Origin of the sequence: Frateuria sp., from assembly GCF_035944355.1 — a bacterium.
Lineage (GTDB): Bacteria > Pseudomonadota > Gammaproteobacteria > Xanthomonadales > Rhodanobacteraceae > Frateuria_A.
The window spans coordinates 1-52,513 of sequence record NZ_DASZBH010000004.1 but is presented as its reverse complement, the minus strand read 5'-3'; the positions used below and the strand labels follow the sequence as shown (position 1 = coordinate 52,513).

64 protein-coding genes and 2 pseudogenes (1 of these 66 cut by a window edge) are annotated in these 52,513 nt (G+C 67.0%); 25 read left to right on the top strand and 41 right to left on the bottom strand.

The genetic code is table 11. The features are described 5' to 3' along the window. Window positions 1–1,326, bottom strand: partial view of an MASE1 domain-containing protein gene (locus VGU03_RS01450; RefSeq protein ID WP_327477998.1) — the 5' portion only. The gene continues 264 nt to the left of window position 1, outside the view; only the first 1,326 of its 1,590 coding nucleotides appear in the window; its start codon is at window positions 1,324–1,326; its stop codon lies beyond the left edge, outside the window. A 301-nt stretch (window positions 1,327–1,627) separates the two neighbouring features. Here VGU03_RS01450 and VGU03_RS01445 point away from each other — a divergent pair, with 301 nt between their 5' ends. Next, window positions 1,628–2,107: a DUF456 domain-containing protein gene (locus VGU03_RS01445; protein WP_327477996.1), complete on the top strand. Its 480-nt coding sequence runs from the start codon at window positions 1,628–1,630 to the stop codon at window positions 2,105–2,107. An 82-nt stretch (window positions 2,108–2,189) separates the two neighbouring features. Beyond that, window positions 2,190–3,959 (top strand): DUF885 domain-containing protein, encoded by a 1,770-nt coding sequence (locus tag VGU03_RS01440; RefSeq protein WP_327477994.1) that lies wholly within the window; start codon window positions 2,190–2,192, stop codon window positions 3,957–3,959. 49 nt (window positions 3,960–4,008) lie between these two features. Here the strand turns inward: VGU03_RS01440 and trhA are convergent, their stop codons facing one another. Further along, entirely contained in the window at window positions 4,009–4,674 is a 666-nt protein-coding gene (gene trhA, locus VGU03_RS01435; RefSeq protein WP_327477993.1) for a PAQR family membrane homeostasis protein TrhA, read from the bottom strand. Between the two features lie 95 nt (window positions 4,675–4,769). Next, window positions 4,770–5,204 (bottom strand): hypothetical protein, encoded by a 435-nt coding sequence (locus VGU03_RS01430; RefSeq protein WP_327474258.1) that lies wholly within the window; start codon window positions 5,202–5,204, stop codon window positions 4,770–4,772. 197 nt (window positions 5,205–5,401) lie between these two features. Between VGU03_RS01430 and VGU03_RS01425 the strand changes: the two genes are divergently transcribed. The 3 genes from VGU03_RS01425 to VGU03_RS01415 all read left to right on the top strand — a co-directional run bounded on the left by VGU03_RS01425 (window position 5,402) and on the right by VGU03_RS01415 (window position 8,144). Further along, window positions 5,402–6,076: an energy transducer TonB gene (locus VGU03_RS01425; protein WP_327477992.1), complete on the top strand. Its 675-nt coding sequence runs from the start codon at window positions 5,402–5,404 to the stop codon at window positions 6,074–6,076. 79 nt (window positions 6,077–6,155) lie between these two features. Then, window positions 6,156–6,728 (top strand): cysteine dioxygenase, encoded by a 573-nt coding sequence (locus VGU03_RS01420; RefSeq protein ID WP_327477990.1) that lies wholly within the window; start codon window positions 6,156–6,158, stop codon window positions 6,726–6,728. Window positions 6,729–6,746: 18 nt separating this feature from the next. After that, the gene (locus VGU03_RS01415) at window positions 6,747–8,144 is read left to right on the top strand and encodes an FAD/NAD(P)-binding protein (RefSeq protein ID WP_327477988.1); all 1,398 of its coding nucleotides are present in this window, start codon (window positions 6,747–6,749) and stop codon (window positions 8,142–8,144) included. Window positions 8,145–8,153: 9 nt separating this feature from the next. Here the strand turns inward: VGU03_RS01415 and VGU03_RS01410 are convergent, their stop codons facing one another. Beyond that, window positions 8,154–8,522: a hypothetical protein gene (locus VGU03_RS01410; protein ID WP_327477985.1), complete on the bottom strand. Its 369-nt coding sequence runs from the start codon at window positions 8,520–8,522 to the stop codon at window positions 8,154–8,156. Window positions 8,523–8,610: 88 nt separating this feature from the next. On the opposite strand from VGU03_RS01410, the gene VGU03_RS01405 reads away from it, so the two are divergent. Beyond that, a complete protein-coding gene (locus VGU03_RS01405; RefSeq protein WP_327477983.1) occupies window positions 8,611–9,237 on the top strand; it encodes a nicotinamidase in 627 nt (208 codons plus the stop codon). Between the two features lie 18 nt (window positions 9,238–9,255). On the opposite strand, the gene VGU03_RS01400 is transcribed toward VGU03_RS01405, so the two are convergent. Beyond that, on the bottom strand, window positions 9,256–9,444 hold the full coding sequence (locus tag VGU03_RS01400; protein WP_327477981.1) for a CPXCG motif-containing cysteine-rich protein: 189 nt from the start codon (window positions 9,442–9,444) through the stop codon (window positions 9,256–9,258). Window positions 9,445–9,528: 84 nt separating this feature from the next. Here VGU03_RS01400 and VGU03_RS01395 point away from each other — a divergent pair, with 84 nt between their 5' ends. Then, complete coding sequence (locus VGU03_RS01395; protein ID WP_327477979.1) at window positions 9,529–9,792, top strand: hypothetical protein; 264 nt, start codon at window positions 9,529–9,531, stop codon at window positions 9,790–9,792. On the opposite strand, the gene VGU03_RS01390 is transcribed toward VGU03_RS01395, so the two are convergent. From VGU03_RS01390 to VGU03_RS01355, 8 genes are all read right to left on the bottom strand, one after another. Next, window positions 9,765–10,244 (bottom strand): PIN domain-containing protein, encoded by a 480-nt coding sequence (locus VGU03_RS01390; protein ID WP_327477977.1) that lies wholly within the window; start codon window positions 10,242–10,244, stop codon window positions 9,765–9,767. The genes VGU03_RS01395 and VGU03_RS01390 overlap by 28 nt on opposite strands. A 4-nt stretch (window positions 10,245–10,248) precedes the next feature. Continuing rightward, window positions 10,249–10,977 carry an HAD family hydrolase gene (locus tag VGU03_RS01385; protein WP_327477975.1) on the bottom strand — a complete coding sequence of 243 codons (729 nt, stop codon included), beginning with the start codon at window positions 10,975–10,977 and terminating at the stop codon, window positions 10,249–10,251. Between the two features lie 94 nt (window positions 10,978–11,071). After that, the gene (locus VGU03_RS01380) at window positions 11,072–11,227 is read right to left on the bottom strand and encodes a DUF3309 family protein (protein WP_327477973.1); all 156 of its coding nucleotides are present in this window, start codon (window positions 11,225–11,227) and stop codon (window positions 11,072–11,074) included. A gap of 311 nt (window positions 11,228–11,538) precedes the next feature. Beyond that, complete coding sequence (locus tag VGU03_RS01375) at window positions 11,539–11,925, bottom strand: YciI family protein (protein WP_327477971.1); 387 nt, start codon at window positions 11,923–11,925, stop codon at window positions 11,539–11,541. A gap of 61 nt (window positions 11,926–11,986) precedes the next feature. Next, on the bottom strand, window positions 11,987–12,208 hold the full coding sequence (locus VGU03_RS01370) for a hypothetical protein (RefSeq protein ID WP_327477970.1): 222 nt from the start codon (window positions 12,206–12,208) through the stop codon (window positions 11,987–11,989). Window positions 12,209–12,437: 229 nt separating this feature from the next. Beyond that, window positions 12,438–12,629, bottom strand: coding sequence for a KGG domain-containing protein (locus VGU03_RS01365; protein WP_327477969.1), 192 nt, complete (start codon window positions 12,627–12,629; stop codon window positions 12,438–12,440). A 399-nt stretch (window positions 12,630–13,028) separates the two neighbouring features. Next, window positions 13,029–13,643, bottom strand: a complete 615-nt coding sequence (locus VGU03_RS01360; RefSeq protein WP_327477968.1) for an OmpA family protein — start codon at window positions 13,641–13,643, stop codon at window positions 13,029–13,031. A gap of 240 nt (window positions 13,644–13,883) precedes the next feature. Continuing rightward, window positions 13,884–14,435, bottom strand: coding sequence for a hypothetical protein (locus VGU03_RS01355; protein WP_327477966.1), 552 nt, complete (start codon window positions 14,433–14,435; stop codon window positions 13,884–13,886). Between the two features lie 193 nt (window positions 14,436–14,628). On the opposite strand from VGU03_RS01355, the gene VGU03_RS01350 reads away from it, so the two are divergent. After that, the gene (locus VGU03_RS01350) at window positions 14,629–14,838 is read left to right on the top strand and encodes a hypothetical protein (RefSeq protein ID WP_327477964.1); all 210 of its coding nucleotides are present in this window, start codon (window positions 14,629–14,631) and stop codon (window positions 14,836–14,838) included. Between the two features lie 26 nt (window positions 14,839–14,864). Here VGU03_RS01350 and VGU03_RS01345 read toward each other — a convergent pair whose 3' ends face one another. The 4 genes from VGU03_RS01345 to VGU03_RS01330 all read right to left on the bottom strand — a co-directional run bounded on the left by VGU03_RS01345 (window position 14,865) and on the right by VGU03_RS01330 (window position 16,082). Continuing rightward, a complete protein-coding gene (locus VGU03_RS01345; RefSeq protein WP_327477962.1) occupies window positions 14,865–15,086 on the bottom strand; it encodes a hypothetical protein in 222 nt (73 codons plus the stop codon). A gap of 186 nt (window positions 15,087–15,272) precedes the next feature. Beyond that, window positions 15,273–15,473: a hypothetical protein gene (locus VGU03_RS01340; RefSeq protein WP_327477961.1), complete on the bottom strand. Its 201-nt coding sequence runs from the start codon at window positions 15,471–15,473 to the stop codon at window positions 15,273–15,275. Between the two features lie 20 nt (window positions 15,474–15,493). Continuing rightward, window positions 15,494–15,703 (bottom strand): hypothetical protein, encoded by a 210-nt coding sequence (locus VGU03_RS01335; RefSeq protein ID WP_327474183.1) that lies wholly within the window; start codon window positions 15,701–15,703, stop codon window positions 15,494–15,496. 109 nt (window positions 15,704–15,812) lie between these two features. Next, entirely contained in the window at window positions 15,813–16,082 is a 270-nt protein-coding gene (locus VGU03_RS01330; protein ID WP_327477959.1) for a hypothetical protein, read from the bottom strand. Window positions 16,083–16,288: 206 nt separating this feature from the next. Here VGU03_RS01330 and VGU03_RS01325 point away from each other — a divergent pair, with 206 nt between their 5' ends. Then, window positions 16,289–16,477, top strand: a complete 189-nt coding sequence (locus tag VGU03_RS01325) for a hypothetical protein (RefSeq protein WP_327477957.1) — start codon at window positions 16,289–16,291, stop codon at window positions 16,475–16,477. Window positions 16,478–16,491: 14 nt separating this feature from the next. On the opposite strand, the gene VGU03_RS01320 is transcribed toward VGU03_RS01325, so the two are convergent. Then, entirely contained in the window at window positions 16,492–17,022 is a 531-nt protein-coding gene (locus VGU03_RS01320; protein ID WP_327477955.1) for a hypothetical protein, read from the bottom strand. Between the two features lie 147 nt (window positions 17,023–17,169). On the opposite strand from VGU03_RS01320, the gene bla reads away from it, so the two are divergent. Beyond that, window positions 17,170–18,060: a class A beta-lactamase gene (gene bla, locus VGU03_RS01315; protein ID WP_327477953.1), complete on the top strand. Its 891-nt coding sequence runs from the start codon at window positions 17,170–17,172 to the stop codon at window positions 18,058–18,060. Between the two features lie 138 nt (window positions 18,061–18,198). On the opposite strand, the gene VGU03_RS01310 is transcribed toward bla, so the two are convergent. Together VGU03_RS01310 and VGU03_RS01305 are read right to left on the bottom strand one after the other, a co-directional pair. Further along, window positions 18,199–18,705, bottom strand: a complete 507-nt coding sequence (locus VGU03_RS01310) for a PH domain-containing protein (protein ID WP_327477951.1) — start codon at window positions 18,703–18,705, stop codon at window positions 18,199–18,201. A 112-nt stretch (window positions 18,706–18,817) separates the two neighbouring features. Beyond that, window positions 18,818–20,095: a phospholipase D-like domain-containing protein gene (locus VGU03_RS01305; RefSeq protein WP_327477949.1), complete on the bottom strand. Its 1,278-nt coding sequence runs from the start codon at window positions 20,093–20,095 to the stop codon at window positions 18,818–18,820. A gap of 301 nt (window positions 20,096–20,396) precedes the next feature. On the opposite strand from VGU03_RS01305, the pseudogene VGU03_RS01300 reads away from it, so the two are divergent. Next, a pseudogene (locus tag VGU03_RS01300) lies at window positions 20,397–20,552 on the top strand (HupB); the annotation flags it as partial. Window positions 20,553–20,574: 22 nt separating this feature from the next. On the opposite strand, the gene VGU03_RS01295 reads toward VGU03_RS01300, so the two are convergent. Beyond that, the gene (locus tag VGU03_RS01295; protein WP_327477947.1) at window positions 20,575–21,078 is read right to left on the bottom strand and encodes a GNAT family N-acetyltransferase; all 504 of its coding nucleotides are present in this window, start codon (window positions 21,076–21,078) and stop codon (window positions 20,575–20,577) included. Between the two features lie 95 nt (window positions 21,079–21,173). Between VGU03_RS01295 and VGU03_RS01290 the strand changes: the two genes are divergently transcribed. Further along, a complete protein-coding gene (locus VGU03_RS01290) occupies window positions 21,174–22,007 on the top strand; it encodes an endonuclease/exonuclease/phosphatase family protein (protein WP_327477945.1) in 834 nt (277 codons plus the stop codon). Between the two features lie 22 nt (window positions 22,008–22,029). On the opposite strand, the gene VGU03_RS01285 is transcribed toward VGU03_RS01290, so the two are convergent. Next, on the bottom strand, window positions 22,030–22,950 hold the full coding sequence (locus VGU03_RS01285) for a M14 family metallocarboxypeptidase (RefSeq protein ID WP_327477943.1): 921 nt from the start codon (window positions 22,948–22,950) through the stop codon (window positions 22,030–22,032). A gap of 121 nt (window positions 22,951–23,071) precedes the next feature. Here VGU03_RS01285 and VGU03_RS01280 point away from each other — a divergent pair, with 121 nt between their 5' ends. From VGU03_RS01280 to VGU03_RS01270, 3 genes are all read left to right on the top strand, one after another. Beyond that, complete coding sequence (locus VGU03_RS01280) at window positions 23,072–23,899, top strand: SAM-dependent methyltransferase (protein ID WP_327477942.1); 828 nt, start codon at window positions 23,072–23,074, stop codon at window positions 23,897–23,899. A gap of 66 nt (window positions 23,900–23,965) precedes the next feature. After that, window positions 23,966–24,271 (top strand): hypothetical protein, encoded by a 306-nt coding sequence (locus VGU03_RS01275; protein ID WP_327477940.1) that lies wholly within the window; start codon window positions 23,966–23,968, stop codon window positions 24,269–24,271. A 9-nt stretch (window positions 24,272–24,280) separates the two neighbouring features. Further along, entirely contained in the window at window positions 24,281–26,137 is a 1,857-nt protein-coding gene (locus VGU03_RS01270; RefSeq protein ID WP_327477938.1) for a GGDEF domain-containing protein, read from the top strand. A gap of 67 nt (window positions 26,138–26,204) precedes the next feature. Here the strand turns inward: VGU03_RS01270 and VGU03_RS01265 are convergent, their stop codons facing one another. The 5 genes from VGU03_RS01265 to VGU03_RS01245 all read right to left on the bottom strand — a co-directional run bounded on the left by VGU03_RS01265 (window position 26,205) and on the right by VGU03_RS01245 (window position 32,466). After that, window positions 26,205–27,764 carry a glycoside hydrolase family 30 protein gene (locus VGU03_RS01265; protein WP_327477936.1) on the bottom strand — a complete coding sequence of 520 codons (1,560 nt, stop codon included), beginning with the start codon at window positions 27,762–27,764 and terminating at the stop codon, window positions 26,205–26,207. A gap of 369 nt (window positions 27,765–28,133) precedes the next feature. Further along, the gene (locus VGU03_RS01260) at window positions 28,134–28,895 is read right to left on the bottom strand and encodes an ABC transporter permease (protein ID WP_327477934.1); all 762 of its coding nucleotides are present in this window, start codon (window positions 28,893–28,895) and stop codon (window positions 28,134–28,136) included. Beyond that, a complete protein-coding gene (locus VGU03_RS01255; RefSeq protein WP_414655921.1) occupies window positions 28,895–29,851 on the bottom strand; it encodes an ABC transporter ATP-binding protein in 957 nt (318 codons plus the stop codon). The genes VGU03_RS01260 and VGU03_RS01255 overlap by 1 nt, the downstream gene beginning before the upstream one ends. A 183-nt stretch (window positions 29,852–30,034) precedes the next feature. Next, entirely contained in the window at window positions 30,035–31,594 is a 1,560-nt protein-coding gene (locus VGU03_RS01250) for a sensor histidine kinase (protein WP_327477932.1), read from the bottom strand. A 245-nt stretch (window positions 31,595–31,839) separates the two neighbouring features. Next, complete coding sequence (locus VGU03_RS01245) at window positions 31,840–32,466, bottom strand: GntR family transcriptional regulator (protein WP_327477930.1); 627 nt, start codon at window positions 32,464–32,466, stop codon at window positions 31,840–31,842. Window positions 32,467–32,824: 358 nt separating this feature from the next. On the opposite strand from VGU03_RS01245, the gene VGU03_RS01240 reads away from it, so the two are divergent. The 3 genes from VGU03_RS01240 to VGU03_RS01230 are packed head-to-tail and all read left to right on the top strand — an operon-like array spanning window position 32,825 to window position 35,448. Further along, entirely contained in the window at window positions 32,825–32,968 is a 144-nt protein-coding gene (locus VGU03_RS01240; RefSeq protein ID WP_327477928.1) for a benenodin family lasso peptide, read from the top strand. 54 nt (window positions 32,969–33,022) lie between these two features. Then, window positions 33,023–33,688: a lasso peptide biosynthesis B2 protein gene (locus tag VGU03_RS01235; protein WP_327477926.1), complete on the top strand. Its 666-nt coding sequence runs from the start codon at window positions 33,023–33,025 to the stop codon at window positions 33,686–33,688. Next, window positions 33,688–35,448: an asparagine synthase C-terminal domain-containing protein gene (locus VGU03_RS01230; protein ID WP_327477924.1), complete on the top strand. Its 1,761-nt coding sequence runs from the start codon at window positions 33,688–33,690 to the stop codon at window positions 35,446–35,448. Before VGU03_RS01235 ends, VGU03_RS01230 begins: the two co-directional genes overlap by 1 nt. Before the next feature lie 3 nt (window positions 35,449–35,451). Here the strand turns inward: VGU03_RS01230 and VGU03_RS01225 are convergent, their stop codons facing one another. Next, the gene (locus VGU03_RS01225; protein ID WP_327477922.1) at window positions 35,452–37,536 is read right to left on the bottom strand and encodes an Atxe2 family lasso peptide isopeptidase; all 2,085 of its coding nucleotides are present in this window, start codon (window positions 37,534–37,536) and stop codon (window positions 35,452–35,454) included. 144 nt (window positions 37,537–37,680) lie between these two features. After that, window positions 37,681–40,347 (bottom strand): TonB-dependent receptor, encoded by a 2,667-nt coding sequence (locus VGU03_RS01220; protein WP_327477920.1) that lies wholly within the window; start codon window positions 40,345–40,347, stop codon window positions 37,681–37,683. Window positions 40,348–40,586: 239 nt separating this feature from the next. Between VGU03_RS01220 and VGU03_RS01215 the strand changes: the two genes are divergently transcribed. After that, window positions 40,587–40,907, top strand: a complete 321-nt coding sequence (locus VGU03_RS01215; RefSeq protein WP_327474254.1) for a helix-turn-helix transcriptional regulator — start codon at window positions 40,587–40,589, stop codon at window positions 40,905–40,907. 39 nt (window positions 40,908–40,946) lie between these two features. On the opposite strand, the gene VGU03_RS01210 is transcribed toward VGU03_RS01215, so the two are convergent. Then, window positions 40,947–41,168: a hypothetical protein gene (locus VGU03_RS01210; RefSeq protein ID WP_327477918.1), complete on the bottom strand. Its 222-nt coding sequence runs from the start codon at window positions 41,166–41,168 to the stop codon at window positions 40,947–40,949. A 159-nt stretch (window positions 41,169–41,327) separates the two neighbouring features. Here VGU03_RS01210 and VGU03_RS01205 point away from each other — a divergent pair, with 159 nt between their 5' ends. Next, a complete protein-coding gene (locus VGU03_RS01205) occupies window positions 41,328–41,795 on the top strand; it encodes a GNAT family N-acetyltransferase (protein WP_327477916.1) in 468 nt (155 codons plus the stop codon). On the opposite strand, the gene VGU03_RS01200 is transcribed toward VGU03_RS01205, so the two are convergent. Next, window positions 41,773–42,303, bottom strand: a complete 531-nt coding sequence (locus VGU03_RS01200) for a hypothetical protein (RefSeq protein WP_327477914.1) — start codon at window positions 42,301–42,303, stop codon at window positions 41,773–41,775. The genes VGU03_RS01205 and VGU03_RS01200 overlap by 23 nt on opposite strands. Window positions 42,304–42,481: 178 nt before the next feature. Beyond that, entirely contained in the window at window positions 42,482–43,372 is an 891-nt protein-coding gene (locus VGU03_RS01195) for an isocitrate lyase/PEP mutase family protein (RefSeq protein ID WP_327477913.1), read from the bottom strand. A gap of 343 nt (window positions 43,373–43,715) precedes the next feature. Between VGU03_RS01195 and VGU03_RS01190 the strand changes: the two genes are divergently transcribed. The 3 genes and pseudogenes from VGU03_RS01190 to VGU03_RS01180 all read left to right on the top strand — a co-directional run. Further along, window positions 43,716–43,850 carry a hypothetical protein gene (locus VGU03_RS01190; protein ID WP_327474137.1) on the top strand — a complete coding sequence of 45 codons (135 nt, stop codon included), beginning with the start codon at window positions 43,716–43,718 and terminating at the stop codon, window positions 43,848–43,850. Window positions 43,851–43,886: 36 nt separating this feature from the next. After that, entirely contained in the window at window positions 43,887–44,762 is an 876-nt protein-coding gene (locus VGU03_RS01185) for a hypothetical protein (RefSeq protein ID WP_327477912.1), read from the top strand. A gap of 70 nt (window positions 44,763–44,832) precedes the next feature. After that, a pseudogene (locus VGU03_RS01180) lies at window positions 44,833–45,077 on the top strand (integrase core domain-containing protein); the annotation flags it as partial. On the opposite strand, the gene VGU03_RS01175 reads toward VGU03_RS01180, so the two are convergent. Further along, window positions 45,054–45,245 (bottom strand): hypothetical protein, encoded by a 192-nt coding sequence (locus VGU03_RS01175; RefSeq protein ID WP_327477910.1) that lies wholly within the window; start codon window positions 45,243–45,245, stop codon window positions 45,054–45,056. The pseudogene VGU03_RS01180 and the gene VGU03_RS01175 overlap by 24 nt on opposite strands. 119 nt (window positions 45,246–45,364) lie before the next feature. Further along, entirely contained in the window at window positions 45,365–45,598 is a 234-nt protein-coding gene (locus VGU03_RS01170) for a hypothetical protein (protein WP_327477908.1), read from the bottom strand. Window positions 45,599–46,234: 636 nt separating this feature from the next. On the opposite strand from VGU03_RS01170, the gene VGU03_RS01165 reads away from it, so the two are divergent. Beyond that, window positions 46,235–46,465 carry a hypothetical protein gene (locus tag VGU03_RS01165; RefSeq protein ID WP_327477906.1) on the top strand — a complete coding sequence of 77 codons (231 nt, stop codon included), beginning with the start codon at window positions 46,235–46,237 and terminating at the stop codon, window positions 46,463–46,465. A 195-nt stretch (window positions 46,466–46,660) separates the two neighbouring features. Here the strand turns inward: VGU03_RS01165 and VGU03_RS01160 are convergent, their stop codons facing one another. The 4 genes from VGU03_RS01160 to VGU03_RS01145 all read right to left on the bottom strand — a co-directional run bounded on the left by VGU03_RS01160 (window position 46,661) and on the right by VGU03_RS01145 (window position 49,191). Beyond that, window positions 46,661–47,248: a DsrE family protein gene (locus tag VGU03_RS01160; RefSeq protein WP_327477904.1), complete on the bottom strand. Its 588-nt coding sequence runs from the start codon at window positions 47,246–47,248 to the stop codon at window positions 46,661–46,663. A 149-nt stretch (window positions 47,249–47,397) separates the two neighbouring features. Next, on the bottom strand, window positions 47,398–47,697 hold the full coding sequence (locus tag VGU03_RS01155) for an isoprenylcysteine carboxylmethyltransferase family protein (RefSeq protein ID WP_327477903.1): 300 nt from the start codon (window positions 47,695–47,697) through the stop codon (window positions 47,398–47,400). Further along, window positions 47,639–47,974 (bottom strand): hypothetical protein, encoded by a 336-nt coding sequence (locus VGU03_RS01150; RefSeq protein WP_327477901.1) that lies wholly within the window; start codon window positions 47,972–47,974, stop codon window positions 47,639–47,641. Before VGU03_RS01150 ends, VGU03_RS01155 begins: the two co-directional genes overlap by 59 nt. Window positions 47,975–48,426: 452 nt before the next feature. Continuing rightward, a complete protein-coding gene (locus tag VGU03_RS01145) occupies window positions 48,427–49,191 on the bottom strand; it encodes a TonB family protein (RefSeq protein ID WP_327477899.1) in 765 nt (254 codons plus the stop codon). A gap of 484 nt (window positions 49,192–49,675) precedes the next feature. Between VGU03_RS01145 and VGU03_RS01140 the strand changes: the two genes are divergently transcribed. Beyond that, window positions 49,676–50,449, top strand: coding sequence for an EAL domain-containing protein (locus tag VGU03_RS01140; protein WP_327477897.1), 774 nt, complete (start codon window positions 49,676–49,678; stop codon window positions 50,447–50,449). A 707-nt stretch (window positions 50,450–51,156) separates the two neighbouring features. Here the strand turns inward: VGU03_RS01140 and VGU03_RS01135 are convergent. The 3 genes from VGU03_RS01135 to VGU03_RS01125 all read right to left on the bottom strand — a co-directional run. Then, window positions 51,157–51,327: a hypothetical protein gene (locus VGU03_RS01135; protein ID WP_327477895.1), complete on the bottom strand. Its 171-nt coding sequence runs from the start codon at window positions 51,325–51,327 to the stop codon at window positions 51,157–51,159. Between the two features lie 64 nt (window positions 51,328–51,391). Next, complete coding sequence (locus VGU03_RS01130) at window positions 51,392–52,306, bottom strand: acyltransferase (protein WP_327477893.1); 915 nt, start codon at window positions 52,304–52,306, stop codon at window positions 51,392–51,394. Between the two features lie 93 nt (window positions 52,307–52,399). Then, window positions 52,400–52,513: IS3 family transposase (locus VGU03_RS01125; protein WP_327478489.1), on the bottom strand; the 114-nt coding region annotated here is incomplete at its 5' end.

Below are 52,513 nucleotides of genomic sequence, written 5' to 3'. Positions count from 1 at the left end.
GCGCTTGGCGCAGGCGTAGGCAATCGCCTCGCAGGCCAGGCGATACAGCGCCAGGTGGACGTTGTTGGACAGCTCGTCCAGCCTGGGGCCGCCGATCTCGCACCAGTAGGCGATCCCGGCTTCGTCCAGCGCGCGCGGCATCGAGCCTTCACGCAGGGCCGCCGGCAGGCCGCGCTCCCGCCAGGCCAGCGGGTAGAGCGAATCGGCCAGCCGGTACATCTGGTGCTGCGTCACTGCCGCCTGGCGGAAATAGCTGCGCTCGTCGGTCGCGGGCAAGAGGCAGCGCAGACGGCCTAGCAGTTGCGTGTACGAGGCTTGGATCGCTCCACTCATCTGCTCCAGAACATATGAGGTCTGTCGCAGCTGCATCTCGCCCAGGTAGACGTTGCGCTGCGCCACTGCCAGGGCCAGCCTTGCATCCGCCCGCTCGCGCTCCTCCCGCTCATGCAGCACCGCGATCCGTCCGCCCAGCATCAGCATCGTGGTGATGGCGAAGGAAACGAAGACCTCGGCATGCAAGGTGTTGCTGTCGTAGAGCGAAGGCATCGCCAGGACGACCGCAATGCTGGCCGCCGCGCCGCTCACCGCCGCGCCACGCCAGCCGTAGCGCAGCGCAAGCCATGCGACCGGCAAAAACATCGCGATCTGGGCTTCCTGGCTTACGGCTCCGGTCGGACCGGAGGCCAGCCAGACCAGCAAGGCCAGGGACGGCAGCAGCAGGCACATGGTTTCCATGGCCAGGCGACTTTCCGAAAGCCTTGCCCATACCCGGCGCAGACCGGAAGCCAACAGCTGCTCCCTTACCAGGAGCACCATTGGAACCAACGTAAGCGTGCCGAGATAAAAACCGAGGAAATACCAGCCGGCGATCTCCCGGTACGGCGGTAGCGTGTTCGTCCTGGGGCCTTGTGCGAGCGCAACCGTGGCCAGGCTCACCGCCGTCCAGATCACCGAGGTCGCCAGGACACAGAGCAGGAAGACGTTGACGTCCGGCGTGGCGCCCTCGGGGAACAGCCGCCGTCGCTCCCGACACCAGCGGAAGACCGGCATCGCGAACAACATCGGGGGCACCATCATCAAGGAAGCCCACGGCCAGCCGTACTCACCGGCACAGTTCACGGCCGTATAGGCCAGCGGGATGGCTTCGCCCACCGCCAACGCCGCCCAATACCTGTAGGGCACCAGCAGCAGCACGCCGAAGCGCAGTCCCGCGAAGAGGAACCAATGGGAGAACGAAACCTGGCGCAGCAGCGTGTACGCGAGCGCGTAGGCCAGGGCGACAGCAACCTGCTGCAGCCACGGATTTGCCCAGATCCTTTTTAGCATCTCCTCCCCCTTGGCCTGGATACTGAACTTCGCAGACGCCGCGCCCCCGCACGGTATTCGTACAAACAGACTACGTCGCGGGTGAAATCGGAGTGAAGCCGGAACTGCGAGGCTTCCCGCAGGCGCATCCTACCTCACCTCGGACGCGGTGCCCGGGCGGGATGGCCGGCGTGTGCGGTGGATCGCAGGATTGCCATCCGCCTGCGGCCAGCCGCGCGCCGATGGCTGTTCGCGTCGCCATCGGCTTGCCCGCGCCTGCGGGCGCCCGCACAGTGGGTGGAGACTCCCGCGAGGGCAACCTATGGACATCGCGCTTTACCTGCTCGCCGCCGTGCTTATCCTCGGCGGCCTGGCCGGCACGGTGTTGCCGATGCTGCCCGGCATACCGATGATTTTCGGCGGGATCTGGCTTGCCGCCGCCGTGGACGACTACCGGCACCTGGGCACCGGCTGGCTGCTGGCGATCGGCCTTCTGGGCACACTGGGCGTTGCCGTCGACTTCGTCGCGGGCACACTGGGCGCCAAGCGCGTCGGCGCCAGTGCGCGCGCGCTGTCGGGCGCGACGCTCGGCGCCGTGGTGGGGATGTTCCTGGGCATTCCGGGCTTGGTGTTCGGCCCCTTCGTGGGCGCGTTGCTGGGCGAATGGTCGGCCGGGAACAGTGTGTTGCGCTCGGCGCACGTAGGCGCCGCGACCTGGGTGGGCCTGCTCGTCGGCACACTGGTCAAGCTGGTGATCTCGTTCGTGATGGTGGGGCTGTTTGCCCTTGCGCTGCTCATGTAGGCATGGGCATGCGACCTCCGGCACAGGCGAGCCCGCGCCGTGCCCCTTACGCTCGGCCGCTCACCCAAGGAGCTCCGCCGCCATGCCCAGATCTCTCGCCATTGCCCTGGCCGCCGCCTTGGCCGCCGGTTCGCTGCATGCGCAGGCCGCGCCCGCCACCTGGGTGGAACGCAGCAATGCCGATGCCAAGGTGTTGCTCGACACCATCGCCCGCTTCAGCCCCGAGTTCGCCACCCAGGTCGGCCTGAGCGACTACGACACCAAGGTGGCCGACCTCAAGCCAGGCGCGGACCAACGCTCGCGCGCCGCGCTGACCGAGGCGAAAACGAAGCTCTCGCATTTGCTCGCGGCGGAGCGCGACCCGAACGTGCGCCAGGACCTGCAGATCATGATCCAGGCCGCCGACGAGCAGATCGAGGGCATCGACCTCGATGACAAATACCTGCTGCCGTACAACGACATCGGCTCGCTGGTGTTCAGTGGCGAGTTCGCGCTGCTCAAGGACGACGTCGCGGCCGACCGGCGCCCGGCCGCGCTCAAGCGCCTGCAGTGCTACGTCGGCACGGCGCCCGGCTGCACGCCGATCATCGAGGAAGCCAAGGCACAGACCACCGCCAAGCTCGGCGACAAGGCGTTGCTCGGCCCCTACCGGGGCGAGGTCGAACAGAAGCTCGCCAACACGCCTCGCTACGTCGAGGGCATCCGCCAGCTGTTCGCCAAGTACAAGCTGGATACGCCCGAGGGCAAGGCCGCGCTCGACGCGCTGGATGCGCAACTGAAGGACTACGACGCCTGGGTACGCAGCACCGTGCTGCCGCGCGCGCGCACCGACTTCCGCCTGCCCGAGCCGCTGTACGCCTACAACCTCAAGCAGGTAGGCATCGACATTCCGCCCGAGCAGCTGATGAAGCAGGCCGAGCTCGAGTTCATGGAGTTGCGTGGCGTGATGCAGGTGCTGGCGCCGACCGTGGCCAAGGCCGAGGGCATCGACGCGACCGATTATCGGCAGGTCTGGCAGGCGCTTAAGAAACAGCAGCTCACGCGCGACCAGGTCGAGCCCTGGTATCACCAGGTGCTGGGCCGCATCGAGGACACCATCCGCCGCGAGAACATCATCACGCTGCCCAAGCGGCAGATGCAGATGCGCGTGGCATCGGAGGCCGAGGCCGCGCAGGTGCCCGCGCCGCACATGGATCCGCCGCCCTTCCTCAACAACCACGGCGAGCGCGGCACCTTCGTGCTCACGATGGGCAACCCGGGCAACGGCAAGGACCAGAGCCAGTCCTACGATGACTTCACCTTCAAGGCGGCCGCCTGGTCGCTGACCGCGCACGAGGGCCGTCCCGGGCATGAATTGCAGTTCGCGGCGATGGTCGAACGCGGCGTCTCGCTGGCGCGCAGCCTGTTCGCGTTCAACAGCGTCAACGTCGAAGGCTGGGCCTTGTACGCCGAGTCGGAAATGCTCCCCTACGAACCGCCGGCCGGGCAGTTCGCCGCCTACCAGATGCGCCTGATGCGCGCAGCGCGCGCCTGGCTGGACCCGATGCTCAATCTGGGCCTGATCACCCGCGAACGGGCGCACGACGTGCTGACGGGCGAGGTCGGCCTGTCCGAAGCCATGGCCCGCCAGGAACTGGACCGCTACACCTTCGACAGCCCTGGCCAGGCGACGGCGTATTTCTACGGTTACCTGCGCCTGCAGCAACTGCGGTTGCAAGCCGAACTGGCGCTGGGCAAGAAATTCGACCGCAAGGCGTTCAACGACTTCGTGATCGGACAAGGCTTGCTGCCGCCCGCACAACTGGCCGAAGCCGTGCGCACGCAGTTCATCCCGCAACAGCAGAAGCGCTGACCGCGCCCGCGGCCCACCGGCCCGCTCCCGCGAGGGAGCGGGCCGCCGGTCAATCGGGGATCACATACAGCAGCACCGCCAGGTAGTGCAGCACGCTGCCGGCCAGCACGAATGCGTGCCAGACCGCGTGGTGGAACGGCAACCGACGGCACAGATAGAACGGCACGCCCAGCGTGTAGGTCGCGCCGCCGGCAATCAGCAAGACCAGCCCGCCCGGCGCCAGGTGCGTTCGTAGCGGCTCGAAGGCCACCAGCGCGACCCAGCCCATCGCCACGTAGATCGAGACCGCGAGCCCGCGGGAGGCCACCCGCCGCAGTACGCCCAGTTCCAGTGCGCTGCCGGCCAGCGCCAGCGCCCAGATCGTGCCGAACAGGCCCCAGCCCCAGGCGCCGGGCAGCGCGATCAGGGTGAACGGGGTGTAGGTGCCGGCGATCAGCAGGAAGATCGCGATGTGGTCCAGCGTGCGCAGCACCCGCCGCGGCAGCTCGCCCGGCATGGCGTGGTACAGGGTGGAGGCAGTGTAGAGCAGGATCAGCGTGCTGCCGAACACCGCACAGGCCACTACCACCCTGGCATCGCCGTGCAGCGCGGCGAACGCCACCAGCGTGGCCAGCCCGGCGATGCTGAGCAGGATGCCCACGCCGTGGATCAGCGTGGCGGCCAGCTCGTCGCCGAAGCGGTAGCGCGGCGGCCTGGCGGCGGAAGGCGCGGGCATGTCGGGAATCCAGGCAGGGCGACCGGGCGGCCACCTTACCATACCCCTGCGTACTGCCTTCTGTGACGGACGTCCGGACGTCCGTTTGCAGGGCGCTACTGCTCGATGATGAACGCGCCGAACGCCACCCCGAGGTTCCAGCCCTCGCCCTTGCCGCTCAGCGCCAGGCCGACGTTGCCCTTGGTCAGTGCCTGCGCGCCGGCCGACTTGACCGCGCCGGCGTGCGCCTCGGCGTTGGCGTAATGGCCCAGGACTTCATGGATGTCGTAGACGCCGGTGAACTTGCCGATGCCGTTGTCGATGTGCGTCTTGCCGAAGGTCAGGCCGCCGCCCTTGGCGCGCAGCTTCACGTGCATGCTCTGGCCATTGCTGCAGCGGACCGTGCCGCTGCCGCTGGCGGTCTTGTAGAACACCGACCAGCCCGACAGCGAAAAGCTCATCTTGCAGGAGATCTCGCCGGCGCGCGCCGCGCCCGGCAACAAGCCCAGCCCGCCCACCAGCAGCGCCAGCACACCCCATTGCTTCCACATCGTCATGACCGCCTCCCGACGACCCCCATTGGCCGCGCCGACTCATTGTGCGGCAAGAATCGCGGCGGCGGAATGCCCGGCCCACGCTTGCACGCACGGCGGCGACAGGCCTAGGCTGCGATCGCGCCGGCACGATCCCCTCTGCGCCACGCAGCGTGCCTGCGCCACATCGCCAAGCACCGTCAGGAGGATCGCCTATGTCGTCCGCTCACCTGGCTTCATCCCGTGCACACGTCCACCATCCCGACCTCGCCCGCATCACCGCGCTGAGCGCGGCGATGGCCATCAACCTCACCGTGTTCGTGGCGGCCACCCGGCCGCTGCCACCCATGGCGACGCCGCACCTTGCCAGCGCTCCCATGGGCATGCGCTTCCTCGACCCGCCCAAGCCGGTGTCGGTGTCGGTGCCGCCGCCACCGCCGCTGCACGTCGCGCCGCTTTCGCACCATGTCAGGCCAGCGGCCGTCGCGCCGCCGGCCGTCTCCTCCCCGCGCGCCAGCGACGAGGGCAGCACGGCTGTCCCGCCGGTCCGGGCGCCGACCCTACTGCCACCCTCTGCGGGTGCCGTGCCGGAGGGCGTGGCGACCGAACCGGTCGAGGCCAGCCTGGCCTACCGCAGCGCGCCGCTGACGTTCCCCGCGCAGGCCATCCGCCAGCACATGCACGGCACCGTGCTGCTGCGCGTGCTGGTCGACGAGGCGGGCAAGCCGGTCGAGGTGGTGGTCGAGCGGGGCAGCGGCTACCCGCTGCTGGACCGCAGTGCCCGCGAGCAGGTGCTGGCGTCCTGGCGCTTCCAGCCGGCCAGCGTGGGCGGCCGGGCCGTCCGTGCATGGGCACGGGTGCCGGTGAGTTTCGAGCTGCGCAAGCTCTAGCCGCAGCGTAGCGACGGGTTACGGCCGTTTAACGGCGCCCATGCTCCACTGGGCGCCGTTTTTCGTACGGTTCCACGCAATGGCCAACCACAGGCAAAGCTTGAAGGCGCTGCGTCGCATCGCACTGTCGCACTGCCAGGGTGAGCACCCCGACCTGGCCATCCTCGCCCGCGAACTGGGAAGCGCGGTCCGCTGCCATGCGGACGGCCTCGACATGCTGGCCGGCAAGCTCCGCACGCCCGCCGGTCCGCTGATCCGCCCCTTGCGCACGGGCAGGCAGGACCTGCAATTGCTGCTGATCGCGTGGCCGGCCAACCACATTTCGGTGCTGCACGACCATGGCGCCCGCTGGGGCCTGGAGATTCCGCTGCACGGCGCGCTGCAGATCGAAGCCTGGCGCCGCCAGGGCGACGGCGGCGATCTGCTGGCGCACGGCCATCACTGGCTCGGCCCGGGCGATGCCATCTGGTTCGATGCCGGTCAGTCGCGGCTGCATCGTTGCCGCAACCTTTCCGGCCGCGCGGCGGCGCTGAGCCTGCACCTGTTCGGCGGCGCGCCCGGTACCGGACTTGCCTACGCGACAATCGCACCTTCCAATCCGCAACGGATGCATCCGGCGCGCCCGGCGATCGCCGGTCCGTTGCCGGGCTGAGCCCACTCGGAGAACGCCATGTTTCGACGGGTCGCCATCATCGGCGGCGGCGCGGCTGCCGTGGCCCTGCTCAGCGAGCTGGTCGAGCGCGCCAGCGCACCGCTGCACCTGGACTGGTATACCGGCGGCGCGGTGCAGCCGGGACGCGGCGTTGCCTATGGCACCGAATCGCCGCGGCACCTGCTCAACGTGCGCGCCGCCTCGATGGGCAAGCTCGCGGGCAGTCCGCGCAGCTTCCTGGATTTCGCCCAGCGCACCGACGCCGGGACTGCCGGCACCGATTTCCTGCCGCGCCGGCTCTACGGGCAATACCTGGAGGGCGAGGCCGCGCACGCGCTTGCCCGTTCGCGCCACCGCGGCGTCGACGTGCGCGTGGTGCCGTTCGCGGCCGATGCCATGGTGCCGGAAGCGGACGGCGTCACCATCGTCCAGGGCGAGCGCGCCACGCGCGTGGACGCCGCCGTGCTGGCGATCGGTGCGTTGCCGGTGCGGCCGCTCGCGGGCGTCGATCCCGCGCTGCTTGCCGACGGGCGCTACGTGATCGATCCCTGGACGCTGCTGGCCCGTGCCGCGCCCGACTCCGCGCCCCGCGAGGTTGCCGTGGTCGGGCTGGGGCTGACCGCGATGGACGTGATGCTGGAGCTGGCCGCGCAATGGCCGAATGCGCGCTTCGTCGCTTTCTCCCGCCACGGCCACCTGCCCGAGGCCCACCTGCCGCTGGCCACCGTGCCGGAGGACGACGGCGGCGCGCTGGTCGAGGCCATGCGCGACGCACCCGAGGTCAGCCGCTGGCTGCGCCTGCTGCGCGAGGCGATCGCCGCGACCGAGGACTGGCGCGTGGTGATCGACAGCCTGCGTCCCAATACACCGTCCCTGTGGCACGCCCTGCCCGCCGCCGAGCGCGCGCGGTTCATGCGCCACGCGCGCTGGGCGTGGGAACGCGCACGCCACCGCCTGCCGCCGCAGGCCCACCAGCAGGTGCAGGCGCTCGAGCGCGAAGGCCGATTGCGCCGCGTCTGCGGGCGCCTGGTCGGCGCCCGACCGGAGCAGGGGCGCGTGCGGCTGGAGCTGCGCCGCGCCGGCGCCTGCACGTGGCTGGCCGCGGACCTGGCGATCCAGACCATCGGCCTGGATACCGACGTGCGCAGCACCGCCCATCCGTTGATGCGCCAGCTGGTCACCAACGGCCACGTCACGCCCGACCCGTTCGGGCTCGGCTGCCAGGCCACGCTGGAGGGGCAGCTCTGCCACGACGGCAAGCCCTGGCCACGCCTGTTCGGCATCGGCAGCCTGCTGCGCGGCGCGCGCTGGGAATCCACCGCGATGCCGGAAATCCGGCTGCAGGCGCGGCTGCTTGCCGCGCGGCTGCTCTCACCTGCACAGGTGCCGCAAAGGCCGGTGACGCAGCCCGGCTGAGTGGCGCCACTACCGCCGCCGCGCCACCCACTCGCTGGCGAACCAGGCCAGGCCCACCCCGACCGCCACGCCCAGCAGCTCGCACAGCACGCGGGTGCCCAGGCCGTCCGGATCGTGCACTTCGGCCAGCTTCACCCGCAGCAGCTGCATCGATTGCAGCCGCGCGTAGTTGAAATAGAACAGGTCCGACACGTCGCCGCTGGCGGCCACCGCCACGCCCAGCACATAGGCCCACGCCATCTGCGCGCCATGGCTCCAGGTACCGCGGGTGCGCCAGCGGAACAGCAGGAACAGCAGCGCGCCGGCGCCTGCCGCGATCGCCCCGGCCTCCAGCCCGCCGGTCCAGCCGTAGCCCATCCAGGATTGGTCGTAGTGCATGGAGTCATCCGTCGGCGTGATTGCGCATTATGCCCGCGCCCCACGCGCCGCGCGGCCATGCCGACGCCCCGGCAACTACACTGTACCGATGGCCCCCTACCCTCACGACACCGCGCTGATCCTCGTCGATGTGCAGCCGGATTTCATGCCGGGCGGATCGCTGGCCTGCCATGAGGGCGACGCGATCCTGCCGGGCATCGACGCCTTGCTGCGTGCGCGGCGCTATAGGCACGTCGTGGCCACCCAGGACTGGCACCCGCGCGGCCACGTTTCCTTCGCCGCCAACCATCCCGGCCGCCTGCCTTTCGAGGAGATCAACCTGCACGGCCAGCCGCAGACGCTGTGGCCGGTGCACTGCGTGGCCGGCACGCCCGGCGCGGCCCTGCACCCGGCGGCGGACTGGACGCCGCTGGACCTGATCGTGCGCAAGGGCACCGACCCGGTGGTCGATTCCTACAGCGCCTTCCGCGAGAACCACGGCCCCGGCGGCACGCGCCCGCCCACCGGCCTGGCCGGCTGGCTGCGCGAGCGCGGCGTGACGCAGGTGCACGTAGGCGGCCTGGCACGCGACGTATGCGTGCTATGGACCGCGCAGGATGCGCTGGCGCTGGGGTTTCGCGCGTGCATGCTGTGGGAGCTCACCCGCCCGGTGACCGCCCAGAGCGATCCGCGCACGCGCGAGGCGCTGGTGGAGCAGGGGATCACACTGGGCTGAGGGCCACCGCCGGCGGGCTCATCCCTCGTCCTCGCCGGCGACCTGCGCCCACGGCTCGCCCTCACCATCCAGGGCCACGCGCACTTCGATCGGCCGGCAGCACACCGGGCAATCTTCGATATAGCGCTGTTCGCCGGCCGATCCATCGAGCAGCAGCTCGATCGGCTCACCGCAGTACGGGCACGTCACCGGACAGAGCGTCAGCATTCGATTCACCTTGCGCCGATTGCAGCGCCGCGGGGGATATGGTGCAAGTGGCTATACTTCGGCTCCCGCATTGGAGCGACGACCATGGCCGAGCGCCACTTCGACCGTTATCTCGTCCGCTCCGGCGCGAGCCTCGAAGGCTCGCGCTACACCGCCTGGCTCGCGGTGACGCCGAGCGGGGGACGCGGCTTCCCCGTGTACTACGCGATCTGCGAGAACCGCAGCTTCCGCGAACAGGCCCGCGCCGAACAGGCCGCCAGCGACGCCCTGGCGGCCGTGCTGGCGCTGGAGGACGACGGCACGCCGGTCTTTCCCGAAGGCTACACGGGCTTTGCCGACAGCCCGTAGCCGAGGGCGTCCGGACGGCCAAAGGGCGCGGGCCATTCCTGCGGCGCTACGACGGCGAAACCACACTGGCGCAGGCTGCGCCGGCTGAGCGCCAGCAGCGCCCGGTCACGGCTGAGCAGCCAGCGCGCACCGACGCAAGCGGCCAGCACGAGGAACTTCTGGTCGTCCGGATCGGCGCAGCGCGGCACGGCGGCCGCCAGGTCCGTCACCGGCAGCCGCCGCACCAAAGCCTCGAACGCGACCGAGGCGCGGCGGCGCGCGCCGGGTTCCAGCGCCAGTTGCGGATAGCACAGCACTTCGCGCCACTCGTCCTCGCAGGCCGCACAGGTCACCGCCTCGACCGCGCCCTCGCGCAACGCCGCCCGGATCCCGGCGCAACGCGGGTCGTCGAACACGAACAGGTCCAGGCACACGTTGGTGTCCAGCACCACGCGCGGCACGCTTGCGGCCATGCTGTCAGGCGGCGACGGAGGTGGCGGCCAGCGCGTCCAGCCGTGCCACCGCGGCAGGAACGCCGGCCGGCCCGTCGACGCTGACCAGTCGCTGCTCCTGGCCGTCCAGGCCGGTTTCGAGTTCGTGGGCCCAGGTCACGTGGTAGGGCATGTGCACGCCCCAGCCGCCGATCGCCAGCACCGGCTCGATGTCCGAGCGCAGCGAGTTGCCTACCATCGCGAACTGCGCCGGCTGCAGTCCGAATTCGCCCAGCACGCGCCGATAGGTGGCCTCGTTCTTCTCCGAGACGATCTCGATGCGGTGGAACAGGTCGGCCAGGCCCGACTGCGCGACTTTCTTCTCCTGGTGCGCCAGGTCACCCTTGGTGATCAGCACGATCGCGTGCACGGCGGCGACCGCCTCGACCGCGGCGCGGATGCCGGGCAGCAGCTCCACCGGGTGCTCCAGCACCGTCTTGCCCAGCTGCACGATGCGGTGGATGTCGCGCGCGTCGATGCGCGCGTCGGTGATGGCGATGGCCGTCTCCACCATCGACAGCGTCATGCCCTTGGCGCCGTAGCCGAACAGGCCGAGGTTGCGCCGTTCGGTGGCCAGCATGCTGTCCTGCACGTGGCGGTCGGCGACGTCGACATAGCGGCCGAGGATCGCGGCGAATTCGGCGCCGGCCGCCTGGTAGTAGCCCTCGCTGTGCCAAAGGGTGTCGTCGCCGTCGAAGCCGATCAATTCCAGCATGGGATGCGGGGCCGTGGGTGGAAGCTGTCCATTCTCCCACGCACCGCGCACCCATGCCGGAGACGGATCGCCGGATGGCAGTCGCGCCGAGACCTCAGCGGAACACGCCCAGCAGCCAGAGCACCAGCACGATCACGATGATCAGGCCCAGGCCGCCGCTGGGCCCGTAGCCCCACGAACGCGAGTAGCCCCAGGTGGGCATGCCGAGCAGCGCGAGAATCACCAGGATGACCAGGATGGTAATCAGCATGGGCTTACTCCTTGTGGCCAGTGACGGTGCAGCCATCGTGCGCGTGCCCCCCGTCTAGGGGGTGTGAGCCGGCCGGGCGCTTTGCGTGCAGGCGCCTTACCGCGTCCCGGCGGTTCGGAAAGGTGGGCGGAGGATGAAGCCGGCGGCAAGCCTGCATGAGCCGCGCCGGTGTTCCGGATCGGCCGGTCCGAATCCCTGAGACGACCGGCGCCTATCGTGCGCCGGCCGTCGCGGTCCCTCCGCCGCCGGCACCGATCCATCTGGCAGTGGTCGGATCCGCTTGGCCGCGCCCCACAGGGCGCGGCCTTTTTTTAGGCCTCGACGCGGGCGTTGACGCGCTGGCGCACTGCGTCCATGTCGCGCACCGGCCGCACTTCGATCGCGCCGATGCGGGCCCAGGGAAAGGTCTGTGCGATGCGCACGGCTTCGTCCAGGTCCTGCGCCTCGATCAGGTTGAAGCCGGCCAGGTATTCCTTGGTTTCGGCGAACGGCCCGTCGAAAACCGTACTGCGCTGCTGGCGTACCCGGAACGAGCGTGCCGTGGCCGGCGCTTCGAGCTGCTGGGAGCCGAGCACGCAACCGGCCTCGCGCAGCTCGTCGGCATGGGCCAGGCAGCCGCGCATCATGGAGTCGAATTCGCCGTCCGGCAGCGCCTGCAGAAGCGCGTCATCGACGTAGATCATCATCAGGAACTTCATCGTGGCTCCAATCGGCTTGGGGGGCAGCCGATTATGGCGGCGCGCCGCAACGCCTGCAGCTTCAGGGCAATCGCCCGGCGACCTGCCTGCCCAACGCCAGCACCGCGGGACGCAAGGACGCGGGCGGGCGATCCTCGATGCCCAAGTTGATCTGGCCCACGTAAGGGCCCACGCGAAGCTTGAGCGCTTCGTTGCCCTCGGCTTCGGCCACGAGGGCCTCGTCGCCCAGCCGGGGGATCGCGCTCACCGCCGTGCCGCGATCGGCGAAATCGCGTCGCTGCATGGCCCGGTGTGCGCGGCTGGATGGTGGCTCCCTCGGTCCGTCAGCGAACAAACCGCCAGCAGCACGCCCAGCACGACATGCAGATCTCATCCGCTCTTCTCCTTTACCGCCGCTGCTGCGCAGCGACCATAGGCGAGCAGGTGGCGTCGAGCGCCGGCGGGCGAGTGGCGCACATGCGAAGGGCGGCCTTGCGGCCGCCCTTCGCGCTCTCTAGTTCCGATGGGGGTGGTCAGTCGTTCTTGTGGCTCTGCTGGCCCGCCTTGACATGCTGCTCGTGCGTGCCGCCGCTGCTCTGCTTGCCGGCCTGCACGTGCTGTTCGTGCGTGGCGTGGTCGCCACCGCCGGCCTTGCCGCCCTTGCTGGCGATCTCACGCTGCTTGTTTTCGTCCATCGAGGCGAAACCGCGTTTGTCGTTGCTCATGGCGTTCTCCTGTTGAGTGGGGAAAAGTCCGCCCAGCTGGCGAACGATTACCACCCTAGCGGCGAGCGCATAAAGAACCCCTTAGCCATCGGTCAACGGGCTCCTCCACAGCCGTCCGTTCAGTGTTGTGGTGTTGCGCGCCTGCGTGCCTGTCCTACGCCTGGCGATCTGCATCAGCCTCGCGCATGCGTCCGCGTGTCCAGCACGCATCCCAAATCAACGATGCGCGTCGGTCGACCCACTGGAAAGCGCGCACGACGGTAGCTCCGCAGCCCCGGTCGAAAAATACTGGATGGGTCGAGGCGGCCGCTGCCTGATGCCCTTCCCCCGACGCACGGGGAAAGGGCCGTTCATCTGGCCGTCGACGGAAATTACCTGCCCGCGATGCGGATCGTGCGTCTAGCCCGTCGTTGTGCCGGCGGGAGCGGTCGCCGTACCCGACTGCCCGGCAAAATCCACTACCAGCGTCACGCGCCGGTTGGCCGCACCCGCTTCCCGTGATTTCCCGCGCTGGACCTGGCGGTTGACCGCTTCGCCGTAGCTCACCGCACGCAGGTGATCGGCCGACAGGCCCTCCTGCACGAGATAGTCGCGCACGGCCTTGGCACGGCGCTCGCCCAGTCGGCGGTTATAGCTGGCCGAACCGGCCGGGTCGGCGAAGCCCTCCACCGTGATCACCGCATCGGGATAGTGCTGGCTGATCACCTTGGCGAAGTCGTCCAGCAGCGGTTTGTCCTGGTCGCGCAGTGACGCATCGTTGAAAGCGAAGTGCGCTGCCGTATCCAGCCGCACGCGCCCGCCCATCTGCGCGATCTGCGCGTCGTACTTGGCGAAGCGCTGCTGCATGTCCTGGGTCAGCGAGTCCAGTTGCTGTTGCTGCTTCTGGTCGTTGGCGCGCAGTTCGGCGATGGCCGAATCGAAATCGGCCTGCTTGACGTAGTGCGTGCAGCCGCCCAGGGCGATCGCCGCCACCGCCAGCGGCCCGGCGGTCCACCGGAATGTCGAATTGAGCATGTGCGCCTTCTCCTCGCTAGCGGGCCCTCGGCGGATGGCTGCCGTGGAAACAGCCACCGGCCATGCCGGCCCAGAACGTCCGACCGTAGCACCGCGGTCCGCGCACAACCTTGCCCTTGCCTGACTTGTCCGGGAGGGATCGCGTGCAGGATGCGCGCGGTTCATGGATGTGCAGAGCTTGCACACGCGACCTGCGCGACTTGCGTACGGACGGCCGATGCGCGGGCACCGGCGGCTCTGTCAGATCTGCTGGTCCTGCTGGGCGTCGTTGCCGCTCTGGCCGCCCTGGACCACGCCGTCGTCGGCATCCTCGCCAGGCATGCGCGAAGGCGCCATGCGGGCCGGGCCGCCAGGCGAACCGGCGATGCCGCCTCGATTGGGCGAGTCGCCACCGGTGGTGCGCTCGGCCGGATCGCTCGGGCTGGCATGGAGCCGCTGGTCCTGCTGCGCGCCCAGGTCGGCCGCGGTGCCGCTCTGGCGCGAGGCTGGCGTGCCGGTGCTGCCGGTGGCCAGATGCGCGCCGTCATCGCCGCTGAAGCCATGATGCGCACGGCCGTCCGAAGGCGCCTTGCCGCCGCCCTGGTCGAGCGACATCCGGGGCGGATCGGCCCGGTCCAGTGGCCCGCCTGGCAGGCCGGTAGACGGATCGAAATCTTCGCGCGCCGCCCGCGCCACCTCGTGGCCGATGCCGCCCTGGCTCTGCGTGTTGGACGCGGCGGTCTTGCCCTCGGCATCGGGCGCCATCGGGCTCGCGGTCGGGCGTCGCCCGCGCTGGTCGTGTTCGTCGCCCATGGCACTCATCCGGTTGCTGATCCGGAACCCAGTGTCGCGCGGGGGCCGTCAGGGCAGCGTCGATGAGGCCAGCAGCCTCCTCGTCGCGGCCATAGCCTGCGCATTACGGCCAGCTAACACCTGCCGTTGCACATTGGTGTTCCGAGGTGGCGATCCGCGCGCCGCCACGGCCAGCCCAGGCCAGGATGTGCATATGACGATCAACGCACACTTCACCACCCACAGCCCATGGCCTGCCGCCAAGTGGCGTCAGCAGGCGATCCGGTTTGGACGCTACCTCGGCCTGATCCCGGACGAGATACCTGCCATGCCGCCGACGCGCCGCCAGTTGTTGATGGCCGCGCAGGACCGGCGCCGCGCCGAACAACGCCGTGCCGCGGAATTGGCGCGCAGCCGTCATTGACCGTGTCTCCGCCTTGACCGGCGGCGTCAGGACTCGCACACCCAGTAGTAAAAGTCCCGCGCGATAACCGGTTCGACGGCATCCTGCGGATACCCGTAACGCGCCTGCTCGCCGCGCGCGACGATCTGCCGCGCGAAGGCGTCGGCGAGCCGCCGGCTCGGCTGGCGGCCGAGCAGAAACGCCCGAAAGCCGTCGTAGCGAATCCGTTCGGTCTTGGCGTTGGCCTGGATCAGGTGCTCGGCGTTCAAGCGCGTGGCTCTGGCATGGACACGAGTGCTGACGGCGTCTTCCCCGTCCTGCGCATCGACAAGCTAAGGCCTGTGGAGTGAAGTTCGCGCACGCGCTCGGTCATTGCCACGGCAACGGCCGCGCCCGCTTTGCTCGGGATCGGCGCCGGAGCTCGGTCCGATATCGCCATGGGAGCGTTTGGTTCGCTACTGGTCGCTCGAGCGAACTCGCGCCAGGCCTTCGGGAGTGAGTTCGAGCGTCGGCGCTCCTTCGCAGAGGTGCTCCGGGCGCCGAACCAGTCCCAAACACACCAACCGCGCCACCGCAGGCTCGGGTAGCGAGGCGCCGCGCCCTTCCGCCACGCGGGCCAGGTGCAGCAGGTCCTCGAGCTCGATCGGGTCGGTCATGGCCTGGAAGCTGGCAGCGCTCAGCAGGACCCCACCAGCTCGTGCGCGAACGAGCTGGCAGCCGCCATCGCCTGGTCTTCGTCGCCGAAATGCTCGCCGGGCACCACGCGCATCGTGCCGTCCGGAAGACGCACGGTGACGCTGAGCAGGCCGTCGGGCTGCTCGTTGAGTATGGCCACGAACTGCTTGCCGCTGTCCTCGAACGTGCGCTCATGATGGGTGTGCTGCATGGCGGGTTCCTCTTGGATGGTCAGCCGATCTTGCGGCCGGCGCGCGCGAACGCAAGCAGGCTCGTCCACGGCTGCGACGCTCGCCTGCCGAACAGGCAACGTGGCCGGGTCAGACCGACAGCGGGCCGGGCGGATACGGAATGGGCATCAAGGCGATGTCGCCCTGGCGCACCTTGGCCGCCTCGATGCCCGCCTGGCAGCCGGCCTCGGCCGCCTCGAACAGGTCGTCGAACGGACCACTCGCATCCACGGTGCCGGTGCGGATCACCGGCAGGCCGGGCTGGGCGCGCAACAGGGCGAACTGCCCCACGAAGCCGCGGCCTTGCGCGGGAACCACCCAGGAACCGACCACCACGATGTCTCCGACGAGGTATGCCATCGACATGCTCCTCTGCCTGGACCGGGATCCATGGTGGGACGGGTCGGCATCACGGACAGATGAAAATCGCGGGAGCGGTGCGACATGGAATGTGACCGTCCGCCCAAAAGCCAAGCGTCCGGCCGGCCCCGTCGATGACGCCCCCCGCTCACGCGCTCTTCCACGCCCCTGCCGACAATGATGCGATGTTTCCCAGGAGAACGGCCATGAGCACATCGCGTCCGGGCAAGAACACGGGGGACGAGCAGAAGAAACAGGCTGCCGGCCACCCTGGCAACGAAGCGCCCAAATGGCCCGCCGACACCACCGCCGGCGGCGACGCCAGGAACGACACCGGCGAGGACAACCAGCGCCAGAAAGGCGAGCGACCGGCGCAGGATTACGTGCGCCGGTAGGCCCCGTGCGTACCTCAGCGTCCCGTATCCGGAGCCGCGGAGGCACCGAGCCTGAGCTTTTCCCGCTGGTAGTCGATCAACAACTGGTCCGCCATCATGTAGTGCTTGTCCTTCAATGCGGATTGCAGCATCTGCGCGACTTCCTGATCGCTTTTTCCACGCAGCGACGCGCGGTGCATGTGGAAGGCTAGATTCGGATCGTAGGCATCGGCCACGAACTTCGCTCCCTGCGGCGACATGCCCATGCCCTGCCATGCCTCGGCCAGCTTGACCCGCAGCTTGGCCAGGTTGGCCGCGGAATTGAGCCAGGCCTGACGGTCGCCCTCCGCGAACTGGTCGGCCTTGTTCTGCAGCTGGCGGTTATAGGTGTCCTGTTGCCTGCGCATCATGTCGGCGTTCGGATCGCTTTGGGGCTGCTGTTGTTGCGCGAAGGCCGTGGAGATCGTCAGCGCCAGCACTGCAGGGACAAAGAGAAGTGCGTTGCTCATGCGATGGTCCTCCCGATGTGCGCCGTCACGGCGCGAGCCAATGGTGTTTTCCCTCACCCCGGGCTGCAGTCTAGTAGCCATCGGCCCGGGGGGAGTCATCCCGGCGCCGGCCCATGCCTGGGCTCTGCCCCGCCCCTGGCCTTGGCTGCGCCCGGCAGTCCCCGAGCATGGGCGTCGCCTCAGCAACGAAAGGATCGGACTGGAATGAAACGCCGCGATTTCATCAAGGGCAGCCTGCTGGGCGCCCTGTTGCCGGCCACGCTGGCCCACGCTACGCGGGATGCCGCCGCGACGGACCCGGCCATCCGCCTTGCCGCGCTGGAGCGCCGCCATGGCGGACGGCTGGGCGTGGCGATCCTGGATACCGGCGGCGGGCGCCGGATCGCCCATCGCGGCGGCGAGCGCTTCCTCATGTGCAGCACGTTCAAGGTGCTGGCGGTGGCCGCGGTGCTAGCACGCATCGACCACGGACTGGAGCGGCCGGAGCGCCGCGTGACATTCGACCGCGATGTGCTGCTCGGCCACTCGCCGATCACCCGCTTGCACACCGGCGCACCAGGCATGCGCGTGGACGAGCTGTGCGGGGCGACGATCACCGTCAGCGACAACGCCGCCGCCAATCTGCTGCTGTCCAGCCTGGGCGGCCCGCAGGCGGTGACCGCCTTCGTGCGCGGCCTGGGCGATATGGTGACCCGGCTGGACCGCAGCGAACCCGAACTCAACGTCGGCCAAACCGGCGATGCGCGGGACACCACCACGCCTGACGCCGCGGTCGATACGCTGCAACGCATCCTGCTCGGCGATGCGCTCTCGGACGCGTCCCGCAAGCGATTGCTCACCTGGATGCGCGGCTGCCTCACCGGCACCGACCGGCTGCGCGCCGGCCTGCCCGCCGGCTGGAGCGCCGGCGACAAGACCGGCAGCGGCCCCGCGGGCGAGAGCAACGATGTCGCGATCCTCTTTCCGCCGCACCGGCCACCGCTGCTGGTGGCCGCCTACTACGTCGCGCCCGCGGCCGACGCCGCCATGCGCAGCAGGGTGCTGGCCGAAGTGGGCAGGATCGCCGCGTCGCTGGGCGAAGGGCCGGCCGCGTAAGGACGCCTGCGTGCATCCCGCCTTGCCCTCCCCCACGAAGCCGACGATGGGTAGGCACACCCTGCGCGCTGCAAGGGGCTTCCACCTCACCTGCCCACCCTCCCGTCGGCCCGGACGCCGGCGGAATGGGTCCAACCGTTACATCTGCTCCATCGGCAGCACGCGCCGGCGGGCGCGCTCGCGCAGCGAGCAGTCGCGCAGCGTGTCGGCCATCGCCTCGAGGCCGGGAATGCCGTAGAGGTACACCGACGACATGCCCGGATCGGACGAATGCAGGTGTACCTCGCACAGCCCCAGCATGCGCATCCCCAAGGGCTTGAGCACGTCGAAATGATCCACCCGGAACAGTTCCAGGCTGTCCTTGGCCTTGGAGAACAGGCCGCGCTCGACCTGCACGCGTTGCGTGGTGACGATGAAGGTGATGCTTAAGCTGCGCACCCAGTAGACCAGCAGCGCCAGGCCCAGCGTGCACACCGCCAGCACGTATTGGCCGAAACTGTAGATCACCCGCGGGTGGCCCGAGAACAGCGTCTGCTCCACCGTCGCCTCGTGCGCGGCGACGTAGCTGTCCAGGTCGGTGCCGCAGTAGCGGCACTTGTGCGCCGCGGCCTGGATGAGCTCCGCGCAGGCCGGGCACCGTTTCATCCCCTCTTCCATCGCCGTCTCCTCCGCTGGGCAGGCCCTGCCGCCGTGGCCGGACCGAACGAGCCGGGATTCTAGCCGGCCGCGCGCCCAGGCGTTTCAAACCCGAGCGGGTTCAAAGCTGCGAGGCGAAGCTGGCCCAGAACCTATCGCTGAGCCGCTGCGACCAGGGACGACCGTGCAGGCGCTCCAGCGATACCAGGCCGCAGACGGTAAGGTCGCGCTCGAACACGCCGTCCATGTGCCGCGCGAAACCGCCGTCGTAGACCACGATATTGGCCTCGTCGTTGAGGTAGAAGGAGCGGCTGTCGAAGTTGGCGGACCCCGCGATGGTGAGGTAGTCGTCCACGATCATCAGCTTGCTGTGGAACAGCGACGGGCCGTAGCGGTAGATCTGCGCACCCGCGGCGATGAACGGGCCCCAGTAGGTGCGCGAGGCGTCGCCGACCATGTGGCCGTCCACGTGGTCGCCCTCGACGATGATGCGCACCTTCACCCCGCGCGCGAGCGCCGCCATCAGCGCGCGGCGCGCCGGTTCGTCGGGCACGAAGTAGGACGCCTGCAGGTCGATCGAGCGGCGCGCGCCGGCGATGGCGAGCAGGAACAGCCGCTGCGACTTGTAGTCGCCCACGCGATCGGCACTGGCGACCACCTGCACCGGCAGACCGCCCGGCGCCGCGTCCGCCGCCTGGGCGAACGCCGGCAACGGCTCGCCGCCGGTGGCGAGCCAGTGTTCCTCGAACACCCCGCGCATGCGGGCCACCGCCGGCCCCTGGATACGGAACATCATGTCGCGCTTCTGCGTGCCGTTGCGTGCATCGCCCAGCCACGCATCGTCGATGCCCATGCCGCCGGTATAAGCGACGCGGTCATCGACCACCATCAGCTTGCGGTGGGTGCGCTTGTTCAGGCGGTCCAGGTCGTCCCACCGCGGCGGGCGGAAAAAGCGGAACTCCACGCCGGCCGCGCGCAGCCGCTCGGCGTCGGCCTCGTTGCCGCGCGAACCCATCCAGTCGACCACCATGCGCACCTTCACCCCGGCGCGCGCGCGCTCGGAAAGCGCCGCCACGAAGGTCTGCGCGATGTGCCCGGGACGCAGGATGTAGCTCTCCAGCTCGATGCTGTGCCGCGCCGAGCGGATGTCGGCGAGCATCGCGGGGAAGTAGGCGTCGCCGTTCTGCAGGTCGGCCACGGCGTCGCCCTGCGTCAGCGGGCTGTCCAGCAGGGCCACCGCCTCGCGCCGGAAGCCGTCGCTCTGTACCGGCGCGACGTGGCTGGGCGCCTGCGCCAAGCCGTGCCCTTGCGGCAGCACGTTGCCCACGGTGAGGCCGGCCAGGCCGACGCAGAGCAGCCCGGCCAATCCCAGGCCCAGGGGACGCAGCCACTTACGCATGCGCGCGCCTCCCGGCCAGCGGCTGGGGCCGGCACATCGGGCCAACGGGAAGGGCAGCGCCGCCATGGCGGTCCTGCGCAGGCAGGCGCGACGGCCGGGCATCCAGCGCCAGGCCATGGAGAATGAAAAGCATGGAGACACGAAGCGGTGCAGGTGCGTCTATGGTGGAGGCGGCCACCTGAAGCACAAGCAAGCTCTCCCGTTGGCTGGCTTGCACCTGTGTGTTCGCCTTGCGCCCGCGGCGACCCCGCATTCACCCCCGGCGCGCTAGCGTCCGTTCACCCCACCACGGAGCCATGCCATGCCCAAGGGTGACAAGTCCTCCTACACGGACAAGCAGAAGCGCGAAGCCCACCACATCGAGCAGAGCGAGAAGAAAGAAGGCAAGTCGCAGGAAACCGCCGAGCGCATTGCCTGGGCCACGGTGAACAAGCAGGACGGCGGCGGCAAGAAGTCCTAGGCGCCCGTCCCCGCGCGGCCTATCGGAAAGCCGCGGCGAACCGGCGGACGGTCTGGTCCGACCCGGGAATGCGCACGCTGCCGTCAGGCCGGAAGCCGAGCTTGCCCAGCAGGCCGATCGAGCGGACGTTGTGCTCGTTCACGATCGCCAGCACGCCGCTTACGCCCGGCAGGTGCCGGGCGTGTTCCATGACCGCGCGCGTCGCCTCCAGCGCGTAGCCCTGGCCGGTGAATTCGGGCAGGAACGCATAACCGATGTCGATGCCGTCCAGGTAATCGCGCTTGAGCAGCCCGGCCGTGCCGATCGCCGTGCCCTCCCCTGCCAATCCGACACGCCAGAGCCCGAAGCCGTGCTGCGCATAGCTCGCCAGCGGCCCGTCGCGCAGGTAGGCGCGTGCGCCGTCCAGATCGCGCACGCCCTTGTCGCCGATGTTCTCCATGAAGCTCGGCTCGTTGAGCAAGCGCAGAACGAATGCATCGTCATCCAGGCTCAACGGCTGGATGACCAGCCGCGCCGTCCTCATCGGGACCATCGGTTCACCTCACACACCAGGCGCCACAGCGCGCCCGCACACGTTACCCTGTTGCGGGTACGACTTCGCCCCTGCCGGAGAATCCCATGCGCCTGTGGCTGATCCTGATTGCCGCGCTCGGCCTGGCCGGGCCGCTGCCCGCGCAGACGCTGCGCGTGATGAGCTTCAACGTACGCCTGCCGCTCGCCAGCGACGGCCCCAACCGCTGGGAGCGGCGCCGCGACCTGATGGTGCAGACCATCCGCGAGCAACACCCCGACGTGATGGGCACGCAGGAGCTCTACAAGCTGCAGGGCGACTATATCGTCGGCAAGCTGCCCGACTACGCGTGGTTCGGCGAGGGCCGCTACGGCGGCGACCGCGACGAGCACATGGGCGTGTTCTACCGGCGCGACCGGCTGCGCTTGCTCGACTCGGGCAACTTCTGGCTGTCGGATACGCCGGACGTGCCCGGCAGCATCAGCTGGGGCCACCCGCTGCCGCGCATGGTCACCTGGGCGCATTTCGAGGACCGGCGCGGCCGCCGCTTCTACTACTACAACACCCACTTTCCCTACCGCGACCAGGACACCGACGCGCGCAACCGCGCCGCGCAGGAGATCCACGACCGCGTGGCGAAGCTACCGGCGGACGCGGCGGTGGTGATCACCGGCGACTTCAACACCGATCCTTCCAGCGAGGCCCACGCCGTGCTGACCAAGGGGCTGCGCGATGCGCGCGAGGCCGTCGCCCATCCGGTCGGGCCCGAGGCGACCTTCCACAATTTCACCGGCACCCCCGACCGGCGCATCGACTGGATCCTGGTGCGCGGCTTCACGCCCACCCGCTACGAGACGGTGACCACCCACGAGGGCCAGCGCTATCCGTCCGACCACTTCCCGGTGGTCACCGTATTGAAGTGGAACCCCGCCGCGCACTGAGCCGGTGACGCCCGCGCGTCGCTCAGGCGTGCGCCAGCGCGAAATCGATCGCCGCGCACACGGCCGCGGCCTGCGCCGCGTTGCACTGCTCCGGGCTGGCGCGTGGGCTGTCCGGATAGACCTCGGTGGTGGTCTTGTAGCGCGCGTCGGTGATGCCCGCGCAAAGCCCGAGCCGGCGCAGCGGATAGCGGATCACGCCCGGCGCCGCCACCGGCGAACCGATGATCTGGCCTTGCGCGTCCGCCGGCGCGATATGGGTGACCTTGGCCACCGCCTCGATCACCGCCTGCTGGAACGCCGGTTGCGGCGCCTCCTCGTCGTCCACCAGATAGAAGCCGTCGGGGATTTCGCCCGGCACGTAGGCCACGCCGTCGCGCGCGGCCAGCGCCGGGCGGAATTCCGACTCGTCGGTATCGGTGGTCTCGTGCAGATCGACGTGGACCAGCACGCGCCCGCGCAGCGGCTCGACCAGCGCCATCAGCGCGGCCGATTCCGGCGCTGGGCTGTCCGCGCGGAACGAGCGGTTGGGATCGATCGCCAGCGCGTTCCAGCGATGGATGCGCTCATAGGCCCAGGGACTCACGCAGGGCGCCACCAGCAGATTGACCCGCCCCGCGTACGCCGACGCGTGCCGGTCGACGAACTCGAGCGCGCCGTGCACGCCGCTGGTCTCGTAGCCATGCACGCCGCCGGTCACCAGCGCGCAGGGCAGGTCATCGCGCCAGTCACGGCTCTTGATCGCCAGCAGCGGGTAGCTGTCCGGGTGGTAGTCCAGGCGGCCGTACGGGATCACGTCGAAACGCGGACGCAAGGCGTCGACCGCGTGCAGCACCTGTGCTTCGTAGCTGCGCTGCCGGGCCTGGCGCGCCAGCCAGGCGGCCACTTCGGCCGGTCCCCAGGGAAACCCGGGCGTGCCGATCGGATAAGGGGCGGGAGAGGTCATCGCGTCACTCGCTGTGAGGATCCATCGAGGCGGCGCACTCTAGCACCAGGCTGGACCATGGCCTCGGCCGGCCCGGTTCCGGCGCCCGCTAGAGCCTGGAAATTTGCCCTACTATCACGTAATGAACACATCGGTTTTGCCTGCACCCGAGAGCTCCCGCCGCGGCCGCCTGGCGTGTGTCGGCCTGGGGATGACGCTGGGGTCCCACCTGACGCCGCTGGCGCGCAGCCACATCGAGCAGGCCGACGTGGTGTTCGCCGGCCTGTCCGACGGCGTGGTGGAACTGTGGCTCGAACGCATGCACCCGGACGTGCGCAGCCTGCAGCCCTACTACGCTAAGGGCAAGTCGCGCATGAAGACCTACCGCGAGTGGGTCGAGCTGATGATGGCCGAGGTGCGCGCCGGCAAGCGGGTCTGCGGCGTTTTCTACGGGCACCCCGGCATCTTCGCCTGGTCGCCGCACAAGGCCATCGAGATGGCCCGCGCCGAAGGCTACGAGGCGCACATGGAGCCCGGCATCTCCGCCGAGGATTGCCTGTACGCCGACCTGGGCATCGATCCGGGCCGCTACGGCTGCCAGCACTTCGAGGCGAGCCAGTTGCTGTTCTACGAGCGCCGCATCGATCCGGCGGGATACCTGGTGCTGTGGCAGGTGGGCGTCGTGGGCGACCTGTCGCTGAAACGGTTTTCCACCGGTCCGGAATACCGGCAGGCGCTGGTGGATGTGCTGAGCGCGGACTACCCGCTCGACCATGAGGTAATCGTTTATCGCGGCGCCACCTTGCCGATCCAGAAGCCCAACATCCGCCGGGTGGCCTTGCGCGACTTGCCGATCATCGAATTGACGGTCGAGGAGACAGTAGTCCTACCTCCTGCTGCACCCTTGAAGCAGAATCTCGCCATGCGCGAACGCTTGGTCGCGCTGGACGGGGAAACATCTCTCGCTTGACATGGCCGGCCGCGATGCGGGGGCTCAAGAACGACCAGTGGTCACGAAAAATGGGGGGGAATCACCATGACGGACACCATCGAACTTCTGGAAGCGATTGGTCGGAACGCCGCGCTTCGCTATGCGCCTGCAGACGAGCTTGCCGGCATCCTCGAGAAGGAAAACGCGTCCGATGCTCTTAGGCATGCAACTGTAACGAACGACAGCCGGCGTTTGCTCGAAGAACTCGGACAGAAGCCCTTTCAGGCGCCACAGATCACCAATGCGCCTGGGCACGAGGAGGAGGAGCCTTGCCCCGACGGTGAGGAGCTGCCGTATTCCCCACCCGAAGCTCGACACGGTGCGGCACGCAAGCAAGCGTCACGCGAATAAATTCTGGCCATGCCCATCGGTCGGCAAGGCAATGGATTGTGGGCCACCCTTGCGGCCGTCCTGCTCTGCACCCTATTACAGGGAAGCCACGCCGCCGAAGCCTCCCGAATCACCGATGCAGGTGCCTTCCTCGACCAGACGGAGAGCCTGCGCATCAGCGACCATCGGCAGTTCAGCCAGCGGCTGGCACAGATCCATCTCGAAGCGCCTGCACTGACCACGGACCAGCAGTGGCACCTGCACTACCTCGATGCGCTCGAGTCCTCACTGGAGGGCAACTATTCGGCGGCGGAAAAGCCGCTGCGTGATGTTATCGACCAGTCAGGCAACCCGACGCTTGCCGCCAAGGCCTCGGCGCTCCTCATGAACAACCTGGCGGTCGGCCGCCGCTACGAGGATGCCTTCAGGCTCGCCCAGCAACTGGCGATGGACCTGCCGCGCATCCACGACCCGGAAGTCCGCCTCCAGATCCTCAGCTACCTGTCGCAAACCTTGAACCTTGCGGGACAGACGGATCTTGCGATCAAGTACGCGCACTTGATGGCGGACACCGCCACGTCGGACCTCACCCGGTGCTACTCGCGCGCCAGACTGGTTGCCGCGCTCTGGAACGCCAAGCAGCTGACTTCCTCCAGCCTGGATCTGACGCAAGCCATCGCCACGTGCAAGGCTGCGCGACAACCCATCATGTCGGTGGCCATGCAGCTCATCCTTGGCACTCTCCATCTGGAAGAGCATCAACCCGCCAAGACGCTGGCGCTGCTTGATCGGCTCGCGCCAAGCATACGGGTCAACCACTATTTCCCACACACGCTTTCCGCGCAGGTGCAGCGTGCGCAGGCCTACCAACGGCTTGGTAAGGATGAAGATGCGCGAAAGGCGGCGCTCGCCGCCTTGGCGATGACCAAGGCGGGCGACATCAACGATTACCTCAAGGACGCATACGAAGTGCTTTATCAGGTCGAGAAGAAGCAGGGCAACGCAGCCGCTTCGCTCGCCTACTACGAACACTACGTAGCCCAGGACAAGGGCTACCTCGACGACGTCAGCGCCCGCGCCCTGGCTTACCAGGTGGTGCAGCAGCACGTGCTGGCCAAGAAGCTCGAGACCGAGGCGCTGAGCAAGCAGAACAGCATCCTGCGCCTGCAGCAGGCGCTGGCGACCAAGGCGATGGAAACCAGCCGGCTGTACATCGCGCTCCTGTTGCTGGTGATCGCCTCGATCGTGCTGTGGCTGTTCCGGTTGAAGCGCTCGCAGCTGCGCTTCAAGAAGCTGTCCAGCCTCGACGGGCTCACCGGCACGGCCCACCACCAGCACTTCATGGGCGAGGCCGACCGCACCCTGCGCCTGCTCGAGAAACGGCGCGCCCACGCCTGCCTGGTATTGATCGACCTGGACCATTTCAAGCAGGTCAACGACACCCATGGCCATGCGGCAGGCGACGCCGTGCTCAGGCGCACGGTGGCGATCTGCCGGCTGCAGTTGCGTCCGGTGGACCTGCTCGGCCGCCTCGGCGGCGAGGAGTTCGGCATCCTGCTGCCAGGGCGCTCCCGCGAACAGGGCATGGAAACGGCCAACCGCATCCGCGTGGCCATCGAAAGCACGCCCATGAACGGCGGAACGGTCTCGGTGTCCGCCAGCGTCGGCGTCGCGGCCACCGATACCTGCGGCTACGTGCTGCAGCGGCTGTGCATGGAGGCCGACGCCGCGCTGTACCGGGCCAAGCGCGGGGGACGCAACCGCGTCATCGCTGACATCGAGGCAGTCGAGGCGATGCCGTCGGCGGCATCGGATGGAACGCGCCTGGCGGCGCCGGCCTCGCGCGGCATGCGCCTGGACGCAGCCAGCGAAGCGGCCGAGTCCTAGCGCCGCCGTCGCGGCGGGGATACGCAACGCCGGTCGCCGGCTCCCGGATCACCAGGCCGGCTGGGCATCATCGGGCGGTCGGGCGGGTGTCCAGCCAGCGCAGGAGCCGTTGCACCCATGCGCGCGCCGGGTCCGGGTTCCACACGAAGGTGGCCACGCTCTGCGCCGGCAGCTCGTAGTCGAAGCGGTTCTGGCCTTCGGACACCGCGACGCGGCGCGCGTCCGTATGGCTGTTCACCAACACCAGCGTGATCGTCCCGTCGGAGGGGTCCTGGAAGGCCACGTCGTTGACCTGCGGATCCGGCTCGCTGGAGCCCACCCGCACCGCCCCACGCGGCACGAACCGGCTGAAGTGCGCGAAGGCGTAGTACTCGTCGTTGCGGCTGACCTCGCCCGTGCGCGAGTCGATGGTGACCAGGCCCTTGCACAGGTCGCAGCCGCCGAAGTGCGGGCCGTGCTGATCGTCCAGCACCAGGTTCCAGTACACCACGCCGCGCGCCCATTGCCGGATGCCGGCCAGCAGCAGGTCGCGGGCGAACCACATCAGCTCGCCGTTGCGCGCCGATTCCCAGTCGCCGCCCGAGCATTCGGTGATGTAGGCGTCCTTCTTCGGGTAGGCGCGATGGACGTCGCCCTGCGTCGACGGCGTGCCGCTGTAGCAGTGCCAGGCGATGCCGCTGATGTAGCGCGCGGCGTCGGGGTCGCCCAGCACGGTCGAGGGCTGGCCCGGCTCGTCCCAGTTGTGGTCCCAGCCGAGGATCAGCGTCCTGGGCGTACGCCGCGCCAGCGCCGGGCCGAGATACTGGCCGATCAGGCGCGCCCGGGTGGCCGCGGGCAACGCCATGCCCGGGTAGGTTTCCGGCACGAAGCCGGGCTCGTTCTGCACGGTCAGGGCAAAGATCGGGATGCCGTAGCCGCGCAGGGTGTCAACGTACTTGACCAGGTAGTCCGCATACGCGCTTTCGAACTGCCCCAGCAGGTCCCCGCCGATCAGGTTGTTGCTGGACTTCATCCATGCGGGCGCGCTCCACGGGGAGGCGATGATGCGCAGCTGCGGGTCGATCGCCAGGATCTCGCGCACCGTCGGTATCACGTCGCGCAGGTTGGCGGTGACGTTGAAGTGCTCCAAGGTCGGATCGACTTGCCCGGTGGGCAGGTCGTCCAGGGTATAGGGCTGGGGCGAGAAATCCGACGCGCCGATGGTCAGCCGCGTCATGCTCAGATTCAGTCCCGGCGGCGGGCCGAACAATTCGTGCAGCAAGGCGCTGCGCTGCCGCGCATCCATCCGGTTCTGGAGCAGCCAGGCCGAGGCGTCGGTCAGCGCCGCCCCGAAGCCGACCATGGACTGGTAGGTGCTGTGAGTGTCGACGACCACATCGCCCGGCTGCGCTTCGTGCCTGGCCATCTCGATGTCCGGCTGACGCGCCAGGCGCAGCCGGCGATCGGCCGTGCTGAGCCATACCTGGACCGGGAACAGCACCGGCGGCGCCGGCGGCGGCTCCTGCAGCCTGACGGCCGGCGGCGGCGGAGCGCGCCGGAATGCATAAGACGACACCAGGGCAAACGCGGTCAGCAACGCCACGGACGCGACGACCAGCCAGCCGGGAACACCCTTGCGCTCATCCATGGCGCGCATCAAGCCCGTCACGCACGCTGAAACTCACTTGCGACAACTCACGATCGACGGACCCCGGGCTTGGGCATGGCACCGGTGCAAAGAGTACCGCGTCCGCGTCCATCCCAAGGCGGGACGCGGGAATACTGCCAAGCCAGTCACGGCCCCGCGGCGATCACTCGCCATTTGGCGACGAGCCGGGCCCCTCTGCCGATGGCGGGATGCAAGCTGCGTCCCGTTCTGACCGGGTGCCCAACTTTCCTGGGCTCCGTCCGTTCGGCACCGCCACCGTGCTGCTGCAGCGCCCCGGGTATCAAGGCCAATCCGCTTCTGCGATGCAGCGGGCAGGCACGGCCCGTCCCGCTGCATCGCGCGCGCGCCTCAGCTCTTGAGCTTGTAGCCCGTGCGGAAGATCCAGCCGATGGCGATCAGGCAGGCGACGAGGAAGCCGGCGATGGCCGCCAGGCTGGCGTCGACGCCGACGTCCGCCAGGTCGTAGAAGCTCCAGCGGAAGCCGCTGACCAGGTAGACCACCGGGTTGAGCAGGGTCACCTTCTGCCACAGCGGCGGCAGCATGTGGATGGAGTAGAAGCTGCCGCCGAGGAAGGTCAGCGGCGTGATCACCAGGAGCGGGATCACCTGCAGCTTCTCGAAGTTGTCCGCCCAGATGCCGATGATGAAACCGAACAGGCTGAAGGTGACCGCGGTGAGCAGCAGGAACGCCACCATCAGCAACGGATGGGCGATGTGGTAATCGACGAACAGCCGCGCCGTGGCCAGGATGATCACGCCCACGATCACCGACTTGGTCGCGGCCGCGCCGACATAGCCGGCGACGATCTCCACGAACGACACCGGCGCCGAGTGGATCTCGTAAATGGTGCCGGTGAACTTGGGGAAGTAGATGCCGAACGAGGCGTTCGACACGCTCTGCATCAGCAGCGACAGCATGATCAGCCCGGGGATGATGAAGGCGCCGTAGCTCACTCCTTCCACGGAAGTGATGCGCGAGCCGATGGCCGAGCCGAACACCACGAAGTACAGCGAGGTCGAGAGCACGGGCGAGGCGATCGACTGCATCAGCGTGCGCCGCGTGCGGGCCATCTCGAACCTGTAGATGGCGGCGATGGCGTACCAGTTCATCAGCGGCTCCTCACCAGGTCGACGAAGATCTCTTCCAGCGAGTTCTGGCGCGTGCTGATGTCGCGGAAGCGGATGCCGGCGGCGGCCAGATCGCCGAGCAAGGCGGTGATGCCGGTGTGTTCGGCCTGGGTATCGTAGGTGTAGGTGAGCTCGGTGCCGTCGGTCGACAGCGCCAGCGGGTAGCGGGAGAGCGCGGGCGGGATCGCCGCCAGCGGCTCGTGCAGCTGCAGGGTGAGCTCCTTCCTGCCCAGCTTGTGCATGAGCGTGGCGGTCTGCTCCACCAGGATCAGCTCGCCCTTGTTGATCACGCCCACGCGGTCGGCCATGTCCTCGGCCTCCTCGATGTAGTGCGTGGTCAGGATGATGGTGACGCCGCCGTCGCGCAGGCGGCGCACCAGGTTCCACATGTCGCGGCGCAGTTCCACATCGACGCCGGCCGTGGGTTCGTCCAGGAACAGCACGCTCGGCTCGTGCGAAAGCGCCTTGGCGATCATCACGCGGCGCTTCATGCCGCCGGAGAGCGTCATGATCTTGTTGTTGCGCTTCTCCCACAGCGACAGGTCGCGCAGCACCTGCTCGATGTGCGCAGGCTTTGGCGGCAGGCCGAACAGGCCGCGGCTGAAGCTCACCGTGTTCCACACCGTCTCGAAGGCGTCTGTGGTCAGCTCCTGCGGCACCAGGCCGATGCGCGAGCGGGTGGCGCGGAAATCGCGCACCACGTCGTGGCCGTCCACGGTGATCGAGCCGGCGCCGGGGTTGACGATGCCGCAGATGATGCTGATCAGCGTGGTCTTGCCCGCGCCGTTGGGGCCCAGCAGCGCGAAGATCTCGCCGCGCCGGATGCTCAAGTCGATCGGCTTCAGCGCCTGGAACCCGCCTGCGTAGGTCTTGGTGAGGCCCTCGATGACGATGACCGGGTCGATGGTCGCGGACGTCTCGTTGTGCAGCAAGGTCATCGGCGGGCACCCCGCCGCGTTGCGCAGTGCGTGCTCATGGCGTTCCTTCCAGGGATAGGGGCGATGGTGGCTGCGGCGGGCCGCGTCGCCGAGGAATCCTAGCGCGAGCTGTACGTCGAATGCAGTCGAACCTTTGGGAGATCGGTGGACCGAAAGACGACAGCTGCCGATGCGGCGTGGGATTCATTCACCCCGCGTCAGCGGAACCTCGATATCGCACTCCACACCCTGCGGCGTAAACCGGATAGAGGTTGTACCGTGCAGCTCCGCCTGGACGCCACGCTCCAGCAGGCGCGTGCCGAAACCGTGGCGCTCCGGTGGCGCCACCGGCGGCCCGTCGCGCTCCAGCCAATGCAAGCGAAGCATGCGGCGGGCATCGGCTCTGTCCACGTCCCAGCGAATCTCGACCCGGCCGGACGACGTCGACAAGGCGCCGTATTTGGCTGCATTGGTGGCGAGCTCGTGTATCGCCATGCACATCATCAGACCCACGCGCGGCGCGACGATCGTCGATTCGCCGTGGAGCACGACGTTGGACTTGCTGAGGTACGGCGTGATGCAGGCGCGCAATAGTTCATGGAGCTCGGCATCGGCCCAGCTGCGCCGGCTGAGCTGGTCGTGGGCGCGGCTCATCGCCAGGATCCGGCCTTCGACGGCATGGCGGAACTCGTCAACGTTACGAGCGCTTTTCGCCGCCTGCACCACCACGGACTGAACCGACGCCAGGGTGTTCTTGACGCGGTGGTTGAGCTCGTCCAGCAACAGCTTTTGCCGTTGCTCGGCCTCTTTCCGTTCGGTGATGTCCACCAGCATGTTGATCGCACCGGTCAACCTCCCCGAAGGATCCCGCAGCGGCGTCGGATAGGGGGCGAACCAACGCTGCGTGCCGTCCGGGCGCTCCGCGATCGCTTCGGCGCCGCGGATCGGTCGACCCTCTTTCAGTGCGACCGCCATCGGGCATGCTTCGTGCGGCAGCGGCGAGCCGTCAGGATTGAGCAATCGCCACGTGACGCACCAGCGATCTCCGATCTCGGGACGTCGCCCTGCGAAGTCGACGGCTGCTTCGTTGTAGAAGTCGATCTTTCCACTGGCATCGGTGGTGTAGATGGCGGCGGGAATCGCTTGCAGCAGTTGGTAGAAGCGGTGCTCCGAATCGCGCATTCGTTCGAGGCTTTCCAGAGCCGCGCGGCTGGCTTCCTGCGCGTCCAATAGCCTTACCGTCCGATAGGCGGCCGAGGCGAAGCGGCCCATGCTTTCGAGCTGCCGCAGGTCCTCGGCGTCGAACTTGCGATGCGCATTGTGGGCAATGACCCAGATCGTGCCGACCGCCTTGCCGCCGACGTGAAATGGCACAAGCAGCCCTTCCTCCGCCAGCGGTACCGCTTCGGCCAAATAGGGGTAGCGCTTTTCCCAACGGCTGAAGAGCGCGGGTGCGTCGCGGTCGAGCACGTCGCCGCACGGTCCGAAATGGCGCGGCGTGCCGCCGCCCAAGTGCGGGCTCCAGTCGCCCGCGATTGCGGCCCAGTAAAAGTGATGGCCGTCGTCGGTGAGCAGGCTCATACCCGCCGAGTCCGCGTTCAGCACCTCCAGCACCGTATCGGCAAGCCTCTGGAGAATCGACTGCGGCGCTTCGCTCAGAGCCTGCATGAGCCTGGCGAGTGCTCGGTTCTCGTTCTCGTAGTCGGGCGCGCGGTGGGGGCGACGCCAAAGCTCGTCAGTGCGCAGAATGGCGTCGAGCGGCACCAGGCCACGGTCGGAAGCAACGGTGCTGGCGATTCCACCGTGGGGCGGCTGGGCCGCGATCGGCGCTTGATCGCCTATTCGGCTCGTCATTCAGTTGGTCTCCCGTGACCATGCATGGAGCCGCGATGGCAGCTCGCGCCGCGTGGCGTGTTCGTGCAGGGGGTGCGGTCCGGTCCGGAAGCCTAGTGCAGGCGTGGCATACGGTAAACCGCCCGATTGCCTGGCCAGCCAAGGGCCCGGCAGACCTAGTGAAAGTAATCGCTGCGGTCGCTCAGGAGGGCCACGATGGACGGGACGAGCTGCTTCCGGCGTTCGTGATACTCGCCCAGCGCGGACTTCAGCGCCGGCATGTCGCAAGCCTGCCAAAGCCGATGCAGTTCCGAGAGCTCTTCGAGGCCGCGCTCGAACAAGCCTTGCGTCGCCCGACGGATCGGCGCCAACCGGTCGTTGGCCTGCTTCACGGCCTGGTGCAAGCACGTGTGGGACGTCGCGCGGGCGATCGCGTCGAACAACTGCCACGTCAGGACGACCGGATCGCCATCAGCGGAAATTTCCAGCGGCTCCGGCTTTGCAGTTGCCGTCGCAGCGCAGATATCGCATGCCATCAGCAGCAGGCATTCCATCCAGTCGTAGAGATCGCGCAGGGCGACTTCGGTAAGCAAGGGCACATGCAGTCCGCTGCGGGCGTGATCGACGATCAGGGCTTCACCGACCAGGCGATACAGCGCGAACCGCACCGGCGTGGGACTGATCTTGAACTCCGCGGCGAGCCTCGCCGGATCGATTCGCTGACCGGGCGCATAGCTCCCCGATCGCAGGGCGCGCCTGACCTGCCGGTACACGAAGACGCTCTTGGAGTGGATCGCATCCATGGTTCGACTCCATGTCAGCGGATGGCTGGCTCCCGGGCCGGAGCGTACAAGGATCCGGTCCCCAGCAAGAAATTTCGACTTTCGACGGACGTCAAGAATCTCTGGGCCCGAAAGCGGCGGACCTGAGCAGTACCGCGGGTTCCGCATTGTTGTGTCCTGTCGTCTCGGAGGGGCGATGTGAATCCGACCCACGACGGAACCGCAAGATGCTTCGAGCCATGCCCGCATTGCGGGACTTTAATCACGCTCCGGAACAATCATCAAATGACAGCGCAAAAATCATTTGAGAACCAAATTTTTCGCGTCCTACGCTGCCCGCGTCATGGAGCTGCCATGACGTAACCGCAGGAGACTGCAGATGAACACGAACGACAACGCGAATCGCATCAACGCGCAGGAAGATGTCATCGAGCTCGGCGTGGCCAGCGTGGAGACGAAAGGCATCGGCGCGCCGGTCAATGAAACCTTCGGCCGCTTGGGCGAACTCGGAATCTCCGAGTAACGAACCGCGAGGCGCACCGCAAGGTGCGCCTCGCACTCGGATCAGGAGACCCCGATGGCTTCATACAGACTGCAAGACGATCTGTCGTTCTGCCGCATTGATGGGCGCTTGATCTTCCTGGATATACGGAATGATCGCTACTTCCGCCTTTCGACCGACCTGGAGCGCATCTTTGTTGCGCATGTCGAAGGCACCGATGGCATGGCCGATGTTGCGCCTCTAGTCGAACGCAACATCCTTACGGCCGCTCCGCCATCCCCAAGCGCCGCGCGGCACCCCATCGAAAATGCATCCCTCAGTGCGTTGGAACTGCCCTCCCCTCTCACCCCCAATGGCAGGAGCGCTGTAGTTGAAGCGCTTGCCATCGTGTGCTGGACGCAAATTCAGCTGAAGACACGCAGCCTGAAAGCGACCCTGAATAACACGGTCGCCCGCAGGCGCCGGACTGGCGCGCTCGATCGCTGCGATATCGAACCGCGCCTTCTCAAGGAGACACTCACCTTCCTGAAGGCGCGCAAGCTTGTTCCTGTCGAGAACCGCTGCCTTTTGGATTCGCTATCGCTCACCACCTTCCTGGCGAGGCGGGACCTTTACGCCAGCATCGTCTTTGGCGTGACGAGCGATCCGTTCTCAGCGCATTGCTGGGTGCAATCCGGGAAGATCGTCCTAAACGACACGCTCGGACACACTCGGGCGTATACCGTCGTCCAGGTGATCTGATGGGCGGCTCTTTTTTCCTGCAGGCAAGCGGAGATGACCGACCGGGTAGTAGCGTGGAACCGGCCGAGCCGAGCACTACGTTGCAGGCGGCCGGCCTGCATCTTCGGACGACATTCGGTGCGATCAGCATTTTTGCAACCAGTGACACGTCCATGGTCCGGCTGCCCAACGACGGGGTCGTCCTGGGTGCTCTGTACTCCCTTAGCGGAGAAGTCATCCGGAACGCCGGCCAGCTTGCCTGCCCTCCATCGAGCAATGCCATCCGACATCACATCCTCGAGAACTGCTGGGGCGATTACGTCATCGTGATGCCTGAGGGGACGGGCCCGTGCGCAATCAGCATAACGCGCAGCCCATCCCATGCCTGCGAGCTCCAGTGCGTGTACTCGCTCTCCAACGGAAAGGGCTTTGTGACGTCGGATATCTCACTGGCGGTACGCCTGGGTCTTTATCGAAGGCGTGTCGATTTCGATTACATGGCACATCGCTTGATCTACCCCGATCTGAAAACAAGCCGTACCGGCCTGGCCGGCGTCAACGAACTATTGCCGGGCTGCACACTGCTCCTGCAGGACGGAAACGTACGCATCGACCAAGCCTGGAGTCCCTGGAACTTCGTCGGCCGGAACCAGCGCTACGCCGACGGACAGGAAGCGGCATCGGCCATCCGACGCGCCATCATGGTGGTCGTCAATACGTGGGCTGATCGCGACGAATCGGTCTTGCTCGAACTGTCCGGCGGCCTGGATTCCTCGATCGTCGGGGCCTGCCTAAAGCATTCGCAAGCCACGGTGGCATGCGGCACGTTGACGACGCCGGTCCCAGGCGGGGACGAGAGAGAGTACGGAAGCCTGGTCGCCCGCATGCTTGGGACCGAGCTATCGGTGACCGAGCTTCGCTACGACGCACCTTTCGACTTCGCGGTTCCGCAGGAATTCGTTACGCCCGTCATCGGACCGCTCCAGTACGCCGTCGACCGGATCATGGAGGCAACTGCAGAACGCAGTGGCGCGAACAGCTATTTCTCGGGCGCCGGGGGAGACACCGTGTTCTGCTATCTCACCAACGCCGCGCCCGCGGTTGACGCGTTCCGCGGGGCCGGCCTATCCACCGGGATTCAGGCCGTTCGAGACATATCCGCGTTTCATCAGTGCACCTACTGGAAGGCCGGCCGCCTCACCTTGCGAAAGCTTCTTCGGTCGAAAGGCCATCAACACGGCATCGACCACTGGTTGCTGTCTTCACGCACGCCCCTTCCCGAGCCGGAGCTTCATCCCTGGCTATCCCAACCGCCCAGGTCCCTTCCCGGCGACCGGCAACGCATCTTCGAGCTCAGCGCCACGCAATTCTTCCGGGACAGCTGCCCACGCGGCTTGAATCGCCCTGTCAGAATGCCCTTGCTGTCCCAGCCTGTCATCGAGGCATGCCTAAGAGCGCCGAGCTGGATGTGGTTTTCCGGTGGACAGAACCGCGCAATCGCCCGGAGCGCGTTCTCCGACGTACTTCCGCCCATGATCCTTGCGCGAAAGAGCAAGGGCTCATTTACCGCTTATCTGGGCGCGCTGTATCGGCGGAAAGTAGACAAGATGCTCGACTTTCTCCTTGACGGCGAGCTGGAATCACACGGCCTTTTGGACGGCCAGGCCCTGCGCCAGTTCTCCCAGGGAGAACCGCCGCGAAGCGACAGCGCCTTCATGCGCATGTTCCAGTTGTGCACCCTCGAGAACTGGATTCGTCAACAGTCGCGCCTGTCGGGATGAAGGCTACTTCGCATTCTCGCTAGCCATGCTCTGCCGCATTGTGCGCCAGCGGGCGTACTGGGCGGTCTTGGCTGGATTGCTGTCCTCGCGGCCCAGCAACCAGAACCGAAACCAGTCCAGGTTGCGCTCGTAAACGGCCAGTTTGTGCTGAGGCTGGAACTTCTGGTGCGGCTCGTTTGGAAATACGTAGACGTCGGCCCGGTTCGCCCGAATCATTGGCACCGCGTAATCGAGCGATGACCTGTACTCCTGCTCCGACATCTGCATCAACACCGGCGCGCGCACCCGATCGATGTCGTAGGAAGGAGAGATCAGCCGCCAACGCTCCGGCGTCTCTTCTGGAGCACCGAGTTGCCAGTAGCGATGCAGCCGCGAGAAATAGACATCCCCCCACAGGCTAAACAGCAGGCGTACGGTCGGGGACATCACTGGCGTGCTGATCGATATGGCAAGAGGTGTGCGCGAATTCATCGCAGTCCACATGGCGACTTCTGCACCGAAACTCAGCCCGCCCATGCCTACCCGCGCCGGGTCGATGTCGCCACGCGACCCTAGGTAATCAACCACGCTCTCGACCGCGGTGCGCCCTTGCTCGTAGCGACCGATCGCGTCATCCATTGCGGGGGCCGCATTGATGCACAGCGCCGCAATACCGTTCGCAGCCAAGGTGGCAAGCGGCCATTCGTCCCCCATGCCGCCACGCAGAAAGCCCGAGCACCGGTAGTAGGCGATGAATAGCGGAGGAGGCTTATCGCCTGTCGCCTTCGCCGGATAGAACTGCCCGGTGAAATGCGTGCCTTTGGGATCGGTCCACTCGATCGAATGCACCGGAACCGATCCCATCTCCCAAGCCAGCGCCGCGTTCGGATCGAAAAGTATCCGGTGTCGCCCCGATTCGAGATCGATCCTCTCGAGGCGAGGCGGGATGCCCGCTTCGGCGGCAACACACACCATCGCCTTGAACGATACGGCACACGGTCCGGGCTCCCAGCGCCCCCCTCCTCCGATCTGCCCACGCGACCGGGTCACCTCGCGCGCAGTTCCGCTGAGGACATTCCACCGGAAAATCGCCTGGCTGTTGTCGGGAGCAGTCACCGTGAAGACGACCTCGTCGCTCCCTGGTCGCCACGCGATATCCGTAATCGGCTTGTCGACGCATGATTCCGCTGCGCACTTCACAGGCCGCCGAGCGTTCCGTTTTGGTAGCACCGACAACTCGACCGCGGGGCGCTCCCTCAGAACGCCCCGTTCGTCCGAACGAGTCAGTATGGCGACGCGCCCGCTGTTCGAATCTTCCGCAACTTGGGAGACCTTTCCCAACGCTGGCGGAAGGTCGGAAGGTTTCAGCGGACTCGCCCGCACCTCGTCGAGCGGAAGATCCTTGCTTACACCCGCCGACAGATCGATCTCTTTCCAGCGATCGGGCACTTGGGAAAGCAGTGGAAAGCGCTCCAACTCGTTGCTGACCAGGCGCTGCGTCGCGAGGCGTCCCTCGTGGTAACCCGAGCGGAACAGGCTATCTCCCAGCGGAACCGTTCTGTCGATGTGCACACCGCGGTCGTATTCGGCCATTTCCGCGGTGACCACATCTTCGCGCGTCGCGCCGACGCTGTATTTGAGCACCGAGCCGTCGGCATTGAGCGCGAAAGCGCGAACGTTCGCCGAATCACGCGCTACCGGCTCGGTCCGGGATCCATCCACCGCTGCGCGCCACACCTCGACCCGCCCGTCCATGACAGCGCGATAGAAGATCCACCGACCATCTGGAGACCACACGGCAGCCTCACGTATGGACAATCCGCCGCTATCCCGCAGTGGCGCACCGCCCTCCCCCAGCCGTCGTGGCGGTGAAGAACCATCGATCGGTTGCACATACCAGACGGTCTCATAGGTGTTCCGCTCGATGGACGCCTGCTCGGTTCGAAATGCAACCAGGCGCCCATCCGGCGAAACAGACGCACCGCCGAAGTCGACGACCTCAACCAGTTGTCGAACGGAAGCGGGCTCCGCGCGTGACGTATGGACAACCAGTCCCAACCCGGTCATCGCAACGGCACGCAGGAGTCCCACAGCGATTGCTCTGTACACGGCCACCTCTCTGTTTGCAGCGCCCCCTCATTGGGTGGAGCGCATCCCGGCCTGCGTGCGGCCTCAACCGATGGATTCGATGTGCCTAGCGAATGCCAGGCACATCCTGATCAGTACCCCCGCTCCCCACGTGCGGTGATGGGATCACCAGTGTTTCGACACCGAAAGGCTGACGAACCGACCGATCGCCGAATAGTTAGTGGAGTCGTAAGGCGGCCGGTCGGGTGTGGCGGCCACATAAAGAGGTGGGTCGCGATCGAACAGGTTCTGTGCGGACAACGCGAATTCCAGGCCCGACAGCGCGCCGGAGCGGTCGTCGGTGGCATAGCGCAATGTGGTATCGAAGGTCGTGAACGATGCCGTCTTCCGCTCGTTCACACGATCCGTGACACCGCTGACGTAATTGACGAAGGCGGAGGCGACGAACCCACCACGGTCCCAAACTGCACCGATGCGACCTTTGACCCTTGCCGGGTTGAACAGGGTTCCCGCGACGTCGTAGGCAGCCTGTGCGGCAGCGTTCTGCTGCGAGCTATCCAGCCAGGTGGCCGATCCCCGTACCGTCAGGTGCCCGGGACCGAGAGCGAATCTATAGGACGACGACAGATCGACTCCCTTGGCGCGTTGACGGGCAACGTTGACGTATCGGGCGTACATGATCGCCACGACGTCGCCCGGGGCGTACGGCTTGCCCGCAAAGTTGTAGAAGGCGTTGGCCGAGCCGACGACCTGTGCGAGCTGCTGCGCGGTCGGTGCGTAGTCGATGAACTGAGCGTCGTGGGGGTTGACCAATGCCTGGCCATAGTCAGTGATTGGCTGCACTACGCGATCGGTGTAGTCGATGTTGAACCAGGTGAGCTCGGCTTCGAGATCCGGTACCGCTTCGGGATGCAAGGCCGAGGACACGGTCCAGGTCGTTGCGCGCTCCGCTTTGAGGTCTGGGTTACCACCCCAAACGGACAACACCGTGGCACCTGGTCCATAGGCCACACCGCCGTAGAAGCTCGCCGGATCCAGCTCGGCAATCTGGGCCTGGTGCAACTGAAGCAAGGTCGGCGCCTTGAACGATTTGCCCCAGGACGCTTTCAGAGTGACATCCTTGCCGGGGTCGTAGCTCAGGCCGAGCTTAGGGGTCGTCACGCTCCCGAAGCTGTCGTAGTTCTCGCCGCGCACTGCCGCGGTCAAATCGAGCCGGCGCACAGCTGCGATACCCGAATCGGGTCCAACCAGTGGAAGGTTGACTTCCGCATACCCAAATCGGCTGCTTTCCTCGCCGTCGATAACAGTCGTGGCGGCGAGATAGTTGCGCTGAACGAACTCGTTCTTCCTGCCGCCCGCACCCACCGCGAGGCGGGCATCGCCGCCGGGCATTGCAAATAGTGGACCTTCCGCACCGATCTCGTAGGAAAGAGAGGAGTTGCAATAACACTCGCGAACCAGCGTGGTCGATGCCCCGGTCGCAATGCCCACCCGGGATTGATCCTGAACGTGCTTGTCCCTGCCCCAGCTGCCGCCTACGGAAAGCGTCCAATCTCCCGCCAGAGAGATCTCCATATTTGGCGAAACGAAGGATGTCGTGGTTACCGGTGTTACCCGGTAGTAGTAGGGCATGAGCCCGGTGTTCCACGGATAGATGTCCTGATGCCGACGGGTCTCGAGTGCATCCAACCGAAGCTCGACCGAATCCGCGATCGACTGATGCAGGCTCACCAAGCCGCTGCGCAGATCGCTCCCGGGATAGAGCGTACTGGGATCGAACATGTGATCCGTGTAGCTACGCTGGCGTGCATAGATCGGATCGGCGGAAACGTCCTTGTAGGTTGCGATCAGTCCGCCGCCGGTCCAGGTGGTACCGGCAGTGGCGGTGTACTCCCGCGTCACCAGCCCGCCATCGGTCGCTTCGCCGTAGCGCGTACCTAGGGTCACCCCGGCAAAGTCCGGTTTCAGGATCACGTTGGCCACGCCGCCCACGGCGTCAGAACCATAGATGGCCGAAGCACCGTCAGGGACTATTTCGACGCGATCGACCGCTTCGACAGGTATCGCGCTCATGTCGACTGCCTGCACGACGCCACCGTAGGCCAATCGTCGGCCGTTCAGCAGCGTCAGGGTCGCATCCGGACCCAAACCGCGCAGGTTCAGGGACGAGCCGCCGGTGACGTTCTGGTTTGCGATTCCTCCCGAACCCGAAGTCGCGCCGACGGCAACACCCGGGTTCTGCCCTCCGTTGAAATTCTGCGGCACGCTGCGGATCACTTCGCCGAGGTCCGTGAAGCCCTCCTGCTGGATCTGCTCGCTGCCGATCGTGACGACCGGCGACGGCGTGGTGCCGCCACGGATACGCGTACCCGTGACGGTGACGGTCGCCAGGTTGCTCACCGCTGGTGCGGCGCTGGTGTCCGTAGTCGCGCCGCTGGCCCTCTCCTCAGGACTGCTGCGTTCCTGCGCGCGCCGGGTCACGACGATGGTGTCGCCGTCCTGCCGGTAGGTGAGGTCCGTACCCTGCAGCAGGCGGCCGAGCGCAGCGCGCCAACTCATGCGGCCGCGGACCGCCCTCGCCTGCCGGCCGGCGACCAGCCCGGGTGGATAGTCCAGCCGCAGGCCACTTTGCGCGCCGAGGGCATCGAGGGCTGCCGCAAGCGGCCCGGCGGGCAGATCGATGTCGATCGGCGCCGGCGCATCGGTCGCCGGGGGCTGGCCCGGCGCCGTGGCATCCGTCCCAGCATCTTGGGCCAGGGCCAACCCGGTCGTGCCCGTGGCGGCGACGAACAAGGCGATGGAAATGGCATTGCGTAACGTGCTTGTCTTCATGGTGCGTCCTTTGCTTTCCCCTGGGTTGGCCGCTCGCGTACCGGCCGGCGGCACGGTCGTCGGGCGAGATCGGTTTGCGTACAGGCCGTACGGGCGCAGGCGCGCCGTCGCCGACCGGCAGCGCGTCATCGGGCAAGGCGATTGCCGCAGAGGCGCCACAATGTTACTTATACGGTAACAGACAGGGCAAAGGCAAGGCTTCATGCTGACTCGACGATTCCCATGCCCGTGCCAATACCTTGGACGACGCCCGCCTCATCTTCGCCAACCGCTTACGTGCTGCCCGACTGGCTGCAGGCCTGACTCAGGAAGCGCTGGGCGTCGCCACCGGAATCTCGGCTGACGTGGCGCGCACGCGGATCAACCGCTACGAGCGCGGCGTCAACGAGTGCGATCTTCGCACCGCGAAGAAACTCGCCGATGCGCTCGGCATGCCGCTCGCGGCGCTCTTTGCCGATACCGACGAAATCGCCGAAGTGATCGTCGCATTCGCAAAGCTGACGCATGCGGAGCAGCGCACGGTGGTGAACGAGCTGAAGGCTCGCGCGGGAAAGCGATAGGCCGCCGGCCGCGTCCCTTTTCCCCGCCCCTCGACGGTCTCAGCTTCCGTAGAAATGGATGCCCGGCCTAAGCACGAGCTGGAAGAACAGCAGCAGGCCCACCATCGCGTCGAGCGAATAGGCGAGGGACACAGCGGCAGCGCCGCGGCCAGGCCTGACTTCGCGCACGCGCCAGGCGCCCGCCTGGATCCAGGCTGTCCCGCACAGCATCACCCGTAGCGGCACCAGCAACACCTCCACTAGTTCCCGGGGTATGCGCATCAGCGCCGCCCCGGCGAGCGCCGGCAGCCTGGTGGCTCGTGCACGCCCTGCGGGTACTTTGCCAGACGAAGCGGCGCTGGCCGCTTGGCTCGCCATCGGGAATTCGCGCGACCCGGCCTGCTGCTATCGTCCGGAAAGCAACCCCCACGCATGGCCGCCATGGACGAACTCCCCGACATTTCCACCCTGCGCGATACCGAGGCCGAGCTGGCGGCGCAGTGGATCTACCAGGAATGGGCGCGCTTCGAGTCGGCCGAAACCTGGGCGCAAAACCGGCGCGACATCGCCGATGCGCTGGACCCGGCCGTGCGGGTGCCCAAGTTCTTCGGTGCGCGCCTGGGCGGCGAACTGGCCGGTATCGCCAGCATCGTTCCGCACGACCTTCCCACCCGGCCGGATCTGGGCCCGTGGCTGGCCAACGTGCTGGTGTTGCCGGCCTGGCGGCGCCGGGGCATCGGCGGCGCGCTGGTGAAGTACGTGATGGACTATGCCGCGCCGCTGCAGACGTCGATCTACCTGTACACCTTCGACCAGGTCGAGCTTTACCAGCGCCTGGGCTGGCAAACGCTCGAGCAGGACCGTTACGTCGACCGGCCGATCACCCTCATGCGGTACCCGCCCGGCTGAGCGGCATGGCCGCGTCCGGGCGGCGGGCCAGCCACTCGTGCTGGCCGACCTGGTCGCGATGGCCCTGCTTCAACAGGTCCAGCAACTGGGTGGAGTAGCGATAGCCCTCGCTGGAGGGCTCCAGGAAGGCGCGCATGGTCGGGCTGCGGTTGTACAGGCCCTGCATGTAGACCGCCCACACCTGGTAGGTCTCCCCGTCCAGCGCGCGGCGCTGCAGGATGATGTTTTCCATGTGGTCGCAGATCAGCTCGTTCACCGCCAGCACCTTGCTGCGCAGGGGCTCTTCGGTCGGCGAGGCGGCGCCGTCGTAGAAATACGGCCGGCACTCCGGGTTGGCGATGAAGGTCTGCAGGATGCTGCCGCCGACGTTGTAGATCTCCCAGCTCGTCTGCGTCTCCAGCGCCTCGCGGTCGCTCTTGAGCTGGTTGCGAATCAGCAGGAATCCCAGGGCCGCCACCAGGGGCGACGCCCAGGTGCCGAGCACGGTCCATTGTTCGAGCGTAAGCATGCTTGCAGCCGCCCCCTGCGGCTCGCGGCCATCCGCGGGGATGGCCAAATTGATCGGTGATGGCCGGCGGCGCCGGGACGGCGATCTTGCCCGGTCTGCGTGCGGCCGCAAAGGCCCGGCGTGGCAGAACGCCCGTTCGCCGCGCAATCGAGGCCTTCAGGACGCCCTAACCGGACGCCTACTTGCCGAACTCGTCCTCGATGCGCGCCCACGCCGGCTTCCCGACGATGTCCTCGAAGGCGATGCGGTTCACCGCATCCTCCTCGGGCATGGGTTGCCCGGCCAGCAGGTCGACCAGCGCGCGCTCGATCGACTTGGTCAGGCGGAACAGCACCGTCGTCGGGTAGAGGATCATCGAGAAGCCGTAGGCGCCGATCTCCTGCGGCGGCATCCAGGGCAGCTTGCCGCCGCCTTCCATCATGGTGGTGGCCAGCGGGATGCCTTCGAGCGCCTTGCCCACCTGTTCCAGTTCACGCGCGCTCTCCAGGCCTTCGATGTAGAGCCCGTGCGCGCCCGCGTCGCGATAGAGCTTGCCGCGGCGGATGGCCTCCTCCAGGCCGACCGCGCTGCGCGCATCGGTGCGGACCAGGATGAAGGTGTCCGGTTCGCGGCAGGCGGCCAGCGCCGCCTTCACCTTGCCCACCATCTTTTCGGCGGGAATGACTTTCTTCTTCCCTTCCTGCCCGCAACTCTTCGGCGCCTGCTGGTCTTCGATGAAGATTGCCGACGCGCCCATCGCCTCGTAGCCGCGCACCGTGCGGGTCACGTTCTTGACGTCGCCGTAGCCGTCGTCCGCATCCACCAGCACCGGCAGGTTGCTGGCGCCGATGGTGTGGCGGATCACCGTCGACTTCTCGCCGAAGTGCGTCAGATCGATGTCCGGGTAGCCGTAATAGGTGCCGTCCAGGGCGAACCCGCCCACCTGGTAAGCCTTGAACCCGGCCCGCTCGATCAGCCGCGCGCTGAGCGCATCGTGCGCCGCGGGCAGCACCAGCGGCGCGTCGCCCGAGACCAGCTCTTTCCAGGTGGGGGCTTTGCCTTCGCGTTCCGGCGATTCTCGCTCGGCCATGCGTGTTCTCCCGCGGCCGCCATGGCGTCCCCATCGGATCGCCTTCAGGCAGGCGGCCTTTGGTTTCGAGGATGCCGGCGGCCGGGTGTCGGCACCGTGGAGGCCGGCACCGCCTCGCACCCGACGACGCGATACAGATGCTTCCATCACTGCCTGTCGACGTCGCTGGGAACAGCGTTAACGAACCCGGCGGCCATCGGGCCGCCGGCTGTCTTCCATGCCAGCGAACCACCGAGTTTTTTTCGTGGTCACGCCCGCGAAAGCCGGAATCAGCCTGCATCGGCAACCTGCACTTTCACGGGACGGAAGGTCGGTCATTCGAGCTCTTGTCAGGGAACAGCACATGAAACTTTCTTTGAACCCCTATCGCAGCTGGCGCAGCGCGCAGGAGGGCGGCATCGGCTACGTGCTGCTCTGGCTGCTCGGCGTGCCGCTGCCGATCCTGATCATCATCGGTTTGATCCGCGGCTGCGCCTAAAGGCACCGCGGCAGAGCCCGCCATCGAGGAACGGACATGGCATCGATCGAAGTGCAACAAGCATCCGTGATGGATGTGACTACCCACCCCTCGCTGCGCTGGGGCGCGGTGATCGCCGGCTGGATGGTGGCCGCGGGCATCGCCCTGGTGCTGTACATCGCAGGCCTCGCGTTCGGGTTCCAGGCGTTCGACCCGAACGATGCGGCGGCCACCGCCAAAGGCATCGGCACCGGCACCGCGGTATGGATGGCGCTGACCTGGATCGTGTCGCTGTTTCTCGGCGGCATGTTCGCCAGCTGGTTCGACGGCCGCGACGACCAGACCGTCGGCTGCATGCACGGCGTCACCGTGTGGGGCCTGGCGATCGCGATGAGCGGCCTGCTGCTGGCATTCGGCCTGTCCGGCGCGGCAGCCGGCGGCAGCGCGATGCTCGGCGGCGCCATGAGCGGCACGGATCACGGCGGCGGCAGCGCGCACCGTGGCGACGCGCATGCCATGGCCGCCAGCAGCGACGCCGTCGTACGCCTGCACGGTCAGGTGGCGCAGCGCATGGTCGGCGCCGCGGGCGCCGGCGCGCATGCTTCGGCCGACCCGGCGGCGGTGAGCGCGATCAGCACCGCGCTGCTGGCCAATCATCCCGATACCGCCAGCGCGGTGCTCGCCGGCGCCACCGGCATGTCCCAGGCCGACGCCGACCAGGCCGTGCGCGGCCTGTCCCCGCAGGTCGCCGCCGCCCAGGCCGAGCTCAAGAACGCCGCCGACAAGACCGCGCACTACACCGCGATGGCGATGTGGACGGTGTTCGTCAGCCTGTTGCTGGCCTTGCTGGCGGCGGCGCTGGGCGGCTGGCTGGGCGCCGGCCACGTGCACCGGGTCTACCACCTGCGCCGGTATCCGCGCAGCGCCGTGTAGCGCTGAACCAGCGTCCGGCGGCGGTTGCGCCTCGTTGCCGGACGCATCGGCGGCCGTCGGTCTTCCCTGGACCTACATCGAACGCTTCAACCGCACCTTCCGCGAGGAGGTGCTCGAGCAACACCTGTTTGCTCGTTTGGAAGATGTGCGTGAGTTGCTTACTGGTGGATGCTCGACTACAACGAGCAACGTCCCCACGAATTGCTCGGCGACCTGACCCCCGCCGAATACCGCCAACAAGTCGCCAGCGGCTCTACTTTGAAGTGTCTGCTTGACGGGGAGTTTACGCTATCACCGCCGTCGCCTTTTATCTAAAATATGTGCGCCGATAATTACAGGTTGCGCAAATAAGAATGCTTTGATGAAGAAACCCAATGAGTTTTGAAAGTTGTGAGTTCGCGCAAATGCAATCGCTGCCACTACGATGAACAAAACTGTCAAACCAGCCTCGTATACCCACAGCGATCTGTCTTTTTCGATCATTATTGGTGATCCTTCTCATCAACCTTAGCCTGGCCTGTCGCTACCGCTCCCTGGGCGACGGCCTGACCAGCCTGCGAAGCTACAGCTGCGGCGACGGTTTTGTTTTTCCGTCGCCCGAGCTACTTTGGTAGCGGGGTTACATTCCAGGCCTTATGGATATTGAGCTTGTAAGGCGTCAACGGGCGGCCGGTGGCGACAAGCTCACCCGCAATACCGGCGAAGCCATGCCGCCCGAAGCTTCGGATTTTGTCGAAGAGCGCAACAATGTCCGGCTGCTTATCGCGATCATCTTCAACTGATAGTTTGATGCCTTCATCCGGGCAATTTTTGTCGCGGATATTTGAACTGTCCATACCAACGTAAATCGATCCTCTTAGCGATATTTCCTTGTTGAGAAATCGCTTTGGGTTATCGAGAACACTGCACACATTCGTGTTGATGTATCGAGGTGGATTGGCCCTGCTGCTGTTGGTGGAGCACGCTTCTTGTACGAAGCTTCCCCATAGAGAAAGCACCGCGGCGTACGTGCATATCAGACGAGAATGGTATCTAGTCACTGCTATGGCGCCTTCTGGCTTTCATAGACTTCGTTCCTGGCGTTGTCGGCCGCTGCCTGGGTACGTAGTGCGTTCGTCTGCGGACTTTCCTGCCAGCCGTTATGCCACAAGCCATAGGGTACCCGTCACGTCAGGAAGCAAGCTCTCGCGAAAAGGCGAACAGCCTTGGTCTGCGCGTTATCGACGCCACAAAGCATGGTCGGTCACTTCGCTACCCCGCACAGAAACGCGCCGCTGAACGTCGTCCGCCCTTCCATTGATTCGACTCGCGTCCACGCATCTTTGCACGGCACTCCCGCCTTCGATGGCAGCGCCTCGGTGCCGGGCGCATCGGCGGCCGTCGGACTTCCTGGGGGAGTTCCCTGCCGCGCTTGCTGCCCCCGCGGCGCGGCGCGCACCATGCATGCACCGAACAGCATGAGGCGCATGCACATGAGCACTCACAGATGCGACCGGTACACGGAACTGGGCCCGTACATCGCGTGGCTTTCCAAGATCAATGACGGCGAATACACGATCGTCGTCCAGATCGCAGACCATCCACCCGAATGCGCCGACGCGCCCTTCGAGACCGAAGAGCAGGCCCTGCGAGCGGCCGACGTGTTCGCTCATCAGTTGCAGCAGTCGGCGCGCGGCGCCACGTACGGTCAGGCCAGTCCCTAGCCGTCTGCAGACAACAGAACCCGACGCGGGCCAGAGAGGCCTTTACGGCTAAGGCGTGCTCTGGCCCGTGTTTTTTGCGACATGCAAAGGGCCGCGATGCTGGGGGAAGGAACGCGCGCCAATGGATCTTCGCCCGCGGAACGGCAAGCCGCTTTCGATTGCTGCGCCCTGTATCCACATCACGGGCACGTACTTTCAGAGCTCCAGGTAGCTATAGCCCTTCTGTTCGTAGACCACGGTATCGGTCAGCGCCGACAGGCTGACGGTGACGTCAGGCACGACCGCGCTGTCGGGCAGCTTCTCCATGGCCAGCGCCTGACCGCACACGAGCAGGTCGACGCCGGCCTGGTGCAAGGCGTGCACGATCGGCAGATTGGGGTTCTTGGCCACCTTGGTGAAGCGGTGGTAGACATCGTCGGTGGCCGAGGCGAGCGCGGCCTCGCCATCGAGCAGCGCCACGATGTGCACGTGCGAAGCAGGCACCTTGGACACGGCCATCAGGTTGACCAGCCGGGCCAGCCGATCCAGCGCATGCAGGCTCTCGCGAGGGTGCTTACCGTCATCGGTCACCCTCACGAAGATGCGGTAGTCCACGGCAGGATCGGGCTGCACCGCCGCATCCGGCCGCGGATGGACCTTGCCGTAACCGGCCACCGCCGGCGTCACCCAATCGAACGAAGGCGACTTGTCCGCCTCAGCTGCCCGTGCCGGCTGCCAGGGCAAGGCAAGCGCCAGCACGCACACCGCCACCCATAACCCGAAACCGCTAGCTGCGTTCTTCATGGCGCCCCCCCCTCCGTGTGTGTCGTTTGATGGAACGTAAGCCTGTGGCCGGCGAAAGTAATCCAGCCATTCCCCATTCCGCCAGTTGGAACCGGTGGGCCGGAGGGGACCGCCCGCTTGGTTGGGGCCCGTTATTGCGACCGTTCGTCCTACAGAACCGCCGGGATCAGTGCCTTGGTGCGCTGTCGGTAGCTCTGATAGGCCGCGCCGAAGTGCTGCCCGAGCCACTTCTCCTCCAGTCGCAGCTTGCGCCAGAACGACACGAAGACGATGGCAACGGCGAGCAGGCCGCGCCAGTCGCCGACCATGATGGCGTTGCCGAGGAACAGCAGCAGCAGCCCCGTATAGATCGGGTGCCGGACCAGCCGATACGGTCCGCTCTGGACCAGCTCATGGCTGTCCTTCAGCTGGACCGTGGCGCTCCAGTTCCGCCCCAGCAGCGCGCGCATGAATCGCGAGCGCCGCCCCAGCCACGGCCAGCCCGAGACCGATTGCGTACACGGGCGCGCTGTGGGGCACGAACTGCTCGCGCAGCAGGGAGTGGCCGAACCACGGGCCGGGACCGAGCAGCAGCATGGCCACCAGCAACGGCAGCCAGTAGGCGACCAGCCGTACCGCCAGCGGCTCCTGCATCGTCGGGCGCTTGGCCCCTCGCGAGGCCCAGAGCCAGTAGCCCAGAAGGACGATCCAGGTAAACCGCAATCCTTGTTCGAAAACGTATGGCATCAGACTTCCCCGGGGTAAAAGTTATGGATCGGGTCGAAGCATTCGACGCACCGGCGGCCGGGGATCTCCCCAGAAGCCGGTGCCAGAAAGACATGCAAGGCGCCGATTTCGCGGCGGTGATTCATGCTGCGCTCCAGTGATGGAGCGACCATGCTGCGGCGTTCCGGGGCTGGGCGTCCGGGCCAAGTGATTGATTGACACGGTCCTGTGACGAATCGTGGCCAGCCGGGACGAACGAAGGCTGCACACCAGGCGCCGTCCGGCGGCCCTGAGCATGGCCTTCGCCCAGCGGCGCCCAGGAGGCATCGCCAGTCACATGGAGCGTGGCGTCCCATACAACCCAGGCAGCCAGCGGCGGCCCATGTCCCGCGCACACGTCCAGCCAGGCATGGACCACCTTGGGGCTGCCTCGCCCTTGAGGCATCAGACCTCGTGCTTCCGCTTTAACCGAATCAGCCGGCGGACTGTTGCTGGAACGGGCTATCGATTGCGACTGCCTCGCCCGAGGCGAGCGGCGCAGTTCCGGAATCGCCCGATACCTTGGGGTCCACGGCATCGCCGACTTGTCGCGAGAGACGGTCGGCGTCCTCTTTAGGCAGGTCCGCCGTGAATAGGTACGCGGTACGGACGCGGGTGACCACGGCCTTGCCATCGACCAGCAAGGGCAGTTCGCGGCACCGGCTGAGCGCCTCGCGCACGGCATCTTCAAAGGCGCCTTGATGACTCGTCGCAGCGCCAGCCGCCTTGAGCACCCGGAACCCCTTGATGGTGCCATCGGGCTGGACCATGTACTCCACGGCGAGCGCACCTGACTTGTTGAGCTTGACCATGCGCTGGGGGTACCTCGGCGCTACCGCGTAGTCCATGTACGGGCCGTTGCGCAGGTAGCGCAGGTCCACGCCAAAGTTGCCGTCCCCCCGCTTTACCACTTGCAGCATCGCCGTGGCCCAGGTGCGCCCCGTAGCGGGCTTGCCCGACGCCAGGACTGGCCGGAAGCGCCATTTCGACGCGACCTGCTCGGCAGCCTGCGCCAGCACGGGCGGCAGCGGCCCGTAGCGCGGGGGCAGCTTGACCAAGCGCCCGGCGCCCGGCATCAGCAAAGGCTGCGGATCCATGACTTTGGCGGCCGCGATCTGGCCCTGCGTATCGACATCCAGTTGCAGGGTTACGGGTTGCTCCCGCACGACCTGTTGCGCAAACGCGGCGGGCGCGAGCAAGCACGCTGCCACGATCAATCCCCATCGACACATAGCCTTCCCCCGTTGGATTTGGCTCACGATCGCGAGCGCTTGACTGCCATCGCCGCCCCGCTACTTCCCCCGGCACTTTACTTCTGTTTTCGATTTAGCAGACGACTGGCGAAGATGACCGCCGGCAAGGCACTGCGGGAGGAAACGGGAGCGTGCGATGTGGGGTTGTCCTTGCCTTCCCGCGGGGTTCCGCCCTCGACTAGCCTTGAAAAACCTGCCCCTGAGTAACCCTTCACCAACTGCCGATGCCGAGCGCAGCGCGCACGAAGCCTCAGGCTCGCTGCTCGCTCGGCAAAAAAAATGGCCTGACACCCTCCTGCGCGAAATTTCGGCTGGCCGCCCTCAAAAGCGGACACACGCTGCCGATGCAATGGGACGTGGCGGCTGCGGACGGTGTTCGGTGCCCCTGGAAGCAAGCCGGCAGGGCCCGGCCATCACCGGAGAAGACACCATGACCTCGCCAGCCTCCTGCGCCGCATGCCGCGACGGAGCCGCCCTCGGCTTCGACTTCAGCCTTGCCTTCCAGCCAATCCTGGACACCACCGCGCATAGGGTGTTCGCCTACGAAGCGCTCGTGCGCGGCACCGATGGCAGTGGCGCGGCCGGCGTGCTGGCGCAGGTCGATGCGGACAACCGCTACCGCTTCGACCAGGCCTGCCGGGTAAAGGCCGTGACGCTCGCCGCGGAGCTGGGCGTGGACTGCCAGCTCAGCATCAACTTCATGCCCAACGCGGTCTACCAGGCCGCCACCTGCCTGCGTGCCACGCTGGCGGCCGCGCGCAGGGTGAACTTTCCGGCCGAACGGCTCATGTTCGAGATCGTGGAAAGCGAGCAGGCGCACGATCATGCACACCTGGCGCACATCGTGGCGGAGTACGCGCGCCAGGGCTTTCTCACCGCGCTGGACGACTTCGGCGCGGGCTACTCCGGGCTGGCGCTGCTGGCCGACATACGGCCGGACATCATCAAGCTCGACATGGCATTGATACGCGGCATCGACCGCGACCGCGTACGCCAGATCCTCGTCCAGCACACGCTCCACATGTGCGAGGAACTCGGCATCCGGGTAATCGCCGAAGGCGTCGAAACCCTCGAGGAGTGGCAGACGCTGGACGCCATGGGCGTGCGCCTTTTCCAGGGCTATCTGTTCGCCCGCCCCGGATTCGAGCACCTGCCGGAAGTGCGTTGGCCGCAGGCCATTCCTGGAGGGAATGGAGGTAGTTGAGTCAGGGGTCACAGCGCCGGCTGCCTGCCCGGACAGAACTTGCGCTCGCTTCCGTTGCGTGGTGGCAGTCGCTTCGACCGACGCCGAGCCATGCCACGGAGGCCACGCTTGTTCCTGCTGGTATTCCCCTGCGTTTTTCAGTCGACCTCGCGAGCCATGGGATCAGTCGACCCGTTGCAGCGCTCGGTCACGGGAACTTTCGGTCTCGCCCTTTGGCGGATAGTGATACCAAGCCTCGTGAGGCGACGACTGCTTGCAGCCAAGGCACTGCGTCCGCGCCCAGAAGTGTCCGCACCCAGGACAGCAGCCCGCCGTCCAGAAAGTGTTCCAGCGCGTTCCACACCCGGCACCTGGCTCGGAAGGCGCGCAGAACCAACGGCTACTTGCCGTGGGCTCCCAACGACATAGCGGGCAGTGAATGTGGGGCTGCTGCTCCGACACCGATTTGCCTCCTTACCAGCGCAGGCTTCAGCCGAGCATCTTGCGCCATACCCGGTCGTCGTAGACCTGGTCGCCGAGCCGGAACTCGCAGTGCCCGACCGTAGCTGGCGGGCAAAGTGGCGGCAAGGGAGTGGCGAGAAAAAGGTCAGGTAGGATTTCTCGCCAAGGGAAAAAACGACCTGATCCTATTTGCGAAGCTGGCGACACCAGGCGGCCCTGGCCCGGTTATCTGTACCTGCACCTGCCCGCCCGCCGGGTGACCTCGCCTACTTCTGTCTCCTGCGCGCGGCCGCCTCCATGGCCACACCCACCGCGATGCCAATCGCCACGCCGACGCCGACGTTGTGCATGGCCGCGCCCATCGCGACCCCAATGGCAACGCCGATGGCGATTCCGGAGCCTGGTCGCAGGCGCCTGGGTTCTTTTGCTGCGTTCATTCGTCACCCCTGGTTGGTTGCGTCCGAGTCGATCGGTGGTCCCTAAGGAAAGGGACGGAGGGAATTATGCCGCTTTAATTCCCTCCGTCCCTTTTAGTTGCAATCGTTCCACATCGGCATCCTTTTGCGCCCACACCGCGTTGACCCAGGCCTGGAAGCGCTCGCGGAAGGCGGGGTCGTTCGCGTAGTCGCCGCGCAGGGCCGGTTCGATGGGACGCTGTCGCACCAGCACGCGGATGTCGCGGAGGCGGCCGGCGATCAGGTCCATCATCGAGCCGGCGCCGCCGGCATAGACCAGGGTGACGTCCAGGATCGCGTGCAGGCCCTCGCCCATCGCATCGAGCACAAAGGCCACGCCGCCGGCGCGCGGACGCAGCAGATGGCGGTAGGGAGAACCCTGCGCCACATGCTTGGCGCGGGTGAACCGCGTGCCCTCGACGAAATTCATCACCGACACCGGCATGTGGCGAAACTTCTCGCAGGCGCGGCGGGTGGTCTGGCGATCCTTGCCGGCCAGCTCGGGATGCTTCGCCAGCTGCTCGCGCGAGTGGCGCTTCATGAAGGGGAAATCCAGTGCCCACCACGCCGGCCCCAGCAGCGGCACCCAGATCAGCTGGCTCTTGAGGAAGAAGCGCAGGAACGGAATGCGGCGGTTGAAGATCTTCTGCAGCACGGGGATATCCACCCAGCTCTGGTGATTGCACAGCACCAGGTAGTTGCCGTCCGGCCGCAGCCCCTCCAGCCCCTCGACCCGCCAGCGCGTGCGCGTGAACAGATCGAACAACACGCCGTTGACCCCGATCCAGCTCTCCGCGATCACCACCAGCGCGCGCGACAGCGCCACCCGCGCGCCGCGCCACGGCAGCACGAGCTTGACCAAGGTAAGAGCGAACAGCACCGCCACATGCACCACCGTGTTGGCGGCAAGCAACAGCATGGCAAGCGGGACGCGCAGCGGCGCGGGTAGCGAGGCGAACATCGGGCTGGACCGTCGTAGGGGCGCTGTAGCGTAGCGCGCGGCTGGCGCGGTGGCCTGGCCGAAGGAGTGAATCGCCCAGGGTTCCGTAGACACTCAGGACCCTCGTTGCGCGTAGCGCCGTTCGAACTCTACAGGCGACAGGTCGCCGTTTGAACCGTGGCGGCGTTTGGGGTTGTAGAACATCTCGATGTAGTCGAACACGTCGGC

Bases quoted from the DNA above. Each gene is read 5' to 3' on its own strand.
- VGU03_RS01445 (WP_327477996.1), top strand. From the start codon at position 1,628: ATGGACATCGCGCTTTACCTGCTCGCCGCCGTGCTTATCCTCGGCGGC.
- VGU03_RS01440 (WP_327477994.1), top strand. From the start codon at position 2,190: ATGCCCAGATCTCTCGCCATTGCCCTGGCCGCCGCCTTGGCCGCCGGT.
- trhA (WP_327477993.1), bottom strand. From the start codon at position 4,674: ATGCCCGCGCCTTCCGCCGCCAGGCCGCCGCGCTACCGCTTCGGCGAC.
- VGU03_RS01430 (WP_327474258.1), bottom strand. From the start codon at position 5,204: ATGTGGAAGCAATGGGGTGTGCTGGCGCTGCTGGTGGGCGGGCTGGGC.
- VGU03_RS01425 (WP_327477992.1), top strand. From the start codon at position 5,402: ATGTCGTCCGCTCACCTGGCTTCATCCCGTGCACACGTCCACCATCCC.
- VGU03_RS01420 (WP_327477990.1), top strand. From the start codon at position 6,156: ATGGCCAACCACAGGCAAAGCTTGAAGGCGCTGCGTCGCATCGCACTG.
- VGU03_RS01415 (WP_327477988.1), top strand. From the start codon at position 6,747: ATGTTTCGACGGGTCGCCATCATCGGCGGCGGCGCGGCTGCCGTGGCC.
- VGU03_RS01410 (WP_327477985.1), bottom strand. From the start codon at position 8,522: ATGCACTACGACCAATCCTGGATGGGCTACGGCTGGACCGGCGGGCTG.
- VGU03_RS01405 (WP_327477983.1), top strand. From the start codon at position 8,611: ATGGCCCCCTACCCTCACGACACCGCGCTGATCCTCGTCGATGTGCAG.
- VGU03_RS01400 (WP_327477981.1), bottom strand. From the start codon at position 9,444: ATGCTGACGCTCTGTCCGGTGACGTGCCCGTACTGCGGTGAGCCGATC.
- VGU03_RS01395 (WP_327477979.1), top strand. From the start codon at position 9,529: ATGGCCGAGCGCCACTTCGACCGTTATCTCGTCCGCTCCGGCGCGAGC.
- VGU03_RS01390 (WP_327477977.1), bottom strand. From the start codon at position 10,244: ATGGCCGCAAGCGTGCCGCGCGTGGTGCTGGACACCAACGTGTGCCTG.
- VGU03_RS01385 (WP_327477975.1), bottom strand. From the start codon at position 10,977: ATGCTGGAATTGATCGGCTTCGACGGCGACGACACCCTTTGGCACAGC.
- VGU03_RS01380 (WP_327477973.1), bottom strand. From the start codon at position 11,227: ATGCTGATTACCATCCTGGTCATCCTGGTGATTCTCGCGCTGCTCGGC.
- VGU03_RS01375 (WP_327477971.1), bottom strand. From the start codon at position 11,925: ATGAAGTTCCTGATGATGATCTACGTCGATGACGCGCTTCTGCAGGCG.
- VGU03_RS01370 (WP_327477970.1), bottom strand. From the start codon at position 12,208: ATGCAGCGACGCGATTTCGCCGATCGCGGCACGGCGGTGAGCGCGATC.
- VGU03_RS01365 (WP_327477969.1), bottom strand. From the start codon at position 12,629: ATGAGCAACGACAAACGCGGTTTCGCCTCGATGGACGAAAACAAGCAG.
- VGU03_RS01360 (WP_327477968.1), bottom strand. From the start codon at position 13,643: ATGCTCAATTCGACATTCCGGTGGACCGCCGGGCCGCTGGCGGTGGCG.
- VGU03_RS01355 (WP_327477966.1), bottom strand. From the start codon at position 14,435: ATGGGCGACGAACACGACCAGCGCGGGCGACGCCCGACCGCGAGCCCG.
- VGU03_RS01350 (WP_327477964.1), top strand. From the start codon at position 14,629: ATGACGATCAACGCACACTTCACCACCCACAGCCCATGGCCTGCCGCC.
- VGU03_RS01340 (WP_327477961.1), bottom strand. From the start codon at position 15,473: ATGACCGACCCGATCGAGCTCGAGGACCTGCTGCACCTGGCCCGCGTG.
- VGU03_RS01335 (WP_327474183.1), bottom strand. From the start codon at position 15,703: ATGCAGCACACCCATCATGAGCGCACGTTCGAGGACAGCGGCAAGCAG.
- VGU03_RS01330 (WP_327477959.1), bottom strand. From the start codon at position 16,082: ATGGCATACCTCGTCGGAGACATCGTGGTGGTCGGTTCCTGGGTGGTT.
- VGU03_RS01325 (WP_327477957.1), top strand. From the start codon at position 16,289: ATGAGCACATCGCGTCCGGGCAAGAACACGGGGGACGAGCAGAAGAAA.
- bla (WP_327477953.1), top strand. From the start codon at position 17,170: ATGAAACGCCGCGATTTCATCAAGGGCAGCCTGCTGGGCGCCCTGTTG.
- VGU03_RS01310 (WP_327477951.1), bottom strand. From the start codon at position 18,705: ATGAAACGGTGCCCGGCCTGCGCGGAGCTCATCCAGGCCGCGGCGCAC.
- VGU03_RS01305 (WP_327477949.1), bottom strand. From the start codon at position 20,095: ATGCGTAAGTGGCTGCGTCCCCTGGGCCTGGGATTGGCCGGGCTGCTC.
- VGU03_RS01295 (WP_327477947.1), bottom strand. From the start codon at position 21,078: ATGAGGACGGCGCGGCTGGTCATCCAGCCGTTGAGCCTGGATGACGAT.
- VGU03_RS01290 (WP_327477945.1), top strand. From the start codon at position 21,174: ATGCGCCTGTGGCTGATCCTGATTGCCGCGCTCGGCCTGGCCGGGCCG.
- VGU03_RS01285 (WP_327477943.1), bottom strand. From the start codon at position 22,950: ATGACCTCTCCCGCCCCTTATCCGATCGGCACGCCCGGGTTTCCCTGG.
- VGU03_RS01280 (WP_327477942.1), top strand. From the start codon at position 23,072: ATGAACACATCGGTTTTGCCTGCACCCGAGAGCTCCCGCCGCGGCCGC.
- VGU03_RS01275 (WP_327477940.1), top strand. From the start codon at position 23,966: ATGACGGACACCATCGAACTTCTGGAAGCGATTGGTCGGAACGCCGCG.
- VGU03_RS01270 (WP_327477938.1), top strand. From the start codon at position 24,281: ATGCCCATCGGTCGGCAAGGCAATGGATTGTGGGCCACCCTTGCGGCC.
- VGU03_RS01265 (WP_327477936.1), bottom strand. From the start codon at position 27,764: ATGGATGAGCGCAAGGGTGTTCCCGGCTGGCTGGTCGTCGCGTCCGTG.
- VGU03_RS01260 (WP_327477934.1), bottom strand. From the start codon at position 28,895: ATGAACTGGTACGCCATCGCCGCCATCTACAGGTTCGAGATGGCCCGC.
- VGU03_RS01255 (WP_414655921.1), bottom strand. From the start codon at position 29,851: ATGACCTTGCTGCACAACGAGACGTCCGCGACCATCGACCCGGTCATC.
- VGU03_RS01245 (WP_327477930.1), bottom strand. From the start codon at position 32,466: ATGGATGCGATCCACTCCAAGAGCGTCTTCGTGTACCGGCAGGTCAGG.
- VGU03_RS01240 (WP_327477928.1), top strand. From the start codon at position 32,825: ATGAACACGAACGACAACGCGAATCGCATCAACGCGCAGGAAGATGTC.
- VGU03_RS01235 (WP_327477926.1), top strand. From the start codon at position 33,023: ATGGCTTCATACAGACTGCAAGACGATCTGTCGTTCTGCCGCATTGAT.
- VGU03_RS01230 (WP_327477924.1), top strand. From the start codon at position 33,688: ATGGGCGGCTCTTTTTTCCTGCAGGCAAGCGGAGATGACCGACCGGGT.
- VGU03_RS01220 (WP_327477920.1), bottom strand. From the start codon at position 40,347: ATGAAGACAAGCACGTTACGCAATGCCATTTCCATCGCCTTGTTCGTC.
- VGU03_RS01210 (WP_327477918.1), bottom strand. From the start codon at position 41,168: ATGCGCATACCCCGGGAACTAGTGGAGGTGTTGCTGGTGCCGCTACGG.
- VGU03_RS01205 (WP_327477916.1), top strand. From the start codon at position 41,328: ATGGACGAACTCCCCGACATTTCCACCCTGCGCGATACCGAGGCCGAG.
- VGU03_RS01200 (WP_327477914.1), bottom strand. From the start codon at position 42,303: ATGCTTACGCTCGAACAATGGACCGTGCTCGGCACCTGGGCGTCGCCC.
- VGU03_RS01195 (WP_327477913.1), bottom strand. From the start codon at position 43,372: ATGGCCGAGCGAGAATCGCCGGAACGCGAAGGCAAAGCCCCCACCTGG.
- VGU03_RS01190 (WP_327474137.1), top strand. From the start codon at position 43,716: ATGAAACTTTCTTTGAACCCCTATCGCAGCTGGCGCAGCGCGCAGGAG.
- VGU03_RS01185 (WP_327477912.1), top strand. From the start codon at position 43,887: ATGGCATCGATCGAAGTGCAACAAGCATCCGTGATGGATGTGACTACC.
- VGU03_RS01175 (WP_327477910.1), bottom strand. From the start codon at position 45,245: ATGATCGAAAAAGACAGATCGCTGTGGGTATACGAGGCTGGTTTGACA.
- VGU03_RS01170 (WP_327477908.1), bottom strand. From the start codon at position 45,598: ATGGACAGTTCAAATATCCGCGACAAAAATTGCCCGGATGAAGGCATC.
- VGU03_RS01165 (WP_327477906.1), top strand. From the start codon at position 46,235: ATGAGCACTCACAGATGCGACCGGTACACGGAACTGGGCCCGTACATC.
- VGU03_RS01160 (WP_327477904.1), bottom strand. From the start codon at position 47,248: ATGAAGAACGCAGCTAGCGGTTTCGGGTTATGGGTGGCGGTGTGCGTG.
- VGU03_RS01155 (WP_327477903.1), bottom strand. From the start codon at position 47,697: ATGCGCGCGCTGCTGGGGCGGAACTGGAGCGCCACGGTCCAGCTGAAG.
- VGU03_RS01150 (WP_327477901.1), bottom strand. From the start codon at position 47,974: ATGCCATACGTTTTCGAACAAGGATTGCGGTTTACCTGGATCGTCCTT.
- VGU03_RS01140 (WP_327477897.1), top strand. From the start codon at position 49,676: ATGACCTCGCCAGCCTCCTGCGCCGCATGCCGCGACGGAGCCGCCCTC.
- VGU03_RS01135 (WP_327477895.1), bottom strand. From the start codon at position 51,327: ATGAACGCAGCAAAAGAACCCAGGCGCCTGCGACCAGGCTCCGGAATC.
- VGU03_RS01130 (WP_327477893.1), bottom strand. From the start codon at position 52,306: ATGTTCGCCTCGCTACCCGCGCCGCTGCGCGTCCCGCTTGCCATGCTG.